47 protein-coding genes and 1 tRNA gene (1 of these 48 cut by a window edge) are annotated in these 43,381 nt (G+C 68.1%); 29 read left to right on the top strand and 19 right to left on the bottom strand.

All coding sequences use genetic code 11. The features are described 5' to 3' along the window. Positions 1-197 (bottom strand): contractile injection system protein, VgrG/Pvc8 family (locus HFGMBDPB_RS28165; protein ID WP_212646707.1); only part of this gene is annotated, 197 nt, incomplete at its 3' end. A 463-nt stretch (positions 198-660) separates the two neighbouring features. On the opposite strand from HFGMBDPB_RS28165, the gene HFGMBDPB_RS28160 reads away from it, so the two are divergent. The 10 genes from HFGMBDPB_RS28160 (at position 661) to HFGMBDPB_RS28115 (ending at position 9,206) form a co-directional block, all read left to right on the top strand. Next, entirely contained in the window at positions 661-1,392 is a 732-nt protein-coding gene (locus tag HFGMBDPB_RS28160) for a TorF family putative porin (protein WP_016448601.1), read from the top strand. A gap of 23 nt (positions 1,393-1,415) precedes the next feature. Further along, positions 1,416-1,754 carry a P-II family nitrogen regulator gene (locus HFGMBDPB_RS28155; RefSeq protein WP_012202241.1) on the top strand — a complete coding sequence of 113 codons (339 nt, stop codon included), beginning with the start codon at positions 1,416-1,418 and terminating at the stop codon, positions 1,752-1,754. A gap of 31 nt (positions 1,755-1,785) precedes the next feature. Then, complete coding sequence (gene amt, locus HFGMBDPB_RS28150; RefSeq protein ID WP_212646706.1) at positions 1,786-3,159, top strand: ammonium transporter; 1,374 nt, start codon at positions 1,786-1,788, stop codon at positions 3,157-3,159. A 197-nt stretch (positions 3,160-3,356) separates the two neighbouring features. Beyond that, the gene (locus HFGMBDPB_RS28145; RefSeq protein ID WP_016448599.1) at positions 3,357-3,728 is read left to right on the top strand and encodes a type II toxin-antitoxin system RelE/ParE family toxin; all 372 of its coding nucleotides are present in this window, start codon (positions 3,357-3,359) and stop codon (positions 3,726-3,728) included. After that, a complete protein-coding gene (locus tag HFGMBDPB_RS28140) occupies positions 3,721-4,032 on the top strand; it encodes a helix-turn-helix domain-containing protein (protein WP_016448598.1) in 312 nt (103 codons plus the stop codon). The genes HFGMBDPB_RS28145 and HFGMBDPB_RS28140 overlap by 8 nt, the downstream gene beginning before the upstream one ends. A 136-nt stretch (positions 4,033-4,168) precedes the next feature. Continuing rightward, complete coding sequence (glcE, locus tag HFGMBDPB_RS28135) at positions 4,169-5,308, top strand: glycolate oxidase subunit GlcE (RefSeq protein WP_212646705.1); 1,140 nt, start codon at positions 4,169-4,171, stop codon at positions 5,306-5,308. Between the two features lie 25 nt (positions 5,309-5,333). Next, a complete protein-coding gene (locus HFGMBDPB_RS28130) occupies positions 5,334-6,116 on the top strand; it encodes a YoaK family protein (RefSeq protein WP_012202244.1) in 783 nt (260 codons plus the stop codon). A 61-nt stretch (positions 6,117-6,177) separates the two neighbouring features. Further along, on the top strand, positions 6,178-7,428 hold the full coding sequence (gene glcF, locus HFGMBDPB_RS28125; protein WP_016448595.1) for a glycolate oxidase subunit GlcF: 1,251 nt from the start codon (positions 6,178-6,180) through the stop codon (positions 7,426-7,428). An 84-nt stretch (positions 7,429-7,512) separates the two neighbouring features. Beyond that, positions 7,513-8,379 (top strand): ProQ/FinO family protein, encoded by an 867-nt coding sequence (locus HFGMBDPB_RS28120; protein ID WP_016448594.1) that lies wholly within the window; start codon positions 7,513-7,515, stop codon positions 8,377-8,379. Between the two features lie 308 nt (positions 8,380-8,687). Next, positions 8,688-9,206: an AmiS/UreI family transporter gene (locus HFGMBDPB_RS28115; protein WP_016448593.1), complete on the top strand. Its 519-nt coding sequence runs from the start codon at positions 8,688-8,690 to the stop codon at positions 9,204-9,206. A gap of 27 nt (positions 9,207-9,233) precedes the next feature. Here HFGMBDPB_RS28115 and HFGMBDPB_RS28110 read toward each other — a convergent pair whose 3' ends face one another. Both HFGMBDPB_RS28110 and lplT read right to left on the bottom strand, forming a co-directional pair. Beyond that, positions 9,234-10,133: a DMT family transporter gene (locus HFGMBDPB_RS28110; RefSeq protein WP_212646704.1), complete on the bottom strand. Its 900-nt coding sequence runs from the start codon at positions 10,131-10,133 to the stop codon at positions 9,234-9,236. Between the two features lie 198 nt (positions 10,134-10,331). Then, positions 10,332-11,633, bottom strand: a complete 1,302-nt coding sequence (lplT, locus tag HFGMBDPB_RS28105) for a lysophospholipid transporter LplT (RefSeq protein WP_016448591.1) — start codon at positions 11,631-11,633, stop codon at positions 10,332-10,334. Positions 11,634-11,767: 134 nt separating this feature from the next. Between lplT and alr the strand changes: the two genes are divergently transcribed. Continuing rightward, positions 11,768-12,871, top strand: coding sequence for an alanine racemase (gene alr, locus HFGMBDPB_RS28100; RefSeq protein WP_016453625.1), 1,104 nt, complete (start codon positions 11,768-11,770; stop codon positions 12,869-12,871). Here the strand turns inward: alr and HFGMBDPB_RS28095 are convergent, their stop codons facing one another. Then, positions 12,872-13,312: a MarR family winged helix-turn-helix transcriptional regulator gene (locus HFGMBDPB_RS28095; RefSeq protein ID WP_016448589.1), complete on the bottom strand. Its 441-nt coding sequence runs from the start codon at positions 13,310-13,312 to the stop codon at positions 12,872-12,874. It abuts the gene before it with no gap. Between the two features lie 96 nt (positions 13,313-13,408). Here HFGMBDPB_RS28095 and HFGMBDPB_RS28090 point away from each other — a divergent pair, with 96 nt between their 5' ends. Further along, on the top strand, positions 13,409-14,224 hold the full coding sequence (locus HFGMBDPB_RS28090; protein WP_212646703.1) for a siderophore-interacting protein: 816 nt from the start codon (positions 13,409-13,411) through the stop codon (positions 14,222-14,224). A gap of 68 nt (positions 14,225-14,292) precedes the next feature. Here the strand turns inward: HFGMBDPB_RS28090 and HFGMBDPB_RS28085 are convergent. Next, a tRNA-Met gene (locus HFGMBDPB_RS28085) sits at positions 14,293-14,369 on the bottom strand. A 142-nt stretch (positions 14,370-14,511) separates the two neighbouring features. On the opposite strand from HFGMBDPB_RS28085, the gene radA reads away from it, so the two are divergent. The 4 genes from radA (at position 14,512) to HFGMBDPB_RS28065 (ending at position 17,744) form a co-directional block, all read left to right on the top strand. Continuing rightward, positions 14,512-15,897: a DNA repair protein RadA gene (gene radA / locus HFGMBDPB_RS28080; RefSeq protein ID WP_016448587.1), complete on the top strand. Its 1,386-nt coding sequence runs from the start codon at positions 14,512-14,514 to the stop codon at positions 15,895-15,897. A gap of 83 nt (positions 15,898-15,980) precedes the next feature. Next, on the top strand, positions 15,981-16,430 hold the full coding sequence (locus HFGMBDPB_RS28075) for a glycerate kinase (RefSeq protein WP_212646702.1): 450 nt from the start codon (positions 15,981-15,983) through the stop codon (positions 16,428-16,430). A 44-nt stretch (positions 16,431-16,474) separates the two neighbouring features. Continuing rightward, complete coding sequence (locus tag HFGMBDPB_RS28070) at positions 16,475-17,413, top strand: branched-chain amino acid transaminase (protein ID WP_016448585.1); 939 nt, start codon at positions 16,475-16,477, stop codon at positions 17,411-17,413. Between the two features lie 121 nt (positions 17,414-17,534). Continuing rightward, positions 17,535-17,744, top strand: a complete 210-nt coding sequence (locus HFGMBDPB_RS28065; RefSeq protein WP_012202256.1) for a zinc-finger domain-containing protein — start codon at positions 17,535-17,537, stop codon at positions 17,742-17,744. 31 nt (positions 17,745-17,775) lie between these two features. On the opposite strand, the gene HFGMBDPB_RS28060 is transcribed toward HFGMBDPB_RS28065, so the two are convergent. After that, positions 17,776-18,636 (bottom strand): capsular polysaccharide synthesis protein, encoded by an 861-nt coding sequence (locus tag HFGMBDPB_RS28060; RefSeq protein ID WP_016448584.1) that lies wholly within the window; start codon positions 18,634-18,636, stop codon positions 17,776-17,778. A 130-nt stretch (positions 18,637-18,766) separates the two neighbouring features. Here HFGMBDPB_RS28060 and HFGMBDPB_RS28055 point away from each other — a divergent pair, with 130 nt between their 5' ends. From HFGMBDPB_RS28055 to HFGMBDPB_RS28040, 4 genes are read left to right on the top strand one after another with little or no spacing between them, the layout of a single operon-like run. Next, a complete protein-coding gene (locus HFGMBDPB_RS28055) occupies positions 18,767-20,035 on the top strand; it encodes an O-antigen ligase family protein (RefSeq protein WP_047468084.1) in 1,269 nt (422 codons plus the stop codon). Next, positions 20,032-21,153 (top strand): glycosyltransferase, encoded by a 1,122-nt coding sequence (locus tag HFGMBDPB_RS28050; RefSeq protein WP_013800191.1) that lies wholly within the window; start codon positions 20,032-20,034, stop codon positions 21,151-21,153. The genes HFGMBDPB_RS28055 and HFGMBDPB_RS28050 overlap by 4 nt, the downstream gene beginning before the upstream one ends. Beyond that, positions 21,150-22,178, top strand: coding sequence for a glycosyltransferase family 2 protein (locus HFGMBDPB_RS28045; protein WP_043791074.1), 1,029 nt, complete (start codon positions 21,150-21,152; stop codon positions 22,176-22,178). Before HFGMBDPB_RS28050 ends, HFGMBDPB_RS28045 begins: the two co-directional genes overlap by 4 nt. Then, positions 22,175-23,128: a glycosyltransferase family 32 protein gene (locus tag HFGMBDPB_RS28040; RefSeq protein WP_212646701.1), complete on the top strand. Its 954-nt coding sequence runs from the start codon at positions 22,175-22,177 to the stop codon at positions 23,126-23,128. Before HFGMBDPB_RS28045 ends, HFGMBDPB_RS28040 begins: the two co-directional genes overlap by 4 nt. A 22-nt stretch (positions 23,129-23,150) precedes the next feature. On the opposite strand, the gene HFGMBDPB_RS28035 is transcribed toward HFGMBDPB_RS28040, so the two are convergent. Continuing rightward, positions 23,151-23,570, bottom strand: a complete 420-nt coding sequence (locus tag HFGMBDPB_RS28035) for a DUF4440 domain-containing protein (RefSeq protein ID WP_212646700.1) — start codon at positions 23,568-23,570, stop codon at positions 23,151-23,153. Then, positions 23,542-24,930, bottom strand: coding sequence for an MFS transporter (locus HFGMBDPB_RS28030; RefSeq protein WP_212646699.1), 1,389 nt, complete (start codon positions 24,928-24,930; stop codon positions 23,542-23,544). Before HFGMBDPB_RS28030 ends, HFGMBDPB_RS28035 begins: the two co-directional genes overlap by 29 nt. 89 nt (positions 24,931-25,019) lie before the next feature. On the opposite strand from HFGMBDPB_RS28030, the gene HFGMBDPB_RS28025 reads away from it, so the two are divergent. Together HFGMBDPB_RS28025 and HFGMBDPB_RS28020 are read left to right on the top strand one after the other, a co-directional pair. Then, on the top strand, positions 25,020-25,931 hold the full coding sequence (locus HFGMBDPB_RS28025) for a LysR family transcriptional regulator (RefSeq protein ID WP_212646698.1): 912 nt from the start codon (positions 25,020-25,022) through the stop codon (positions 25,929-25,931). A gap of 374 nt (positions 25,932-26,305) precedes the next feature. Further along, positions 26,306-26,743, top strand: coding sequence for a hypothetical protein (locus tag HFGMBDPB_RS28020; protein ID WP_012202265.1), 438 nt, complete (start codon positions 26,306-26,308; stop codon positions 26,741-26,743). A 15-nt stretch (positions 26,744-26,758) separates the two neighbouring features. On the opposite strand, the gene HFGMBDPB_RS28015 is transcribed toward HFGMBDPB_RS28020, so the two are convergent. From HFGMBDPB_RS28015 to HFGMBDPB_RS28005, 3 genes are all read right to left on the bottom strand, one after another. Continuing rightward, positions 26,759-27,985: an ATP-binding protein gene (locus tag HFGMBDPB_RS28015; protein WP_016453614.1), complete on the bottom strand. Its 1,227-nt coding sequence runs from the start codon at positions 27,983-27,985 to the stop codon at positions 26,759-26,761. A gap of 8 nt (positions 27,986-27,993) precedes the next feature. Then, a complete protein-coding gene (locus HFGMBDPB_RS28010; RefSeq protein WP_016448575.1) occupies positions 27,994-28,755 on the bottom strand; it encodes a response regulator in 762 nt (253 codons plus the stop codon). 104 nt (positions 28,756-28,859) lie between these two features. After that, positions 28,860-30,230 (bottom strand): AmpG family muropeptide MFS transporter, encoded by a 1,371-nt coding sequence (locus tag HFGMBDPB_RS28005; RefSeq protein ID WP_425558486.1) that lies wholly within the window; start codon positions 30,228-30,230, stop codon positions 28,860-28,862. An 86-nt stretch (positions 30,231-30,316) separates the two neighbouring features. On the opposite strand from HFGMBDPB_RS28005, the gene HFGMBDPB_RS28000 reads away from it, so the two are divergent. From HFGMBDPB_RS28000 to HFGMBDPB_RS27990, 3 genes are all read left to right on the top strand, one after another. Next, a complete protein-coding gene (locus tag HFGMBDPB_RS28000; protein WP_013800199.1) occupies positions 30,317-31,045 on the top strand; it encodes a helix-turn-helix domain-containing protein in 729 nt (242 codons plus the stop codon). Positions 31,046-31,117: 72 nt separating this feature from the next. Then, complete coding sequence (locus HFGMBDPB_RS27995; RefSeq protein ID WP_061288653.1) at positions 31,118-32,089, top strand: DMT family transporter; 972 nt, start codon at positions 31,118-31,120, stop codon at positions 32,087-32,089. Between the two features lie 60 nt (positions 32,090-32,149). Beyond that, positions 32,150-33,052, top strand: a complete 903-nt coding sequence (locus HFGMBDPB_RS27990; RefSeq protein ID WP_047218837.1) for a M48 family metallopeptidase — start codon at positions 32,150-32,152, stop codon at positions 33,050-33,052. Positions 33,053-33,062: 10 nt separating this feature from the next. Here the strand turns inward: HFGMBDPB_RS27990 and HFGMBDPB_RS27985 are convergent, their stop codons facing one another. From HFGMBDPB_RS27985 to HFGMBDPB_RS27965, 5 genes are all read right to left on the bottom strand, one after another. Beyond that, positions 33,063-34,520 carry an aldehyde dehydrogenase family protein gene (locus HFGMBDPB_RS27985; protein WP_212646697.1) on the bottom strand — a complete coding sequence of 486 codons (1,458 nt, stop codon included), beginning with the start codon at positions 34,518-34,520 and terminating at the stop codon, positions 33,063-33,065. A 23-nt stretch (positions 34,521-34,543) separates the two neighbouring features. After that, the gene (locus HFGMBDPB_RS27980) at positions 34,544-35,419 is read right to left on the bottom strand and encodes a TauD/TfdA dioxygenase family protein (protein WP_212646696.1); all 876 of its coding nucleotides are present in this window, start codon (positions 35,417-35,419) and stop codon (positions 34,544-34,546) included. A 69-nt stretch (positions 35,420-35,488) separates the two neighbouring features. Beyond that, complete coding sequence (locus tag HFGMBDPB_RS27975) at positions 35,489-36,244, bottom strand: ABC transporter permease (RefSeq protein WP_212646695.1); 756 nt, start codon at positions 36,242-36,244, stop codon at positions 35,489-35,491. After that, a complete protein-coding gene (locus HFGMBDPB_RS27970; RefSeq protein WP_016448569.1) occupies positions 36,234-37,031 on the bottom strand; it encodes an ABC transporter ATP-binding protein in 798 nt (265 codons plus the stop codon). The genes HFGMBDPB_RS27975 and HFGMBDPB_RS27970 overlap by 11 nt, the downstream gene beginning before the upstream one ends. 14 nt (positions 37,032-37,045) lie before the next feature. Then, on the bottom strand, positions 37,046-38,041 hold the full coding sequence (locus tag HFGMBDPB_RS27965; protein ID WP_046241079.1) for an ABC transporter substrate-binding protein: 996 nt from the start codon (positions 38,039-38,041) through the stop codon (positions 37,046-37,048). A gap of 84 nt (positions 38,042-38,125) precedes the next feature. Between HFGMBDPB_RS27965 and HFGMBDPB_RS27960 the strand changes: the two genes are divergently transcribed. Further along, on the top strand, positions 38,126-38,812 hold the full coding sequence (locus HFGMBDPB_RS27960; protein WP_013800207.1) for a Crp/Fnr family transcriptional regulator: 687 nt from the start codon (positions 38,126-38,128) through the stop codon (positions 38,810-38,812). Positions 38,813-38,825: 13 nt separating this feature from the next. On the opposite strand, the gene HFGMBDPB_RS27955 is transcribed toward HFGMBDPB_RS27960, so the two are convergent. Continuing rightward, a complete protein-coding gene (locus HFGMBDPB_RS27955) occupies positions 38,826-39,464 on the bottom strand; it encodes an MBL fold metallo-hydrolase (RefSeq protein WP_212646694.1) in 639 nt (212 codons plus the stop codon). An 86-nt stretch (positions 39,465-39,550) separates the two neighbouring features. Next, complete coding sequence (locus HFGMBDPB_RS27950; protein ID WP_074922588.1) at positions 39,551-39,826, bottom strand: zinc ribbon domain-containing protein; 276 nt, start codon at positions 39,824-39,826, stop codon at positions 39,551-39,553. Between the two features lie 325 nt (positions 39,827-40,151). Here HFGMBDPB_RS27950 and HFGMBDPB_RS27945 point away from each other — a divergent pair, with 325 nt between their 5' ends. Genes HFGMBDPB_RS27945 through HFGMBDPB_RS27935 form a run of 3 tightly spaced genes read left to right on the top strand, consistent with a single transcriptional unit; the run spans position 40,152 to position 43,043 of the window. Continuing rightward, positions 40,152-41,276, top strand: coding sequence for a Re/Si-specific NAD(P)(+) transhydrogenase subunit alpha (locus tag HFGMBDPB_RS27945; RefSeq protein ID WP_016453602.1), 1,125 nt, complete (start codon positions 40,152-40,154; stop codon positions 41,274-41,276). Position 41,277: 1 nt separating this feature from the next. Continuing rightward, complete coding sequence (locus HFGMBDPB_RS27940) at positions 41,278-41,622, top strand: NAD(P) transhydrogenase subunit alpha part 2 (protein WP_012202276.1); 345 nt, start codon at positions 41,278-41,280, stop codon at positions 41,620-41,622. Then, on the top strand, positions 41,619-43,043 hold the full coding sequence (locus tag HFGMBDPB_RS27935) for an NAD(P)(+) transhydrogenase (Re/Si-specific) subunit beta (protein WP_074922592.1): 1,425 nt from the start codon (positions 41,619-41,621) through the stop codon (positions 43,041-43,043). The genes HFGMBDPB_RS27940 and HFGMBDPB_RS27935 overlap by 4 nt, the downstream gene beginning before the upstream one ends. A 70-nt stretch (positions 43,044-43,113) precedes the next feature. Here the strand turns inward: HFGMBDPB_RS27935 and HFGMBDPB_RS27930 are convergent, their stop codons facing one another. Next, a protein-coding gene (locus HFGMBDPB_RS27930; protein WP_074922594.1) for a CcdB family protein crosses the window boundary here: on the bottom strand, positions 43,114-43,381 show its 3' portion. Its footprint extends 62 nt past the window's final position; the window shows 268 of its 330 coding nt (coding positions 63-330); the start codon falls outside the window, past its right edge; its stop codon occupies positions 43,114-43,116.

Below are 43,381 nucleotides of genomic sequence, written 5' to 3'. Positions count from 1 at the left end.
AAGCGCCTGCCGCCGCCCTGGGTTTCAATTTCTATGGTGGCGTTTTTGCCCAATAGGGCCTTGGGATCGATGCTTTCGTTTTCGCTGAGCATTTCCACATCGAGGCTGAAGAGCTGGCTGATGTTTTCCTGGCCGCGCAATTCACGGAAATGCAGCTCATCGCCCAATGGCGTATGGATGGTGACTCGGCGTGTCATTGTATGAACCGCCCTGGGGGCGGCCTCCCGTCTCTTGGTGAGCGGGGATCATAGACAAGCCTATGGCTATAGAGCAATCAAATGCAGGGTCAGATACATCCTGTAAATGTAAGCAATTTCCCATCTTGGATACAGGCATGTATTTGAATGGCAGGCTATCCAACCAGGCATGTTCCAAAATCAGGTAATCCAGACTTGGCTGATCATGTGCTGTGGCAGGCGACCTGGGAATGTGCTGTACTGGGCATGAGAGCATTTGCACTTTTTTGGTGCATTTTTGGTGAGATGCCATGTGAGCGACCGCTATCACCGTAACGGTGCAGAACTTCTGCACAAAGCCGGTGCACGGGAGGATGCTGCGGTGCTGCATTGGTGGGCCGGAAGGCGCCCCACCCAGCAGAAAAGACTGGCACGGTCCGTGCTTAACCCGGTTGTCACGAAATTTTTCAAACCGGAGGATCCCATGTCCCGTGCCAGCCTCAAGTCGCTCGCCATCGCCTGTGTCGCCATCGCTCCGCTCTGGGCCCACGCCCAGCTCACGGCCAATGTGTCCCTGACGACGAACTACAAGTTCCGCGGACAGGACCAGGACACGGGACGCAACAAGGCCGTCAAGCCTGCCCTGCAAGGCGGCTTCGACTACACCTTCGGCGACAGCGGCTGGTACATCGGCAACTGGAACTCCAGCGTGGACTGGCTGCCGGGCAACTCCCTGGAAACCGACTTCTACGGTGGCTACAAGTTCAAGGCCGGCGAGGTGGACCTGGACTTCGGTGCCCTGCAATACCTGTACTCGGGCAACTCCAGCGGCAACACCACCGAGCTGTATGGCGCGGCCACGTACGGCCCGTTCACGGCCAAGTATTCGCACACCGTATCCAAGGACTACTTCGGCTGGGCGGGCGAGAAAGCCGGCTCGGGCCTGTCGGGCCGCAATACCGGCTACCTGTGGCTGGGCTTCAGCAAGGAAGTCATGCCCAAGGTGACCGTGAAGGCCTCGCTGGGCTTCACGCGCTTTGCCAGCGACATCAAGGGCCTGGGCGTGCCCAACTATATGGACTACAGCGTGGGCGGTGCCTACGATTTCGGCGACGGCGTGTCGCTGGGCGCGGCCGTCACGGGTGCGAACAAGAAGTCTTACTTTGGTGACGTCAACAAGGCCCGCCTGATCGTGACGCTGACCAAGACCCTGTAACCGGACCTGAGGAGCTAAGCATCATGAAACTGGTGACCGCCATCATCAAGCCCTTCAAGCTGGACGAGGTGCGCGAGGCGCTCTCCGACATCGGCGTGCAGGGCATCACCGTGACCGAAGTCAAGGGCTTCGGCCGCCAAAAGGGCCATACCGAGCTGTACCGCGGCGCGGAATACGTGGTCGATTTCCTGCCCAAGCTGCGCCTGGAGGCCGCCGTGCCCGACGCACTGGTGGACCAGGTGATCGATGCCATCGAGGCCGCTGCGCGCACCGGCAAGATCGGTGACGGCAAGATCTTCGTGCTGCCCATCGAGCAGGCCGTCCGCATCCGTACCGGCGAGACCGGCGACAGCGCACTGTGAGTTTCAACCCCACGTTTCCCGAAAGACTGCCATGACCAAACGACTTCTTTCCATGGGCCTGGGGCTGGGCCTGCTGGCCGCAGGCGCCGCTGCCCTGGCACAGGAGCCCGCCGCCGCTGCAGCCGTTGCCGATGCGGCCGCTGCGGCAGCCCCCGCCGCCGCGGCCGCAGCCGAGGCGCCGGCCCCCGCACTCAGCGCCGGTGACACGGCCTGGATGCTGACCTCGACCATGCTGGTGATCCTGATGGTGATCCCGGGCCTGGCACTGTTCTACGGCGGCCTGGTGCGCACCAAGAACATGCTGTCCGTGCTGTGCCAGGTGTTCGTGATCTTCTCGCTGATCACGCTGCTGTGGGCCGTCTACGGCTACTCGCTGACCTTTGCGGGCGAAGGCAACTTCTTCGGCGGCTTTGGCAAGATCTTCCTCAAGGGCATTGCGCCCGACACGCTGGCCGGCGCACTGCCGACCATTCCCGAGTACGTGTTCGTGGCCTTCCAGTCCACGTTCGCCGCCATCACCGTGGCCCTGATCGTCGGCGCCTTCGCCGAGCGCATCAAGTTCTCTGCCGTGATCCTGTTCTCGGTGCTGTGGTTCACCTTCAGCTACATCCCCATGGCCCACATGGTCTGGGGTGGCGGCCTGCTGGGCAAGGACGGCGCGCTGGACTTCGCAGGCGGCACCGTGGTGCACATCAACGCCGGTATCGCCGGACTGGTGGGCTCCTACATGCTGGGCAAGCGCATCGGCTTCGGCCGTGAGGCCCTGCCTCCGCACAGCCTGACGCTGACCATGGTCGGTGCCTCGCTGCTGTGGGTGGGCTGGTTCGGCTTCAACGCCGGCTCGGCAGGTGCTGCCAACGGCATCGCCGGCCTGGCCTTCATCAACACCATCGTCGCCACGGGCGCCGCCACCATCTCCTGGCTGGCCGCTGAAGCCCTGCACAAGGGCAAGGCCTCGATGCTGGGTGCTGCCTCGGGCGCCGTGGGCGGCCTGGTGGTCATCACCCCGGCGGCCGGCCTCGTGGGCCCCATGGGCGCCATCGTCATGGGCCTGATCGCCGGTCCCGTCTGCCTGTGGGGTGTGTCCGGCCTCAAGAAGCTGCTCAAGGTCGATGACGTCTGCGACGTGTTCGGCGTGCACGGTGTGGGCGGCATCCTGGGTGCCATCCTGACCGGCGTGTTCTGCGCCTCCAGCCTGGGCGGCATCGAGCCCGCAGACTTCAACATGGGCCATCAAGTGTGGGTGCAGGTCAAGAGCGTGCTGCTGACCATCGTCTGGTCTGGCGTGGTGGCTGGCATCTCCTACAAGATCTGCGACCTGGTCGTCGGCCTGCGCGTCAGCGAAGAGTCCGAGCGCCAGGGCCTGGACATCACCACGCACGGCGAGGTGGCGTACTACCGCTGATCGGTTTCCAGGGAGTTCATTGCGGATTGGCCTCGGTGCTTGCACCGGGGCCTTTTTTCATTGCCGCGCCGCAAACGCCCTTCAGCGGCTGAGGAAATCAGGAGGTCTGCCGCACGCCAACCGCCTTATGGTGAGCTCCGTTATAAGACGGATCTTTGGCCTATATGCCATTGACGGAATATATTCTGGAGGGAATAATGACCCAGCCCTGGGAAGTGGAGTACACCGACGAGCTTGGCGATTGGTGGGCTGATCTGACGCAGGCCGAGCAGGAGTCCATCGACGCATCGGTGCGTCTTCTGGAGGCAAGAGGGCCGAATCTCGGATATCCCCATACGTCCGGCATCGAGCGTTCAAGGCACCCGCACATGCGCGAGCTTCGCGTGCAGCACGAAGGCCGGCCCTATCGGCTGCTGTACGCATTCGATCCGCGCCGCTGTGCCATCTTGCTGATCGGCGGCGACAAGACGGGCGATGGCCGCTGGTATGAGGTGCATGTACCCATCGCCGACCGCTTGTACGACACGCACATCGAGACCCTGAAAAGAGAAGGACAGATCCATGGCTAGGAAATTCAACGAACTGCGCGCCGGCATGTCGCCCGAGGCACAGTCCCGTGCTGCGGCACGGGCCGAGGCCATGCTTGTGGAAATGCAGTTGCAGGAGCTGCGCAAGGCCCGCAACGTGACCCAGGTCGAAGTGGCCAGGGCCATGAGCGTGGAGCAGGCTGCCGTCTCCAAGCTGGAGCGCCGCGAGGACATGTACGTGAGCACGCTGCGCGAGTACGTCAAGGCCCTGGGCGGCGAGCTGAAGCTGGTGGCCTCCTTTCCCGACGCCGACATCCAGGTCCATCCTTTCGAGCCGGCACGATGAAGGCCGCAGGCGGCTGATTCGACTTGCGCCTTTGCCTTTTCGTCCCTGCTGTTTTGCGCCGCCCGCAGAACTTCAAGCGCGCCGTTCAAAAAATTCACGGGTCCGCACCGAGGCGCAAAAGGGCCCAGCCGCTACGATGCAGGCCATGGATTCAGCCCAAAGCCAACTCATCCAGATCGCCGAGCGCGTGCGCGCCGCGGCGGCCGACGCCACGCCGCTGCGCATACGCGGCGGCGGCACCAAGGATTTCCACGGACTGGCCCTGCAGGGCGAACTGCTGGACACGCGGGCGCTGGCCGGCGTGGTCAGCTATGAGCCCAGCGAGCTGGTCGTGACCGTACGCGCCGGCACGCCGCTGGCCGAGGTCGAGGCCCTGCTGGCCGCACAGGGCCAGTGCCTGGCTTTCGAGCCTCCGCATTTCGAGGGAGCGGATGGCCGCGCCACCGTGGGCGGCATGGTGGCCTCCGGCTTGTCGGGCCCCTCACGCGCCAGCGTGGGCGCCGTGCGCGACTTCATGCTGGGGCTGGAGATGATCAACGGCCAGGGCGAGCTGCTGCGCTATGGCGGCCAAGTCATGAAGAACGTGGCGGGCTACGACGTCTCGCGGCTGATGGCGGGCTCCTGGGGCACGCTGGGCCTGATCACCGAGGTCAGCCTCAAGGTGCTGCCCGTGGCGCCTGCCGAGGCCACGCTGCGCTTCGAATGCACGCAGCAGCAGGCGCTGGACTGGCTCAATGCCTGGGGCGGACAGCCGCTGCCGCTCAATGCCAGCTGCTGGCTGCAGGAAGACAGCGCGGCCCAGGGCGTGCTGTACCTGCGCCTGCGCGGTGCGCGTGCCGCCGTGCAGGCGGCCTGCGGGCGCCTGGGGGGCGAGCGCATGCACAGCGCTGCGGCCGACTGGCAGGCCTGCCGGGAGCACCAGCTGCCCTGGTTCACCGCACGCGCACCGGGCCATGCGCTGTGGCGCCTGTCCGTGCCGCAGACGGCTCCGGCCCTGGCGCTGCCTGACGGCTGCACGGGGCCCCTGGTCGAATGGCACGGCGCACTGCGCTGGGTACAGGCGCCGCGTGCGCTGGGCCATGCGCTTCGCGCGCTGGCAAAAGCAGCGGACGGATCGGCCACCTTGTTTCGCTCCGAGGCAACGGGGCAGCCCGGCGCCGAGCCCGATTTCGACGCCCAGGCGGCCGATGCCACGGCCGCGCTGCATGCACGGCTCAAGCAGGCCTTCGATCCTGCGGGCATCTTCAACCGCGGCCGGCTGGCCGCCGCCTGGTAGGCCGGGCCAACGCCTGGCTCCGCCCATGCGCATGCGCCACCACCTGCACCTGCTCACGGACCGGCACCGCACGGTGGCCAGCAACCGCACGCTGGGCCTGCTGCTGGCCTTCAACGCGGGTGCGGTGAATGCGGGCGGCTTTTTGCTGGTGCACTCCTATACCTCGCACATGACGGGCTTTGTCTCGCTGCTGGCCGACAACCTCGTGCTGGGCAATACGGCGCTGGTGCTCAGTGCCTGCGGCGCGCTGCTGGCCTTTCTGTGCGGCGCGGCCGCGACGTCGCTGCTGGTCAACTGGGCGCGCCACCACCGGCTGCGCAGCAGCTATGCGCTGCCGCTGCTGCTGGAAGCCGCGCTGATGCTGCTCTTCGGCGTGCTGGGCGCGGCCATGCTGGCCTGGCCCACGCCGTTCGCCGTGCCGCTGGCCGTGCTGCTGCTGTCCTTCATCATGGGATTGCAGAACGCCACGGTGACCAAGATGTCGTCCTCGCAGATCCGCACCACGCACATGACGGGCGTGATCACCGACCTGGGCATGGAGCTGGGCCGAGCCCTCTACTGGAACCGCCATGGCAGCCCGCCCGAGCACCGGGTCCACGCCAACCATGTGCGGCTGCGGCTGTTCGCAGGGCTGCTGTCCATGTTCCTGCTGGGCGGCATTGCGGGCGCGCTGGGTTTCAGGCACCTGGGCTTCGTCTTCGTCGTGCCGCTGGCCGTGGTGCTGTGCCTGCTGTCCCTGCCGCCGCTGTGGGCCGACCGTGCGCGGTTGCCCCTGCTGCTGGGCCGGCGGGCCGCGCCTCGTGCATGACCGCCGTGTCCGGCTGCCGTGCCTGACCGTTCCCCGATACCCGTACAACAAGAGCCCCACCATGCAGACCCAACTCGCACCCCAGTACCGCGCCACGCCCGAGGGCCAGGAGGCCGAAGCCATTTTGCGCAAGTGCGTGCACTGCGGCTTTTGCACGGCCACCTGCCCGACCTACCAATTGCTGGGCGACGAGCTGGACGGGCCGCGTGGCCGCATCTACCTGATCAAGCAGGTGCTGGAGGGCGGGACGCCCACGCGCGCCACCCAGCAGCACCTGGACCGCTGCCTGACCTGCCGCAACTGCGAAAGCACCTGCCCCAGCGGCGTGCAGTACGGCCACCTGGTGGACATAGGCCGCAAGATCGTCGAGGAGCAGGTGCCGCGCCCCTTCGGCGAGCGCGCCAGGCGCTGGGCGCTCAAGGAGGGACTGAACTCGCCGCTGTTCGCCCCGGCCCTGAAGCTGGGACAGGCCGTGCGCGGCCTGCTGCCCGAAGTCCTGGCCGAGAAAGTGCCCCAGCCGCAGGACGCGGGCCGCTGGCCCGTGCGCGAGCATGCGCGCAAGGTGCTGCTGCTGGCCGGCTGCGTGCAGCCCGCGATGATGCCGCGCATCAACTACGCCACGGCGCGCGTGCTGGATGCGGCCGGCATACAGACCGTGATCGCTCCCAACGCCGGCTGCTGCGGTGCCGTGAAATTCCACCTCAACGACCAGGAAGGCGGCAAGGCGCAGATGCGCGCCAACATCGACGCCTGGTGGCCCCAGGTGGACAGCGGCGCGGTGGAGGCCATTGTCATGAATGCCTCGGGCTGCGGCGTCACCGTCAAGGAATACGGCCACCTGCTCAAGGACGATGCGCAGTACGCGGACAAGGCAGCCCGCATCAGCGCCCTCACGCGCGACCTGAGCGAGCTGCTGCCTGAGCTCCTGCCCGAGCTGGCCGAGCGCCTGCAGGGCAGGGTGCGCGCACCGGCCGCGCCCATGGCCTACCACCCGCCCTGCACGCTGCAGCACGGGCAAAAGCTGCGCGGCGGCGTGGAAACCCATCTGGCCAGGCTGGGCTTCGAGCTGCGCGTGGCGCGCACCGAGTCGCACCTGTGCTGCGGCTCGGCGGGAACCTACTCGGTGCTGCAGCCCGAACTCTCGCACCAGCTGCGCGACCGCAAGATCGGCGCACTGACCGAAGGCTTCGATGCCCGGCGGCCTGCAGCCATCCTCTCGGCCAACATGGGCTGCATCGTCCACCTGCAAAACGGAACGGACGTGCCGGTGCGCCACTGGATCGAGGTGCTGGACGAGGCCCTGCCGGCCTGATGCCACCCGGGCAACACCCGCGCATCTGTGCCGCATGCGCGACGCCGTGGGGACTATGCCCGCGCAAGCCTTTGCAATGCTGGCATGATGCGGGGTTTCGTTTTCTCCAAGCCCATGTGCTCCGCCATGACTGAATCCGTGTCTGAACCGCAAGAACAGAACGCCGCGCTGCCGGCGGACGCCGCTGCCGGCACCGTGCCGCAGGCTGCCGCCAGCGCCGATGGCCAGGGCCGCAAGCGCTCGCGCCGCGGCGGACGTGGCCGCAACAAGGGCAAGGCCTCCGAGCCCGTCGCCGACGCCGCAACCGGCGCGGCCGGCAGTGCCGAGGCTCCCGCATCCAGGCCTGTGCGCACCCAGCACCCGCTGCTGGCGCAACTGGCCCAATGGCATCCGAACCTGTTCGGCGAGCAGCCCCTGCCGCTCAAGCGCGGCATCTTCGAGGACCTGCTGGCCGCCCATCCCGAAGCCATCGACCGCGACCAGCTCAAGCTGGCCCTGTCCCAGCACACACGTTCCAGCCGCTACCTCACCGTGGTGGCCAGCGGCCAGGCGCGCCATGACCTGCAGGGCCAATCGGTCGAGCCCATGGCGCCCGAGCATGTGCACCATGCGCTGATCGAGGTCTTTCGCCGCCGCCAGCACCGCTCGCCCGAGGACCTGGCGCCCAAGCTGCGCAACCGCATCATCGCCGCCTACGAGGCCTCGGGCCTGTCCCGCGACGACTATGCGGCGCGCGTGCAGGGCCGTGACGAGGCCACCAACGCCCTGGTGGCCGAGGCCCTGGCCGAAGCCGATGCGCGTTCTGCACGAGACGAAGCTCTGCTGCGCGCCTTCGAGGCCAGCGGCCAGACCACCGAAGCCGGCTTTGCCGACATGTACGGCATGAACCCGCGCCAGGTGGCGCAGCAGTTGGAACGCGCCCGCCGTCGCCTGCAGACGCAGGCGGCCTGAGGTACCAAGGACCGGCGCCAAGGACCGACGCCAAGGACCGGCAGCACCGCCTGCCGGCACACTCCACCGCCGCGTGCCCGGCAAGGGCCGCGCCGGTGCACCTGCCCTGGATCACAGGCGGCATCTCTGCAGCGGACCCTTCCGCCAGCACGCAGATGCCCACCAGGGGCGGGCCCGGGGATGAACTGTTTCACGGACGCCGCTGCACCCGGCCACGGGGCGGCGGCGCCTTGCCGTGCGCGCTCGTTCCCGTGGGCTGAACACGCGCGCAAGGCACTTCAAAGCAAAAAAGCAAAAGGAGACTTGCGATGTGGCTGGGTTTGTCGTTGTTCTACGTGGGCGCCGTGCTGTGCCTGAACGGCCTGTGGATGCTGGGGCGCATAGCTGACCGGGAGATCTGGGTCATCAACGTGTTCGCGGGCCTGGTCTCGCTGATCATCGGCCTGGCCTCGGCCTTCGGGCCCGAGCCTGATGCGGCCTCTGTCAAGACCGGCGCGCTCACCCTGCTGTTCGCCTTCACCTACCTGTGGGTTGCCATCAACCGCTTCACGGGGGCCGATGGCCGGGGCCTGGGCTGGTTCAGCCTCTTCGTGGCGATCACGGCCGTGCCGGTGGCCATCGATTCGCTGATCGGCGCCCGCACTGCCATCGACTGGTGGATGGCCGCCAACTGGGCGGCCTGGGCCGTGCTGTGGGCCATGTTCTTCATGCTGCTGGCCCTGGGCCGCAACATCGGCCGCATGACGGGCACGCTGTGCATTGCGCAGGGCGTGCTCACAGGCTGGCTGCCGGGCTACCTGCTGCTGGCCGGGCAGCTCACGGGCTGATTGCGCAGCGTTGGTGCGGGCAGGGCGTCAAGCCCCACGCCGTCGTGCATGCGCCAGCGCAGACAGCAGCGCGGCCGCGATGATGCAGGCGCCGCCGAGCAGCGTGCGAGGCGTCAGCACCTCGCCTGCAATCAGCACCGAGGAGACGCTGGCGAACACCACTTCGGCCAGCATGACCACGGCCGTCACGCCGGCCGGCAGGCGCGCGGCGCCGAACTGCAGCGCCCAGTTGCCCAGCATCAGCAGCATGGCCAGGCCGGCGGCGATCAGCATCCAGCCGGCCTGCGGAGCCGGCAGCGGCGGCACCAGGCCCACGCTGCTGCCTGCAAAGGCGCTGAACAGGCCCATCGCCATGCAGCCGCTGAACATGGCCAGCATGCGCGCCTGCGCCGGCACGGCCTGCAGGCGGCGCAGCAGCACATTGGTCAGCGCGAAGGTGAAGCCGCCGAACAGTGCCAGGCCGTCGGCCAGCGACAGGCCGCGCAGCAGCCCGGGCGAGCCGCCGCTGAATGTGCCCTCGGGCACCAGCACCAGCGCCACCCCGCCGAAGGCCAGCAGCAGCCGCGTCAGCGCAGCGGGCGTGGGCCGCTCGCCCAGGAGCCTCCAGGCCAACAGCACCGACCATGCGGGCATCAGATAGAACAGCAGCACCACGCGCACCACGTCGCCAATGGTCACGGCCCAGTTGAAGGCGATGTTGTTGCTGCCCGCGCATGCGCTCAGCAGGATCAGGGCCGGGTACTGCAGCGCCTGGCGCAGGCTGGCCGGGCGCAGCGCCACCAGCCCCGCCAGCACCAGGGCATACATCAGCGCCGTGGCCCACAGCGGATGCAGGCCAGCCTCGTGCATGGCGCGGAACGGCCACCAGGCCAGGCCCCAGACCAGGGTGTTGAACAGCAGGGCGAGAACGGGCAGCGGGCTATGCATAAAACCACGAAAAAGTGCCCGGTCAGGCAAAGCCCGCACCGAACACAATACGAGAAGACCATTTAGACCAGGCCTATCAATCGATAGCGCCCTATGGAACTGGCGAGGCCCAAAGCGAGAGACACCAAGCCAGGGCCGCCCCGCCGCGAGGGTGTCGTCCCCCCTGGGGGAAGGCGCGAAGCGCCTCAGGGGGTAGTCTCAATGACAATCCTTGCGGGCAATCGCCAGCAGGCGCTCGACTTCCTCGGGATGCTGGCGCAGGTTGTTCCTGTGCCAGCGTCCGATCAGCCACATGATGCCGGCCACCACCAGGCCGAACACCGTGATGGCACCAAAGGCCGACAGCCCGAACTTGGTGGACAGCGCATAGAAGGCGCCCAGCGCCAGGATGCAGGCCTGCTCGTTGAAGTTCTGCACGGCAATCGAGCGGCCCGCGCCCATGAGGTTGTGGCCGCGGTGCTGCAGCAGCGCATTCATGGGCACGACCAGGAAGCCGCCCAGGCCGCCCAGCAGGATCAGGAAGGGAATGGCCACCCACACGCTGTGGATGAAGATCATGGCGATCACCAGCAGGCCCATGGTGATGCCCAGCGGAATGACGCGCGTGGCGTTGTCCAGCCGCATGCGCATGGATGCGAGGATGGCGCCTGCCGCCGTGCCGATGGCCACCACGCCCACCAGGGCCGATGCCTGGGAGGTGCCGTAGCCCAGGGCCGCCGCGCCCCAGGCCAGCACGATGTAGCGCAGATTGCCCGACACGCCCCAGAACAGCGTGGTCGTGGACAGCGAGATCTGGCCCAGCTTGTCCCCCCACAGCCGCTGGCTGCAGGTCCAGAAGTCGGGCAGCAGGGCCAGGGTGTTGGCCAGCAGGCTCTTGCTGGGGTCCTGGCGCAGCGGGCGCAGGATGGTGTCGGTCAGCGGAATGCGCAGGTTGAACCAGGCGGCCAGCGCATAGACGCCGACCAGCACGGCAATCGCCGCTTCGGCCGCAGTGTCCACGCCCGTGTCCAGCAGCGGCAGGTCGAAGTCCAGCAGATGGGTCGAGATGCCCGGGCTCAGCAACTGCCCGCCCACGAGCACGCCCAGGATGATGGAGGTGATGGTCAGCCCCTCGATCCAGCCATTGGCCTTGACCAGCTGGGAGGCGGGCAGCAGCTCGGTGAGGATGCCGTACTTGGCGGGCGAGTAGGCCGCTGCGCCCAGGCCGACCACGGCGTAGGCGATCAGCGGATGGTTGCCGAACAGCATCATCAGGCAGCCCACGATCTTGATCGCATTGCTGATGAACATCACCCGCCCCTTGGGCAGGGCGTCGGCAAAGGCGCCGACGAAGGGGGCCAGGATCACGTAGAACAGCGCGAACATGGGCACCAGGGCGGCGCGCTGCCACTCGGGGGCGCCATTGGTGCGCAGCAGTTCCACGGCGGTCACGAACAGGGCGTTGTCTGCCAGCGAGCTGAAGAACTGCGCTGACATGATGGTGTAGAAACCGCGCTTCATGGATAGGCAGATGGGGTCAGCCGCAGGGCTGCTGACCGGTTAAATAAGGGCCCCGTGGCAAGTGACTGGCGGTTATATCACGCGGCCTTTGGCCGGCAGTGCCAGAATCCCAAGCTTCTGACTGAGTGAAAACCATGCCGCGTCCCATTCTTGCCACCATCCATTCCGCCGCGCTTCGCCACAATCTGGAGCGGGTGCGGCAAGCGGTCCCCGATGCCAAATTGTGGGCCGTGGTCAAAGCCAACGCCTATGGCCACGGTATCGAAAACGTGTTCGAGGCCCTGCGCGGCGCCGACGGCTTCGCCATGCTGGACCTGGCCGAGGCCGAGCGCGTGCGCCAGCTGGGCTGGCGCGGCCCCATACTGCTGCTGGAGGGCGTGTTCGAGCCGCGCGACCTGGAGCTTTGCTCGCGCCTGTCCATCTGGCATGCCGTGCATTGCGACGCCCAGATCGACTGGCTGGCCGCGCACAAGACGCAGAACGGCCACCGCGTCTTCCTCAAGATGAACTCCGGCATGAACCGCCTGGGCTTCACGCCCGAGCGCTTTCGCGCGGCCTGGGCCCGGCTCAATGCCTTGCCCCAGGTGGAGGAAATCTCGTTCATGACCCACTTCAGCGATGCCGACGCAGGCGCTGGCCAGTCGGGCATCTCCGCGCAGCTGCAGCGCTTTCACGACGCCACGTGCGACCTGCCCGGCGAGCGCAGCGTGGGCAACAGTGCCGCCACGCTGCGCCATGGCGACGATGCCCAGGTGCGCTGCGACTGGGTGCGGCCCGGCATCGTGCTGTACGGCAGCTCGCCCGACTATCCGCAGCACACGGCGGCCCATTGGGGCCTGCAGCCCACGCAGACCCTGAGCTCGCGCATCATCGGCGTGCAGCAGCTGGCTGCGGGGCAGAGCGTGGGCTATGGATCGCGCTTCACGGCCGAAGGTCCCGTGCGCCTGGGCACCGTGGCCTGCGGCTATGCCGACGGCTATCCGCGCCACTGCGGCACCGGCACGCCCGTGCTGGTCGACGGCGTGCGCACCCGCACCCTGGGCCGCGTGAGCATGGACATGCTGGCCGTTGACCTGACGCCCGTGCCCGATGCCGGCATGGGCAGCGAAGTCACGCTGTGGGGCCGCGCCGGCAACGGCGCCGTGCTGCCCATCGACGAGGTGGCCGAGGCGGCCGGCACGCTGGGCTATGAACTCATGTGCGCCGTCGCGCCGCGCGTGAACAAGGCCGTCGATTGATCAGGGCGCGGCCTGGACGCTGTCCCTGGCCCGTTCCAGCAGCGCCATCATCTGCTGTTGCGCGGCAGGCTCCCAATCCTTGAGCAGCCGCGCCGCCAGCGCCTGGCGCGACTGGCGCAGCCGGTCGAACAGGGCTTGGCCCTGGGGGCTGAGGCTCAGGCAGCGCACGCGGCGGTCGCGGGCGTCCGGTTCGCGGTCCAGCCATCCCTGCTCCTGCAGCTGCGCCAGCATGCGCGCGAGCTGGGCCTTGTCCATGTGGCTGTGGTCGACCAGATCCCTTTGCGTGCGGCCCGGGTGCCGGCCCACGTACATCAGCACGCGCACCTCGTTGGGCGTCAGCCCGGGCTCCATGGACTCCATGTCCTCGCGCATGCGCGAGCGGAACAGGTGCAGCAGCTCGTGCATGGCCTCGAAGATATCGGCGGGCAGGGAGGCATTCATGGCAGGGTCTTGTGGAAATATGTTGACAAAGTCAACGGATGACGGAGAATTGGTGGACTAAATCAACATTCTAGGCCGTCACAGGCCGTTTCGCCAATGAACTTGCCCAATCCAGCCAACTCTGCCGTGGCGCCTGCCCCCGTCGTCCACCGTGTCCGCCATCCCTTCCGCGCCCGCCATGTGCAATTGCTCTCGCGCGAGCAGCCCAGCCCCGGCTTTGTGCGCCTGACCCTGGGCGGACCCGAGCTGGAGGACTTCGTGAGCGCCGGTTTTGACGACCACGTCAAGCTCATCCTGCCGCAGGCCGGGCGCGAACTGCCCGCGCTTCCCGTGCTGCTCGATGGCCGCCCCACCTTCGTGGAGGACGAGCGCCCCACCTTGCGCGACTACACGCCGCTGCACTACGACGCTGCGCGCCAGAACCTCATCATGGATTTCGCACTGCACGATGCAGGCCCCGCCACCGAATGGGCGCTGACCGCGCCCCTGGGCCAGTGGGTGGGCCTGGCCGGGCCGCGCGGCAGCCTGGTGATCTCGGCCAACCTGCCATGGCATTGGCTGTTCGGCGACGAGACCGCCATGCCCGCCATCGAGCGGCGCCTGGCCGAGCTGCCCGCCGGCAGCCGCGCCGTGGTGCGCGTGCAGCTGCGCAACCCTGCCGACCGCCGCCAGTGGAAGAGCACGGCCCAGCTGGACTGTGCCTGGGTCGAATCGCTGGTCGACGCCGTGCAGGCGCTGGAGCTTCCCCAGGACGACGACGGATATATCTGGGCGGCGGGCGAGCACAGCGCCATGGCCGAGCTGCGGCGCCTGCTGCTGGCCAAGGGCGCCGCGCCCAAGCGCATGCGCGTGGCCTCGTACTGGAAGCAGGGCCAGGCAGACCACCATGAAGACCTGAACGATCCCAGCTGACCTGCGTGGAGAAAAGCAAGAAAGGCACAGACGAAAAAAAGCCCACCGAAGTGGGCTTTTTTTCGTGGTGGTTGCGCGAGAAGGATTTGAACCTCCGACCTTTGGGTTATGAGCCCAACGAGCTACCAGACTGCTCCATCGCGCGGTAATTCCGCAGTAATTTCGTTTCACCGCATTTTGTGCAGCGAAGAAGGCAACTATAACCGATATCTCTTTGTCACGCAACTGCGTTAGACAACAGGCAGGCGGGCGGGGCGGCAGCCACCGCTCGGTATAGTGCCCAACCCATGGCCAAAGACAAAACCACGTTCATCTGCAATGCCTGCGGCGGCTCCAGCCCGCGCTGGCTGGGCAAGTGCCCGGCCTGCGGGGCCTGGAATTCGCTGATCGAGGCCGTTGCCGAGCCTGCGGGCGCGGGCAAGAACCGGCTCAGCCAGCCGCAGGGCTATGCGGGCCTGGCCAACGCCCAGGCCGTGATGCCGCTGTCGGCCATCGAGGCCCAGGACGTGGCGCGCACGCCCAGCGGCATCGAGGAGCTGGACCGCGTGCTGGGCGGCGGCATTGTCGAAGGCGGCGTGGTGCTGATTGGTGGCGACCCCGGCATCGGCAAGTCCACCCTGCTGCTGCAGGCCATGGATGCGCTGCACCGCGTGGGCTTGCCCACGCTGTATGTCACGGGCGAGGAAAGCGGTGCCCAGGTCGCGCTGCGCTCGCGCCGCCTGGGGCTGGAGGCCAGCCAGGTCAATGTGCTGGCCGAGATCCAGCTGGAGAAGATCCTCGCCACCATGGAGGCCACGCAGCCGGCCGTGGTCGTCATCGACTCCATTCAGACCGTGTACTCGGACCAGCTGTCCTCGGCGCCGGGCTCGGTGGCCCAGGTGCGCGAATGCGCGGCCCACCTCACGCGCGCGGCCAAGACCACGGGCATCACCGTGATCCTGGTCGGCCATGTGACCAAGGAAGGCGCCCTGGCCGGCCCGCGCGTGCTGGAGCACATGGTGGACACCGTGCTCTATTTCGAGGGCGACACGCACAGCAACTTCCGCCTGGTGCGCGCCATCAAGAACCGCTTTGGTGCCGTCAACGAGATCGGCGTCTTCGCCATGACGGAGAAGGGCCTCAAGGGCGTCACCAACCCCAGCGCCATCTTCCTGTCCCAGCACAGCGAGCCGGTGCCGGGCTCCTGCGTGCTGGTCACGCTGGAGGGCACGCGGCCCATGCTGGTGGAAATACAGGCCCTGGTCGACCAGGGCGGCCCCGCGCCCCGGCGCCTGTCCGTGGGCCTGGACCGGGACCGGCTGGCCATGCTGCTGGCCGTGCTCAGCCGCCATGCGGGCGTGGCCTGCGCGGACCAGGATGTCTTCGTCAACGCCGTGGGCGGCGTGCGCATCAGCGAGCCTGCGGCCGACCTGGCCGTGATGCTGTCCATCACCTCCAGCCTGCGCGGCCGCGCCCTGCCCAAGGGATTCCTGGCCTTTGGCGAAGTGGGCCTGGCCGGCGAAGTGCGCCCCGCGCCGCGCGGCCAGGAGCGCCTGAAGGAAGCCGCCAAGCTCGGCTTCACCATGGCCGTGGTGCCCAAGGCCAATGCGCCCAAGAAGGCCATCCCCGGCCTGACCGTGCATGCCGTGGAGCGCGTGGACGAAGCCATGAACATCGTCCGAGGGATGGGCTGAGGCACTGCCTTGCCGAGCGCATTGCGGGGGCATACGCACTGTCCGCAGCGGTCCTGCGGCGCCTCCATAAGACAATCGGCGCCATGAATTTGCGCAATATCCTGATTCCCCTGGGTCTGCTCGTACTGCTGGTGGCTGCGCACCAGTCCTATGGCTGGATGGGCGTGGTTGCCGTGGGCGGCGGCATCATGATGTGGCTGCTGCTGCATTTCACGCGGCTGATGTCCATCATGAAGAAGGCCTCGGACCGTCCCATGGGCTATGTGGGCAGCGCCGTGATGCTCAACGTCAAGCTCAAGCCCAAGGTCTCGCTGATGCACGTGGTGGCCATGACGCGCTCCCTGGGCGAGCGCCTGTCCGAAGACGGCCAGCATCCCGAGATCTACCGCTGGACCGACGGCACGCAATCCCATGTGACCTGCGAGTTCATGCATGGCCGGCTCGTGAAGTGGACCCTGGTGCGCCCCACGCCCGAACCCGAACCGCAACCCGAGACGGCGGCGGCGGCCCCCGAGGCAGCCCCCGCGCCCTAAAATAGCGGGTTGGTGTTCTGTTCAATACCCCCAAGGATGTTTCTATGAGCCCCGTTGTTCCCTCGATGGCCGATCGTGACGGCAAGATCTGGATGGATGGACAGCTGGTGGACTGGCGCGATGCCAAGATCCACGTGCTGACCCACACGCTGCACTACGGCTGCGGCGCATTCGAGGGCGTTCGGGCCTACAAGACCGAACAGGGGCCGGCCATCTTCCGCCTGGAAGACCACACCAAGCGACTGTTCAACAGCGCCAAGATCCTGCGCATGCAGATCCCGTTCACCCAGGAAGCGGTGAACCAGGCCCAGGTCGAGGTCGTGCGCGCCAACCAGCTGGAATCGTGCTACCTGCGCCCGCTGACCTGGATCGGCGACCGCAAGCTGGGCGTCTCGCCCAAGGGCAACACCATCCACCTGATGGTGGCTGCCTGGGCCTGGGGCGCCTACCTGGGCGAGGAAGGCATGCAGCGCGGCATCCGCGTCAAGATCTCCAGCTTCACGCGCCACCATGTGAACATCACCATGAGCCAGGCCAAGGCGGTGAGCAACTACACCAACTCCATCCTGGCCAACACCGAGGCGCTGGACGACGGCTACGACGAGGCCATCCTGCTGGACGCCTCGGGCTTCGTCTCCGAAGGCTCGGGCGAGAACATCTTCGTCATCAAGGACGGCGTGGTCTACACGCCCGACCTGTCGGCCGGCGCGCTCAACGGCATCACGCGCAATACCGTGATGCACATCTGCAAGGACCTCGGCCTGGAGGTGGTGCAAAAGCGCATCACGCGCGACGAGCTGTACATCGCCGATGAAGTCTTCTTCACCGGCACGGCCGCCGAAGTCACGCCCATCCGCGAGGTGGACCGCATCGAGATCGGCGCGGGCAGCCGCGGCCCCCTCACCGAAAAGATCCAGCAGGCCTTCTTTGACATCGTCAACGGCCGCAACCCCAAGTACGCCCATTGGCTGACTCGGGTCTGAGAAAAATGACCCCCACGCTACCCTTGCTTTGCAAGGTCCACTGCCCCCCGAGGGGGTGCTTTTCATCTTGGGGCGGCCCGGCGATGAAAATGACAGATACCCACGAAAGAGATAAGCAAGCATGACAACGAATGCCACCGTCGAACTGGCGGCCAAGGACCTCAACGCCCAGGGCGGCGTGTTCTGCCCCAGCCCCAAGGCCGACATGAAGCTGTGGAACAGCCATCCCAAGGTCTACCTGGACGTGGCCCACACCGGCGAGGCCAAGTGCCCCTACTGCGGCACGCTGTACCGCCTGAAGGCTGGCGAAGTCTTCGCAGGCGGGCATTGAGCAAAGCGGGCCTCGGCCCGCTTTGCGTGTCTCAGCGCGCTGAAAGCGCGCGGCTCCAGATGCTGTCTGGTGCAGCACCTCCGTGCAAGGCCAGCATGTCCGTGAAATGGCGCCGTTCCCCGCCGCGCAACTTGACGATGGGCGCCGCCACCTGTGGCGCCTTCGCCAGGCACAGCTGGGGGTAGAGCAGGTACCACTTCCAGCGCAGGGCGCGGTGGTAGAAGAAGGCGGTGTCCTCGGCCTTGAACAGCGTGAGCCGGGCATCGGGCAGCCGGCGCATCACCTGCTGGGCCGTCACATGGATCAGAAGGTAATTTGGATCGGGGATGCCCTGCAGCACCTCGGCGGCGTCGGGCCGCGACTGCAGGCGCTGCAGGTAGGCCGCAGGGCCCTCCACGATCAGCGCCTGGTGAAACTCCTTTTGCCATTCCGATACAAAGCGCGAGCCGGCCGGAGCGCAGAATGACCAGCTTTCGATCACGGGGTAGCGCCTGTCCCTGGTGAAGCCCTCAAGGTAGAAGCCGGTCAGCTCGGCGGCGCCTGCGCCGGCGCCCATCCAGTCCAGCGGCGCGGTCAGCAGCGTGGTGGCATCGAACCAGTAGCCGCCGTGGTGCGCCACCAGATACAGGCGCAGCCAGTCCGATTGCTTGGTGGGGTGGAGTTCGGCAAACGCCGCGGGAAGGTCGCCGCAGGCCACGTACTGGCCCAGGCTCTCTGGTGTCACGACGATGACCTGGTGATCCGGGCATTGCCGCCGCCAGCTGTCCACGCACTGCTGGACGAAAGGGTCCAGGCCGGACTGGTTCCAGTACGTCCAGATCGTCTTCGGGATGTCCGCTGCAAGACCATCGGCTGCCGGGGGCGATGGGGGCAGCTGCAAGGGCGCGGGCATGGTGTAATCTGCGCCGATTTTGGAAGGGGCTGCCCAGCGATGGAGCAGCCTGAATAAGACCGCAGGAATTTTTTTCATAGCGGATGGAAAGCGGAATGCCCGCATTTTGGGGCAGAAAGTCGCGGTCTTGATGAGATTTGACAAGTCGAAGCTGCCAGGGCTCCTCACGACCCTGGCCGCTGTTCTGGTGCCCGGACTGGCCTTGTGGCTGCGTTCGGGCTATTCCTATGGCGCGGGCCTCATGGCCCTGGGCGCCCTGTGTTTTCTGCCCCGCTGGGTCCGGTACAGGCAGTCGCCTGGCACCTGGCTGCTGGTGGCACTGTTCATGGGCATGGCGGTGATGTGGTACCACCTGTCCGTGCTGGACGGGGGCACCGGTCAGTTCGACCGCCCCGTGAAATTCATCCTGGGCGCGGTCAGCCTGCTGTTCGCCATGTGCTACCCGCCCACGGCGCGGATCTTCCTGTGGGGCATACCGCTGGGCAGCGCAGGCGCGGGCTTCATGGCCCTGTGGCAGGTCTGCGTGCTGGGCATGGAGCGGGCCACAGGCTACACCAATGCCATCCAGTGGGGCAACATGGCCTTGCTGCTGGGCTGCTTCTCGTGCATCTATGCCATGTCCTTCTGGCACCAGCGCTCCCTGCTGTGGCGCCTGCTGGTGCTGGCGGCCGCTGCAATGGGTGCGCTGGCTTCGCTGCTGTCGGGCTCGCGGGGGGGCTGGCTGGCGCTGCTGCCGATGTTCCTCATGCTGATGGTGCTGGTGCGCATGTACCGCCCGCAGTACTTCGGGCGCCTGTTGCTGGGCTGCGCTGCAATCGTGGTGGCGCTGGCCACCGTGATGGCCTTCATACCCCGCGTCAGCGAGCGCGTCGACGAGGTCTACCTGGATGTGAGCAACTACCTTCATGCCGGCAACTCCGACACCTCGCTGGGCACCCGGCTGGAGCAGTACCGGCTGGCCGTGCAGATGATCGGCGAGAAGCCCCTGCTGGGCTGGGGCATGCAGGGCTATGTGGACGAGATGCACCGGCGCGTGGACGCGGGTGACTATGGACGCTCCATCCGCGAATACAACTTCATCCACAACGACTTCCTGGACATCTGGGTCAAGCTCGGCGTGCCGGGCGTGCTGCTGCAGGCGGCACTGTTCATCTCGCTGCTGTGGCTGTTCTGGCCCTCGCGGCGGCGCATGGCGCTGTGGCCTGCGGACAGCACCCCCTGGCGCGAGGCCCTGCTGCTGCGTATCCTGGGCAGCCTGATGCCAGCCATGTACCTGGCGTTCGGCATGTCACAGCAATTTTTCGTGCACAACAGCGGCATCGTCTTCTTCGTCTTCCTCGTGGTGGCCCTGTGGTCATCGCTGCATGGCCTGGAAAGGGCCAGCGGAGCCGTGCGGTGACGGAGCGCGCCACCACGGCCCGGCCCCGGGTGCTGCACTTCGTGACGGGCGGCTTCTCGGGTGCCACCCAGGTGGCGGTGGACCTGGTGTCGGCGCACCGCGCGTCGGGCCGCTTCGACGCCCGGCTGGTGCTGCGGCGCAAGCGCAATACCTCCGATGAACGCGTGCAGAAGCTGCGCGACGGCGGCATCGATGTCGATGTGGTCGCCGGCTGGTCCCATGCCGCCACCGTCTGGCAGCTGCGCCGCATCTGCCTGGACTTCCGGCCGGACATCGTCGTTGCCCATGGTTTCAGCGACCACCTGTGGGGCCGCTTTGCCGCGCTGTGGGCCGGCGTGCCCTGCCTGGTGCATGTGGAACACAACTCGCGCGAGCGCTACACGCGCTGGCGGCTGGCGCAGGCCCTGTGGCTGACCGAGCGCACGGCCGCCATCGTCGGCTGCTCCGAAGGCGTGCGCCAGAGCCTGCAGGACCGTGGATTTCCTGCAGCCAAGCTCATGGCCATCAGCAACGGCATCCGGCCCGAGCCCTATCTGCAGGAGCCGCCCCCCTTGCTGCAGCGCCGCCCGGACATCGTCATGGCCGCGCGCTTTGCGCGGCAAAAGGACCATGCCACCTTGCTGCGCGCGCTGGCCGTGCTGCGCCAGCGCGGCCTCAAGCCCACGCTGACCCTGGCCGGCGGCGGCAAGGCGCGCGCCCAGCAGGCGGCGCAGCGGCTCAGCGCCGAACTGGGCCTGCAGGACCAGGTGCAATTCATCGGCATGTGCAACGACGTGCCCGGCCTGCTGCGCGCGCACCGCGTCTGCGTGCTGTCCACGCACTACGAAGGCATGCCCCTGTCCCTGCTGGAAGGCATGGCGGCGGGCTGCGTGGTGGTGGGCAGCCGCGTGGTGGGCGTGCAGGAAGTGGTGCGGCCCGGCGACAACGGCCTGCTGGCCGCGCACGCCGACCCTGAATCGCTGGCCGACGCCCTGCAGCAGGCGCTGCAGGATGACGAGGCCGCCGTGCGCATGGCCGCCACCGCGCGGCAGGAAGCCCTGTCGCACTACAGCCTGCAGCGCATGACCGGCCAGTACGAAGACCTGTTCGCCCGCCTGCTGCAGGGGGAGCGTCCGTGACCTGGCTCAGCATCCTGGTGCCCGTCTACAACGTGCTGCCCTACCTGGAGGAATGCCTGCAGTCCGTCATGGACCAGGCCGATGCCGGCGTGCAGGTGCTGGTGCTGGACGACTGCTCCACCGATGGCTCCTGGGCCCTGATGCAGCAGCTGGACCAGCGCTGGCCCGGCCGCCTGCAGCTCATGCAGCACGAGCGCAACGCCGGCCTGAGCGCGGCGCGCAACACCATGATCGAGGCGGCCACGGGCGACTACCTGTGGTTTTTGGACTCCGACGACAAGCTGCTGCCCGGCGCGATTGCCGGGCTGTCGGCCATCGTGAAACAACATGCGCCCGATGCCGTGCTCTGCGACTTCTCCGTCTGGCGCGAGGCCCCGCGCCTCAAGCACCGCCTGCGCGGCGAGGCGCACCGGCACAGCTTCCAGGGCCCTACGCTGCAGCGCTCGCAGGACCGGGGCGCCCTGCTGGCCGGCCTGCTGCGCACGGGCCAGCTGCATGCCTGGTCCAAGATCTCGCGCCGCAGCCTGTGGGATGCCGGCCTGCGCTTTCCTGCAGGCCGCTATTTCGAAGACATGATGACCATGCCGCAGATGGCGCTGCGCTGCAGCAGCTTCTACTACCACCCCCAGCCCTGGGTGGCCTACCGGCAGCGTGCCAACTCCATCCTTGCGTCCATGACGCCTGCCAAGGCCGCAGACCAGTCCGCCGCCCTGTGGCCGCTGGCGCAGGCCGTGCAAGCCCTGGAGGATGATGCGCTGCGCAACGACGGGCGCCTGCACTTCGCCTGGGCGCACCAGGCTGCGCGCAACCTCATCGGCGCCCTGCGCTTTCTCGACCGGCAGCGGGACATGCCGCCCGCGCAGCGGCAGGCACTGGCGCAGCAGTTCCTGGCGGACTTCGGCCGCATCTCCCCGCTGTCCCTGCCGGCCCTGCGCCAGGCCTATGTGCGCAGGGGCTGGGTGCTGCGCGCCTGGAAGCTGCGCCGCTGGGAGCAGTGGGCACGCCAGCAAGGAGCCCCTGCATGAGCGCCCTGAAACTGAAAACCCGGGGCGAGCTGTGGCTGGCGGCGGGCATGCGCCGCTTCTACGCCACCTTCGCACGCCGCCTGGAGCAGGGCCCCGCGCCCGACTTCCGCAGCCACGACATTGGGCCTGCGGCGCCCGTGCCCGTCTCCACGCCCATACCCCGCATCATCTGGGCCTACTGGAATGGCGACTCGGTGCCGCTGCTCATACAGCGCTGCTTTGACAACTGGGCCCGCCTGAACCCCGGCTACAGCCTGCGCATCCTCAACGACGCGCAACTGCCGCAATACGTGCCGCAACTGCCCGGCAACCTGCAGCAGCTGCCCGTGGCCAAGCGCTCGGACTGGCTGCGCCTGGAATTGCTGCACCGCCACGGCGGCATCTGGCTGGACGCCAGCACCATCCTCACCGAGCCGCTGGACTGGCTGCTGGAGCAGCAGCAGCGCAGCGGCGCCGACCTCGTCGCCTACTACCTGGAGCGCTACACCCGCGACCTGCAGGTGCCCGTGGTCGAGAACTGGCTCATGGCCGCGCCCCCGGGCAGCGCCTTCATCGCGGCCCTGCACAAGGAATACGTGGAGCAGGTCCTGCCGCAGACGGGCGAGGCCTATATCGCCCAGCTCCAGCAGGCCGGCGATTACGAACAACTGCGCCAGGGCATCGACATGCCCGCCTACCTCAGTATGCACCTGGCCATGCAGCGCGTGCTGCGCGCCGGTGGCAGCTACCGCCTGCGGCTGGCCAAGGCCGAGGACGGCCCCTTCTTCCTGCACGTGCAGGGTAACTGGGGCCGCACCCCGCTCAAGATCCGCCTGATGTTCTCGCGCGCCGAACAGGCGCCCGTGCCGCTGATCAAGCTGCGCGCCCCCGACCGCAAGAAGCTGGACTTCTATCTGGAGCGCGGCCTCTACGTGCCCGGCAGCATCGCCGACCGATACCTGCGGGGCTGAGTGGCGAGCGCGGACTGGGCCATCAGCCCATTGCCGTCTCATGCAGGTAGTGCCACAGCACCCCTTGGCCCGCACGTTTGAGGATCACGACTGATCGGCGCGAGGTCTGCACGCCGTCCAGGCGATGGGTTTCCAGATAGCGCATGGCCAGGCCGGCCGCGTCCCGCCATATGGGCTGCATGTCGCAGACGCATATCTCCAGCCCTGGCCGCTGGCCGGCCGCGCGCCGGAACATCTGTTCCACATCGTCCAGGCCTACGAGTCTGCCTGTGGTGGTCACCATGCTGAACTCCGGGCTGAACTGCGGCATCAGCGCCTGCAGCGCCTCCTGTGCACCCGCTGGTTGGGTGAAGACGGTGTGGATCAGCTCGTGCACTTGGTGGATGCTGCGTTCGGCGATGCCGATGTCAATGTCACGGTCGATGGGCTTGTTGTCTTGCATGGTGGTCCTCGGGGGTGTGCAGCGATCGCAGGTGCAGCAGGGGCACAAGCCCTGCCAGCGACGCGATCAGAAACGTCATGTGATAGGCCCGGCCTGCGTCCAGGCGGGTGGCGAGCGTGTTGAAAACCATCAGGAAGAACGCAGCGCCCACGCTGAAGGCCATCTGCCGGTTGAGGTTCCAGATCACGCTGGCCTGCTGCGTCTGCCGGCCATCGAAGTCCAGCAGGGCCGTCGTCTGCGCGGTATTGGCACCCAGGCCGCCGCCCAGGCCCATCAGCCCGTAGGCGGCCACCAGCAGCCAGGGGTCGGCAGGGGCCGCCACGGCGGCCAGCGCCGCAATGCCCAGGCTGTGCAGCACCATGCTGGCGATGAACAGGGGCCGTGCGCCCGCGCGGTTGTACAGCCGGCCGCCCACCAGCATGGACACCAGGGCGCCGCCTGCGTAGACCATCATGAATCGGCCTGTGGCCTGCGCGCTCAGGTGCAGCATGTCCTGCAGGTAGAAGATGTTGAGCAGGTTCACGCCCGTGAACACGCCGGGAATGGCGTGGTAGACGGCCACCGACATGCGCAGGCGCGGGCTTTTGAGCAGTTGCAGTTCCACAATGGGGTGGGCCGTCTTGCGGGCATGGAGGGCATACAGCACCGTGAAGGCCAGGCCCACCGCCATGCCCAGCCAGGCCAGCGCCAGGCCCTGGCCCGAACCTTGGCCTGCGCCATAGAGCGACATGCCAAGCAGCCAGGCGGCCAGCGCGGCGCTGACCAGCACCAGGCCTTTGAGGTCGGGCCGCTGCCGGGAAGTGGCCGGTGCATCGCGCACCCACAGCCAGGCCAGGCCTGCTGCGGCCAGGGCCAGCGCAATATTGGAATGGAACACCCAGCGCCAGGAGCCGTGGTCCACGATCAGCCCGCCCAGCCAGGGCGAGAGGGCCGGCGCGATCAGCGCCACGGCCATGACCAGCGTGGAGACACGCGCGCGCTCCGGTCCCTGGAACCGATTGAAGGCCAGGGCCTGGCCCACTGGGATCACCAGGCCGCCCGCCATGCCCTGGATGAAGCGCCAGCCCACCAGCTGGCCGAAGCTGCCCGCCTCGCCGCAGGCCCAGGCGGCCAGGGCGAAGGCCAGCATGGAGCCCGCCATCAGCCCGCGCGCGCCCCAGCGGTCGGCCAGCCAGGGGGCGAGGGGAATGGCCAGCGTCAATCCCAGCATGTAGGCATTGGCCACCCAGGCCCCGGCCGAGATGCCCACATGGAATTCGGCCGCAATCGTGGGCAGCGCGACGGCGGGCATGAAGATGTTGATGCAGTCGACGAAGAAACCCATCAGGAAAACGGTGGCCAGGCGGTATCGGTATGTCATCTTGCGCTTTCAGGAGGGGCAAGACTAAAGAGCGCGGGCGGCCACGTCGATGGGGCTATGCTGGACTCTTTGTTTGACTGGATTGAACAATGACCCCCACAAGCACGACCATGCACACGCTGCTCCACCGCGCGCAGACGTTTCTGGCCGTGGTGGATTTCGGCTCGTACACCAGGGCGGCGGACTTCCTGGGCATCAGCAAGGCCATGGCCAGCCTGCACGTGAAATCGCTGGAAGAGGCGCTGTCGGTGGCCCTGCTGGTGCGCAACACCCGCAGCATCGCCCTGACGGAAACCGGGCGGGAGTTCTACGACGAGTTCAAGGGCATCGTCCGCGACGTGGGCAGCGCCTTCGACAACGCCATGCACAGCGGCAACCGCATCGCGGGCCGGCTGCGCATCAGTACCACCAGCGAATACGGGGAGAAGTACATTCTTCCGCTGATCCCGGCCTTCCTGGAGCGCTACCCGGGCATCTCGGTGGCCTATGACGTCAACTCTTCACTGAGCGACCTGGTGGCCGAAAAGCTGGACCTGGTCGTGCGCCTGGGCCACCTGGCGGACTCCAGCTTCAAAAGCCGCAGGCTGGCCGGCTACGACATCGTGCTGGTGGCCTCGGCCGCCTTCCTGCGCAGCCATCCCGTGCGCCAGCCCGAAGACCTGGCGGACCTGCCCTGGATTGCCAACAGCAACCTCGCCCATCCCACGGCCTGGACGCTGCGCACTGCCGGCGGCCAGGGCGTGGACGTGGTGGGCCGGGCGGCCCACCAATCCAACTCCTCCACCGCCATCCGCGCCCTGGCCCGGTCCTCGCTGGGCGTGGCCGTGCTGCCTGCGTGGTTTGTGAAGGACGACCTGGCCGGCGGCGTGCTGCAGCGCGTGCTGCCGGACCACGCCCTGCCGCCCCAGCCCATCAGCGTGGTCTTTCCCGACAGCAGCCACCTGCCGCGCAAGACCCGCGTGTTCATCGACTTCCTGTGCGAGCACCTGGGCCGGGATTGAGGGCTCGGCTGGCCGGCCGGCCCTGGCCCCGTTAAACTGCCCGCAAGCCGAAAGGCCCGGTGCGTAGAAACACCTTCCGTGAGGTTGCAGCCCCCACCTTAAAGCGGGGCTTTGTCATGCCTTATCTCGTCGGATTGGCACATTTGCTTGCGCCTGTCCGCATGGTTTCGGGCGTGGTGGGGGCTATCCGCAAGGACGCCCGCACGGCTACGGACGTGTTTCTAACCACCACGCCCACCTGTTGTGCGTAGAAACTCAACCGGTGGTTTTCTGTGATCTCGTAGGAAAACAGACCATGACCCTCCCCATCCTTGCCAGCCCCAGCGCTGCGCTTGCCCCTTCCAGCTCTCTTCTCTATCAGGAGGGCTGACCCCATGACATCCCGCAAAAACACTGCCGGTGCGGCAGTGCAGGCGCAGCCTTTGCCCAAGCGGTCGCAAGCCGCAAGGCCTTCCGACTGGCCCAGCGCGTGGCAGGCCATGCATGTCTGTCTGGTCGTCATCGAGGGGAGGCTGGTCACCCTGGCCGAGGTCTGTGGCAAAAAGCCCGACCGCAAGGCCCGCCAGTTCGACGTGGAATGCGCGGTGGAGCTGGCGCTGGCGCACATACGCCGCATGCGCGCCGACCCGCCGGACAGCCACCAGGCGTTCGAGCAGCAGTGGCACCTGGCGTCCTGCGCCATCGAACTGGCCGATGGCGCCTACCGCTTCCCCCGCTCGCGCTACGGCCGCCTGCTCAAGCGCACCCGCTGGCATTTCGACCTGCTCAGGGATCTGGTGGAACGTGTGGAGTGGCAGCACCGGCGCGGCTGAGCCGCAGGCGGCAGCTCAGGCCAGCGGCAGCCGCAGCACGAAGCAGGCGCCCGGCTGGCCGTCGGCGCGGCCTTCGCAGTGCACGCTGCCGCCGTGGCGCTGGGCGATGGAGCGCACCAGGGCCAGGCCCAGGCCCACGCCGCCCGAGCGCTCGCTGGCGCCGGGCAGGCGGAAGAACTTCTCGAAGATGCGCTCGCGGTGGGCCGGCGCCACGCCGGGGCCATGGTCGCAGACGCGGATCTCGGCCATGGCGTCCTGGCGCGCCAGCTCCAGCGTGATGGCGCCCTGGCTGTAGCGGCGCGCGTTCTCCAGCAGGTTGCGCACGGCACGGCGCAGCAGCTTGGAGATGCCGGGCACTTCCAGCGCGTCAGTGGACTGCAGGTCCAGGTCGGCATCCACGCGCGCGCATTCCTCGGCGGCCAGGCCGATCAGGTCCACGGGCTCTATCGTGCCCACGTCGCCCTCATAGGTCTCCAGACGGCTGGCCAGCAGGATCTCGTCCACCAGCTGGTCCAGCTCGCTGATGTTGCGCTGGATCTCGGCGCGCGCGCGGGCGCTGGCCGGGTCGTCGCCCATGAATTCCAGGCCCATGCGGATGCGCGTCAGCGGCGAGCGCAGCTCGTGCGAGGCATTGGCCAGCAGCGATTTGTGCGAGGTCACCAGGGTCTCGATGCGCGCGGCGGCGGCGTTGAACTGGTGGGCCAGGTCGGCCACCTCGTCGCTGCCGTGCTCGGGCACGCGCACCGACAGGTCGCCCTCGCCAAAGCGCTTGACGCCGCGCTGCAGGTTCTCCAGCCGCTTGAGCAGGCGGCGGATGATGGGGAACACGCCCACGGCCACGGCCACGCCCACCAGGCCCAGCAGCCACAGAAAGCCGAAGGGCGGGCGCAGCCAGAAGGCGGCGGCGCCGTCGTGCGGCGGGCGGTCACCGCGCGGCGGGCGCGGCGCCATGTGCAGCATGTAGGTCTGGCCGTCCGTGCCTTCGATCTCGAAGCGCAGGCCCTCCTCGGGCGGGCCGGGCAGGCGCCGCGCGCGGCCCTGGGCGATGACCTTGCCGTCCGCATCGCGCATGGCCACGTCGCGCGAGGGCGGCGAGCTGGCGCTTTGCACGTTCTGCGCGTTCTGCTCGGCCGCGATCTGCCAGGCCCAGGCCACCGTCAGCGTGAGCACGGCCACGCCGCCCACCACGGCCAGCCAGATGCGCAGGTACAGGCGCTGGGAGAAGAGGGACAGCAGCTTCATTCGCTTGGCTAGTCTTGTTGCTTGGCGAAGACGTAGCCCACGCCGCGCACGGTCAGGATGCGCTTGGGCGCCTTGGGGTCGGCCTCGATGGCGGCGCGGATGCGGCCCATGTGCACGTCGATGGAGCGGTCGAAGGCCTCCAGTTCGCGGCCTCGCACGGCCTCCATGATCTGGTCGCGCGTGAGCACGCGGCCCGCGCGCTCGGCCAGCGTGACCAGCAGGTCGAACTGGTAGGAGGTCAGCTCGCAGGGCTGGCCCGCCACGGTGACGCTGCGTGCGTCGCGGTCGATCTCCAGGCTGCCGAAGCGCAGCGCCGTGGCCGGCTGGCCTGCGGCCGAGCCCTCGCCGCCGCCGCCGCGCCGGCGCAGGATGGCGCGGATGCGCGCCAGCAGCTCGCGCGGCTCGAAGGGCTTGGGCAGGTAGTCGTCGGCGCCGATCTCCAGGCCGATGATGCGGTCCATGGGGTCGCCCTTGGCCGTGAGCATCAGCACCGGCACCTGCGCTGCGGCGCCTGGCAGGGCGCGGATGCGCCGGCAGACCTCCAGGCCGTCCATGTCGGGCAGCATGAGGTCGAGGATGACGAGGTCGGGCAGGTCGGCGCCGGCCACGCCGTCGGCGGGCTGCAGCTGCTCCAGGCCGCTGCGGGCGTCGCCCATGTGCGTGACCTGCAGGCCGTTGTTGCCCAGGTAGTCACCCACCATCTGCGCGAGGCGGGTGTCGTCTTCGATCATCAGAAGATGGTGCGTACTCATGGAGGGCAGTGTATTCATGCTGGGGCCTGGCGTCGTGTTGCGACGATGCTCGCAGCGCCCCGTCAGCCGCGCTTGTCGCTTGCGTAAAGTTCGGTAAAACAGCGCAGCCTGCGGCCAGCCGCTCAACTGCCGCGTTGCGCGGGCCGCACCGCATGCACGCGCGAGGCCAGTGCGATCAGCACCAGCACGGGCAGGCCCAGCAGGGCCGTGGCCTGGAAGAAGCTCACGTAGCCATGCGCATCGACAAAGGCGCCCGAGAAGCCGGCCAGCCATTTGGGCGCCAGCAGCATCATGGAGCTGAACAGCGCGTACTGCGTGGCCGAGTACTGCACATTGGTCAGCCCCGACAGGTAGGCGATGAAGGCCGCCGAGGCGATGCCGCCGGCCAGGTTGTCCGCGCTCACCACCCAGACCAGCGCATTCACGTCATGGCCGCGCGTGGCCAGCCAGGCGAACAGCAGGTTGGTGGCGGCCGACAGCGCGGCGCCCAGCATCAGCACGCGCATCACGCCCCAGCGCATGGCCAGCGCCCCGCCCAGGAAGGCGCCCGCCAGCGTCATGATCACGCCGTACACCTTGGTCACGGCGGCCACTTCGTCCTTGGTGAAGCCCATGTCCACGTAGAAGGGGTTGGCCATGATGCCCATGACCACGTCGCTGATGCGGTAGATGGCGATCAGGCCCAGCACCAGCAGCGCCTGCCAGCGGTAGCGGCCCAGGAAGTCGGCAAAGGGCTCGACCAGCGCGCCACGCAGCCACTCGGCCGCGTTGCGGGCAGGTGCCAGCGGGCGTGGCACCGGTTCCGGCGAGAGCAGCACGGTCAGCATGCCCACGGCCATGGAGGCGGCCATGGCCAGGTAGGCCACCTGCCAGGCGCCGCTCTGGTAGCCCGCCATGCCCGCCACCTCGGCGCGGGCGGCCAGCCACAGCACGCCGGCGCCGGCCCAGATCATGGCCAGCCGATAGCCGGTCTGGTAGGTGGCGGCCAGCGCGGCCTGGCGCTCGGTATCGGCCGATTCGATGCGGTAGGCGTCCAGCGCAATGTCCTGCGTGGCCGAGCCGAAGGCCACGGCCAGCGCGCACCACACCAGCGGCGTGAGCGAGACGCGCGGATCATTGAACGCCATGCCGCACAGCCCGGCGACGATGAGCATCTGCGCGAACAGCAGCCAGCCGCGCCGCCGCCCCAGCCAGCGCGTGAGCAGCGGCAGCGGCATGCGGTCCACCAGCGGCGACCAGACCCACTTGAAGGCATAGGCCAGGCCCACCCAGCTCAGGTAGCCGATGGTGGTGCGGTCCACGCCGGCCTCGCGTAGCCAGAACGACAGCGTGCCCAGCACCAGCAACAGCGGCAGGCCTGCCGAAAAACCCAGGGCCAGCATGCGCAGACTGGCCGGCTCGGCATAGACGCGCAGGGTCTGGCCCCAGCTGCGGCGGGGCGCGTCAGTGGGGGTGGAAGGGGCGGAGGAGGTGGTGGTGGACGGCTCGGTCATGTTGGGCTGCGGCAGGCTGCGGCCATTATCGGGCCCATGGTGGCGCGGACTGGCGCGCGCTACCATCGCGGGCACAGGATGCCGCCATGGCCTACACCCTCTCTTCCCTCCACAGCGATGCCGCCGCGCAAGACGGCGCGGCCGATGCCACCGATACCGCCTTCGCGCCGCACAGCTCGGTGCGTAGCTACAGCGGCGAGCACCAGGCCCATGCCCACGGCCATGCGCAAATCCTCTATGCGCTGCAGGGCCGCATGGAGCTGGAGGTGGGCGGGCGCAGCGCCTTTGTGGACGCCGTCAGCGGCATGCTCATCCCCGCCGGCGTGGACCACGGCTACCTGGCGGCGCCGCGCTCGCGCGTGTTCGTCATCGATGCGCCCAGCGGCCCGGGGCTGGACCGGATGCGGCGCTTTTCCGTGCCGCCCGCCCTGCGCGGCCGGGAGTCGGAAGGCCCGGCCGCCGAGCAGCTGGCCCAGGTGCTGCAGGCGCCCGGCCTGCTGGCGCGCCGGGGGCTGGACCTGCAAGGGCTGGCCGCGCAGGTGCAGGCCGCATTGCACGAGGACTGGCCCACGGCCCGGCTGGCCGCCCTGTGCCACATGAGCGCCCAGCGCTTTCACGCGCGCTTCGTGGAACTGGCGGGCCAGCCGCCCCAGGCCTGGCTGCGCGGCCTGCGCCTGGATGCGGCCGAGCGCGGGCTGGCGCGGGGCCTGCCCCTGGAGGCCACGGCGCTGCGCTGCGGCTATGCCTCGGCCAGCGCCCTGGCCTATGCGCTGCGGCGCGACCGGGGCGTGACGGCGCGGCAACTGCGCGGCTAGCCCGTTCACAGTCTTGCGGACTACGAGCGTTTCTCGACAAATGCCCGGCCGCGCCAGGCGCAACATGGCGCCATGGTTCGCAATTCTTCCGCTTCTTCCTCTGCCGTCGGCATTGCCTTCGTTTCGGTGGCTGCCGTGCTGTGGGGCACGACGGGCACGGCGCAAAGCCTGGGCGCAGGCGGGCTGTCGCCGTTCTGGGTGGGCGCCGCGCAGCTGGCGGTTTCCAGCCTGTTCCTGGGCGCGCTGCTGGCGGTCTCCCATTGGAGGCTGCGCGGGCGGGCCGGGCAGGGCGGGGCACCCGTCCAGCCGCTGCTGCCCAACCCGGTGCACCTGGGACTGCGCCCGGCCTGGTTTCTGCTGGCTTCCATGGGAATCGGCGGCTACAGCATCTTTTTCTACGAGGGCGTGACGCTCACGGGCGTGGCCGTGGGCACGGCCGTGGCCATTGGCAGCGGCCCCATCTGGGCCGGGCTGATGCAGGCGCTGGTGCTGCGCGCGCCCCTGTCTGCCCTGTGGTGGGCCGGCACGCTGGTGAGCGTGGCGGGAGGCGCGGCCATGGTGATGGCCCGGGGCGGCGCCACGCTGTCCTGGAGCGGCCTGGCCCTGTGCCTGCTGGCGGGGCTGTCGTACGCGGGCTATGCGCTGATCAACAAGCGCCTGGTCACCCACATGTCGCCGCGCGTGGTGAATTTCTATGTGTTCACCGGGGCAGCCTGCATGGCGGTGCCGATTGCGCTGGTGCAAAGCGGCCTGCCGCAGTGGAGCCTGGCGGCCGTGCTGGTGGTGGTCTACCTGGGCGTGGTGGTGTCGGGCCTGGCGCACATGCTGTTTTCCATCGGGCTGCGCAGCATCTCCGGCCCCACGGGCGTGACGCTGAGCCTGATCGAGCCCGTGGCGGCCTTCGTGCTGGCGGTGTGGGTCGTGGGCGAGCGGCAGCCGCTGCAATCGTGGCTGGGGCTGCTGGCCGTGCTGGCCGGGCTGATGCTGGTGATCGGCGCCGAGATGCGCTCGCAGCGGGCCGTGATGGCCGCGCAGATGGCGTGACTCTTTGTAGGTCGGCGCCGCTCTTCACGATGCGCTGTTCTCCGCATGTTGCAGGCATGCATGGCCGCTAGACTTGGCGGCATGCAGCAGCCATCCCATCTCTCTTCCGAATCCTGTGCCCCGTCCGCCTGGGGCTGTGCCTGCGCGCCCTGGCGCGCGCGTCGCGGTTTCTTGCTGGCCGGCAGCGCGGCGGCCCTGGGCCTGGCCACGGCGCCGGTGGCGGCACAGGTGCAGGTGGGCGGTGCCTCGGGCCTGCGCAAGCTGGTGCCGGCCGAGACGCTGGAAGGCGCCGCCACCGACCAGTACCAGCAACTGCTGGCCAAGGCCCGCGCCCAGGGCGCACTGGCCGGCGACAGCAACCCGCAGCTGCTGCGGCTGCGCGCCATTGCCCGGCGGCTGATCCCCTACACCGCCCAATGGAATCCGCGCGCCAATGCCTGGCGCTGGGAGGTGAATCTGATCGGCAGCAAGGAGATCAATGCCTTTTGCATGCCGGGCGGCAAGATCGCCTTCTACACCGGCATCATCGACCAGCTGCAGCTGACCGACGACGAGATCGCCATGATCATGGGCCACGAAATGGCCCATGCGCTGCGCGAGCACTCGCGCGAGCAGCTGGCCAAGAACCAGGCCACCAGCATCGGCATTTCGCTGGGCGCCCAATTGCTGGGCCTGGGCGACCTGGGCAATGCGGCGGCCCGCCTGGGCGGCCAGCTGCTGTCGCTGAAATTCAGCCGGGGCGATGAGAGCGAGGCCGACCTCGTGGGCCTGGAACTGGCTGCGCGCGCCGGCTACAACCCCCAGGCCTCGGTCTCGCTGTGGCGCAAGATGGGCCAGGCCACGGGCGACCGCGGCGGCCTGGAATTCCTGTCCACCCACCCCGCAGGCCCCGAGCGCATCCGCGAGCTGGAGCGCAACATCCCGCGCGTGGAAGGCCTCTACGAGGCCGCACGGCGCGGGTAGGCAGCCGCCTTCAGGCGGCGGCTTTTTGCTTGGGTTGATAGCCCATCACGGCTTTCACTTCAAGGTACTCCTTGAAGCCGTGCTCGCCCCATTCCCGGCCCGTGCCCGATTGCTTGTAGCCACCGAACGGCGCGCCGAAGTCCGGCCCCGCGCCGTTGAGGTGGACCATGCCGGTGCGCAGGCGCGAGGCCACGCGGCGTGCGCGCTCCAGGCTGCCTGACTGCACATAGCCCGACAGGCCGTAGGGCGTGTCGTTGGCCTGGGCGATGGCCTCCTCCTCCGTGTCGTAGGGCAGGATGACCAGCACGGGGCCGAAGATTTCCTCGCGCGCAATGGTCATGTCGTTGCGCACGTCGGCAAACACCGTGGGCCGCACGAAGTAGCCGCGCGCAAGGCCCTCGGGGCGGCCCGTGCCGCCGGCCACCAGGGTGGCGCCTTCGGCGATGCCGGCCTCGATCAGTCCCTGGATCTTGCGGAACTGCGCCTCGCTGACCACGGGGCCCATGTGCATGGCGCCCGTGTCGGCCAGTGCATCGCCCACCTTCATGCCTTCGGCAGCGGTCTTGGCCGCGGCCACGGCGCGCGCATGCAGGGCGCGCGGCACGAACATGCGCGTGGGTGCGTTGCAGCTCTGGCCGGAGTTGGTGAAGCAGGCGTTCACGCCCTGGGTCACGGCCTTTTCGATGTCTGCGTCGTCCAGCACGATGTTGGCCGACTTGCCGCCCAGCTCCTGGGTCACGCGCTTGACGGTATCGGCCGAGGCCTTGGCCACGGCAATGCCCGCGCGCGTGGAGCCGGTGAAGGTCATCATGTCGATGCCGGGGTGCACGGACATGGCCTCGCCCACCGAGGGGCCGTCGCCGTTGACCAGGTTGAACACGCCGGCCGGCACGCCCGCTTCGTGCAGGATCTCGGCCACCAGGATGGCGTTCAGCGGCGCGATCTCCGAGGGCTTGAGCACCATGGTGCAGCCCGCCGCCAGGGCCGGTGCCACCTTGCACATGATCTGGTTGATGGGCCAGTTCCAGGGCGTGATCATGCCCACCACGCCCACGGGCTCATGCACGATGCCGGTGGTGCCGCGCACGCTCTCGAACTCGAATTCCTTGAGCACCTGCAGGGTCTGCTTCAGGTGCCCCGCGCCCACCGTGGCCTGGGCTGCGCGCGACAGCCACAGCGGCGCGCCCATCTCCAGCGAGATGGTCTGCGCCACCTCGTCGATGCGGCGCATGTAGACCGCCAGCACCTTGTCCAGCAGGGCCAGCCGCTCGTCGCGCGTGGTTTGCGAGAAGCCGTCGAACGCGCGGCGTGCGGCGGCCACGGCTGCATCGACATCGGCGGCCGAGCCCATGCTGATGCGGGCGGCCACCTCCTCGGTGGACGGATTGATCACATCCAGCGTGCGCGGCACGGCCGGGGGAACCCATTGGCCGTCGATATAGAACTGCAGGTGCTCTTGCGTGCTCATGAAGCTGTCTCCGTGTCTCGTTGTCATTGGGTGGAAGGAGTGTCGAAGGTGACGCGCTGGTTCACGCGGTAGTGGGGCCAGTAGTCGGCCACAGCATAGTGCTGCGTGCTGCGGTTGTCCCAGATGGCGATGCCGCCCGCGTCCCATTGATGATGCACCATGAACTCCGGCTTCTTCAGCCAGTCCAGCAGGAAGGTGAGCACGCCGCGCGCCTCGTGCCGGTCCACGCCCGTGATGTGGCGCGTGAAATCGGCATTGACGAAGATGCACTTGCGGCCTGAATCGGGGTTGGTGCGCACCACGGGATGCGTCACGGGCTTGAACTGGCGCAGCGCCTCGAACAGCGCCTCCTCGCCCTTGCGGCCCAGGTATTCCCGGAAGCCCGATTCCTCCCAGGTATGGACCGCCTGCAGGCCTTCCAGGTACTGCTGCATGCCGGGCGAGAGCCAGTCATAGGCCTTGCTGGTGCTGGTCCAGCAGGTGTTGCCGCCGGCCGGCGGCGTGGTCACGATCTGGATCACGGTGCCCAGCGGCGGCTGCTGCTTCCAGCTGATGTCGGTGTGCCAGTTGTCTATGGCGGGCGGGCGGTCCTTGTCGGAGATGATCATCTCCACGTCGGGCATGCCGCTCTTGCGCTCGAAGTACGAGCCCTTGGACAGCGGGCCGAACACCTGCGCCAGCGCCACATGCTGCTCGGCCGTGATGGCCTGGGGCCGGAAGAAGATGACCTCGAAGTCGTACAGGGCCTGTCGCAGTTCCGCCTGCACCTCGGGGGACAGGGGGCGGGTCAGGTCCACGCCCTCGATCCAGGCCGCGAAGTTGGGCATGCGCGGCACGGGGCGGATGTGGTGGTAGCGGGCGTCGATGTCGATCAGCTGCATGGGGGCGGCATTGGCCATGGGGTACTCCTTGAAGGAACGGATGGGAGGGGAGGAAGGGGGGAAGGTGGGGAGAGAGGGCTGGCGGGCTCACTGCCAGTGCAGCAGCCGCCTCTCGGTCCAGGACATGAAGCGCACCATGCCCACGCCCAGCAGGGCCAGCACCAGCAGCAGCGCCATGACGCCATTGATGTCGAAGGTGGAGCCCAGGTAGGCCAGGGTCTGGCCCAGGCCCTTTTCGCTGGCGATGATCTCGGTGCCCACCACGCCCAGCAGGGCATAGATCAATCCCAGGCGCAGGCCCGAGAAGATCACCGGGACGGCGCCGGGCAGCGTGACCTCGAAGAAGGTGGTGGCGGCGCTGGCGCCCAGGGTGCGGCACAGCGTCACATGGTCCTGGCTGACGCCCCGCATGCCTGCCACCGTGGCCGACAGCACGATGAAGAAGGTCAGCGAGCAGCCCACGGCGATCTTGCTGCCCAGCCCCAGCCCGAACCACAGGATGAACAGCGGCGCCAGCGCGATGCGCGGCATCACGTTCAGCGCGTTGAAGTAGGGCTCGGCAAAGCGCTCGACGGCCGGCCAGCGCACGAAGACCAGCCCGGTGGCGAAGGCGGCCACGCTGCCCAGCACGAAGGAGCAGCCCACGGCGGCCAGCGTCCAGCCCAGGTCGGACCAGAACCGGGCCGTGCCCGCATGGTTCCAGAGATAGGCGGCCACGCCGCTGGGCTGGCCGAAGAAGGTGGGGTCCAGCCAGCGGCGCGCGGCGGCCCATTCGGCCAGTCCCAGCACGAGACAGATGAACAGCGCATGCAGCGCCAGCCATTGCAGACGGTCAGCCTTCATGGTGCACCCATCCCGATTCAAGCTGCGACCACAGGGCCGCATAGAGTTCATGGAAGCGTGGGGACTTCTGCAGGTCGCGGATGGAGCGCGGGCGCGGCAGGTCTATGGGCAGGTCGGCGATGATGCGGCCCGGGCGCGAGGACATCACCACCACGCGGTCGGAGACGGCCACGGCCTCGGCCAGGTCGTGGGTCACGAACAGCACGCTGTGGCGGTGCTGCTGGCACAGGCGCAGCAGCAGGTCCTGCAGCTGCAGCTTGGTCTGCGCGTCCAGGGCGCCGAAGGGCTCGTCCATCAGCAGCAGCTGCGCGTCCAGCGCAAAGGTGCGCGCCAGTGCCGTGCGCTGGCGCATGCCGTGGGACAAGGCCTTGGGCAGGGCCTGCGCATGGTCGGCCAGGCCCACCTCCTGCAGCATGCGCAGTGCGCGCTCCGTGCTGTCGGCCGTGCCGACGCCGCGCACGCGCGCGCCGAAGGCGGCGTTCTCCAGCGCCGTGCACCAGGGCAGCAGGCTGTCGCGCGCCAGCATGTAGCCCACGCGGGAACTGCCCAGGCGCGGTGCCTCGCCCAGCACGCGCAGCGTGCCGGCGCCGGTGTGGGCCACCAGGCCCGCGCAGAGGTTGAGCAGGCTGGTCTTGCCGCAGCCGCTGGGCCCGACCAGCGAGACGAATTCGCCCTCGGCCACCTGCAGCGCAATGTTGTCCAGCACCTGCGTGCGGCCGTCGAAGCTCAGGTGCAGGCCGTCGGCGGCAATGGCCTGCGGCGGCAGCTGCGATCCATTGGAAGTCATGGCGCGCCCCCCCTTCACTGCGCCAGCAGGGGCGCGGTGTCGATCAGCCGGCTGATCTGCCCCGTGCGCTGCAGGTAGCGCGCGGCATGCTGCAGGGCCTTGGGGTCCACCGCAAACTGCATGGAAGGAATGGCGTTGCGCAGCGCCACTTCCAGGATCCGTTCGCCGCCGGTCGTGTTGATGCGGAAGCTGTCCTGCGCGACTTTGAGCAATGCATCGAAATGGGCCGGTTCGCGGGCATAGTCGGCCGCCTCGTTCATGGCGCGGCGCAAGCCCTCCACGGCCGGGGCGTTCTTGCGCAGGAAGTCGGCGCGCACCACCTGCAGCACGCCGGCGCCGTTGGTGTCCACCACATCGGCCGGACCCTGGCCCCTGCGCGGATCGACGACGATGCGGCAGGCCTGGCTGACCTCGCAAAAGCCGTCCATGGGCGAGAACAGCATCAGGCCATCGACCTGCCTTTGCGCAATCGCCGGAAAGGCGGTGTTGGGCGATCCCACGGCGACGATGGTGACGTCGTCCGCCTTCATGCCGGCGCCCTGCAGCAGGCTCACGAGCTGGAATTCGGCCGCGCTGCCGCGCGCCGTCACGCCGATGCGCCGGCCCTTGAAGTCCTGCATCACGGCGGGATAGCCCTGGGCGGCATGCGCCATGGGCAGGGCCGCCGATGCCATGAGGAAGAACGTCGGCGCGCTGGCGCCGCTGCCGATCACCTTGAGGTCGGCGCCCTTGTTGACCGCCTGGAGCAGCACCTCGGGCGGCGTAAACGCCACTTCGAGGTCACCGGCCAGCAAGGTCTGCAGCGCCAGCGGCGCCTGCGGGATGGGGCGCAGTTCGCAGCGTATGCCGTGCTTCTCGCACAGTCCCCGCGCGTTGGCCACGCGCACCAGGAAATTGCCGATGCCGGGGTAGTCCTGGATGCGCAGCGTGGGCGTCTGTGCCAGGGCTGCCTGGGTCGAGAGCAGGGCGAACACGAAGGCGGATACCAGGGCGAGCGTGGTGCGGATCATGGGGCGGGCTCCATACGTGTGGGTATGGGGCCGATTACAAGGACGGTGCTATGCGCCAATTGCCGCGAAAGGGACAATGATCGGGTGAACACCAAGCTCGGTTCCCCCAACACCTCTTTGGCGCAGGCGCGCAGCGAGCGCTATCGCGTGGACCTGCTGGCCGAATTGCCGGCCGCATCGGCACGCGGGCTGCGGGCCATAGGCTCCAGGCGCCGCTACCGCGATGGACAGTTCGTGCAAAAGCGCGGCGATGCGGCCGACCATGCGCTGGTGCTGCTGTCAGGGCGCTTTCGTGTCGTGGCCTTCACCGTGGGCGGCACCGAGCGCATGACGCGCTGGCTGGAGGCCGGGGAGATCACCGGCATCAGCTCGGTGCTGGGCAATGCGCCCGTGCCCGTGGACCTGGTGGCCGATGGCGATGTCGAGGTGCTGGTCCTGCCGCGCCAGCCGCTGCTGGACTTCCTGGAGCGCGATGCGCCCGCATGCCTGGCTGTGGCGCGCCTGCTGAGCCTGCGCGTGAACGGGCTGCTGGACACCATCTTCATCAGTTCGGAGGACACGCTGCATGCCCGGGTCTGGGCCACCTTGCAGGTGCTGGCGGCAGAGAACGGCCAGCCCCTGCCCGGCGGCCGCACCCTGCTGCGCATATCGCAGGGTGATCTGTCGCATGTGGTGGGCGCCTCGCGCCAGCGCGTGAACGAGGAGCTGCGCAAGCTGCAGGCGGGCGGCAGCGTGCGTCTGGGCTATCGGTGGATCGAGGTGCTGGGCTGAGGCAGCTGCAGGCTCAGGTCCCGCCCACGTAGGGGTTGCTCTTGCGCTCGCGGCCGAAGCTGCTTTCGGGGCCGTGGCCCGGGATGAACACGGTCTGGTCGCCCATGGGCCACAGGCGCTGGACGATGCTGTCGATCAGCTGCTGGTGGTTGCCCTGGGGAAAGTCGGTGCGGCCGATGCTGCCCGCGAACAGCACGTCGCCCACGAAGGCGCGGTCGATCTGTGGCGCATGGAACACCACGTGGCCGGGCGTATGGCCGGGGCAGTGGCGCACCTGCAGCGTTTCCTGGCCGACGCTCACCGTGTCGCCATCGTGCAGCCAGCGCGTGGGCGTGAAGGGGTCCGAATGCGGGAAGCCGAACATGGCGCCCTGCTGGGGCAGGGCATCGATCCAGAACTGGTCTCCGGGATGGGGGCCGATGATGGGCAGCTGCTGTGCATCGGCCAGCTCGCGCGTGCCGCCCGCGTGGTCTATGTGGGCGTGCGTGAGCCAGATGGCCTTGAGCGCCAGGCCCAGGCGATCTATCTCCCAGCCGATCTGCTCCAGGTCGCCGCCCGGGTCGATGACGGCGGCTTCCATGGTCTGGTCGCACCAGACCAGCGAGCAGTTCTGCTGGAAGGCGGTGACGGGGATGGTGTGGTACTGGAGCATGGGCGGCGTGGGTGCTTCTGGCGAAAGCGCCCATTATTCCCGCTCCTTCCCCTGATGGCAGCGCAGGGCCTCCCCCGCTTGCGCCGTCAGGTGGTCGGTTGGCCGCATTGCCCGCAGAACCGCGCACCGGCCGGATGGCTGGCGCTGCAGCTCCTGCAGGCCTGCGGCAGCACCGCGCCGCCGCACTGCGGGCAAAAGCGCGAGCTGGAGGCAATCGATGCATGGCAACCGGGGCAGACCGCCGCCACGGCCGCAGGCGGGTATGCGCCGCCGGCGTGATGCCCGCCGATATGGACGCCGATATTGCCGCCGTGATGGCCGCCGCGCGCGTGTTGTCCGAACAGTCTTTGCAAGAGTCCCATGGTGCCTTCCTTCGCACTGCGCGGCTGCGCCGCTGCAGTCGCTCAAAGGTGCATTGGGACACGGCAGCGGTGCGCCGGGTCGTGGATGGCGATCATTTAATGTGGCTGTCATTTCGCGGCAATCCGGCGTCTTGTGACGGACAGGCGACATCCTCGCGGGCAGACCCCGTGGCTGCCGCCACGCGGCCGTGATACAAGCTAGCCGTGCCGCCAAGCCAGCCTGCCGTCATGCAGGCGCGCAAGGATTTTTTCGAGGATGGGCCGGGCCGCCGCCTGCGCAATGCAGCGCAGGGCGGGTACCGGCATCACGCGAGGGAGAACCGGTATGTTGATTGGCGTGCCTGCCGAGACCATGGCAGGAGAAACCCGGGTGGCCGCGACCCCCGAGACCGTCAAGAAGCTGCGTGCGCAAGGCCATGTGCTGCGCGTGCAGTCGGGAGCGGGAGTGGCGGCCAGCGTGCCCGATGCCTTGTTCGAGGCAGCGGGCGCCGAGATCGTCGATGCGGCAGGCGCCCTGGGCGCCGATCTTGTGCTCAAGGTGCGCATTCCTTCGGAGGATGAGCTGCCCCTGGTCCGCAAGGGCGCAACGCTGGTCGGCATGCTGGACCCCTTCCAGCCCGCAGGCCTGCAGCGCCTGGCCGATGCGGGCATCACGGCCTATGCGCTGGAGGCGGCTCCGCGCACCACGCGTGCGCAGAGCATGGACGTGCTGTCCAGCCAGGCCAACATCGCCGGCTACAAGGCCGTGATGATTGCGGCCAACCAGTACCAGCGCTTCTTTCCCATGCTGATGACGGCGGCCGGCACGGTGAAGGCCGCGCGCGTCGTGGTGCTGGGCGTGGGCGTGGCCGGCCTGCAGGCCATTGCCACGGCCAAGCGCCTGGGCGCCGTGATCGAGGCCAGCGATGTGCGGCCCAGCGTGCGCGAGCAGGTCGAGTCGCTGGGCGCGAAGTTCATCGATGTGCCCTACGAGACGGCCGAGGAAAAGGAGGCCGCCGAAGGCGTGGGCGGCTACGCCCGCCCCATGCCGCAAAGCTGGCTGGACCGGCAAAAGGCCGAGGTCGCCAAGCGCGTGGCCCAGGCCGACGTGGTCATCACCACGGCGCTGATCCCGGGCCGGCCCGCGCCCGTGCTGGTCACGGCCGAGATGGTGCAGGCCATGAAGCCAGGCGCCGTCATCGTGGACCTGGCGGCCGAGCGCGGCGGCAACTGCCCGCTGACCCAGGCCGGCATGACCGTGGTCACGCATGGCGTGACCATCGTGGGCCTGACCAACCTGGCGGCGCTGGTGGCGGCCGATGCCTCGGCCCTGTATGCACGCAACGTGCTCGATTTTCTCAAGCTCATCATCAACAAGGATGGCGCCCTGCATGTGGACATGGAGGACGACATCGTGGCCGCGTGCCTGATGGCCCATGAAGGCCAACTCGCAGCACAGCGGAGGAAATGACATGGAAGCCGTATCCCCCACCATCATCCATCTCATCATCTTCGTGCTGGCCATCTACGTGGGCTACCACGTGGTGTGGACCGTCACCCCCGCGCTGCACACGCCGCTGATGGCGGTGACCAATGCCATCTCGGCCATCGTCATCGTCGGCGCCATGCTGGCGGCGGCGCTCACGGAAACGGGCCTGGGCAAGACCATGGGCGTGCTGGCCGTGGCGCTGGCCGCGGTCAACGTGTTCGGCGGCTTCCTGGTCACGCGGCGCATGCTGGAGATGTTCCGCAAGAAAGAGCGCAAGAGCGCTCCGGCCAAGGACGGCAAGGATGCCAAGGCGGAGGGCCAGTCATGAGCATGAACCTCGTCACGTTGCTCTACCTGGTGGCCAGCGTCTGCTTCATCCAGGCGCTCAAGGGGCTGTCGCATCCCACCACGTCCATACGGGGCAACCTGTTCGGCATGGCCGGCATGGTGATCGCCGTGCTGACCACGGCGGCGCTCATCGTGCAGCTGGCCGGCGGCAATGCATTGGGGCTGGGCTGGGTGCTGCTGGGCCTGCTGGTCGGCGGCACGGCCGGTGCCGTCATGGCCCAGCGCGTGGAGATGACCAAGATGCCCGAGCTGGTGGCCTTCATGCACAGCATGATCGGCCTGGCGGCGGTGTTCATCGCCGTGGCCGCCGTGGCCGAGCCCTGGGCCTTTGCCATCACGGCCAAGGGCGGCGCCATCCCGGGCGGCAACCGCGTGGAGCTGGCGCTGGGCGCCTTCATCGGCGCCGTGACCTTCACGGGCTCGGTGATCGCCTTCGGCAAGCTCAGCGGCAAGTACAAGTTCCGCCTGTTCCAGGGCGCGCCCGTGCAGTTCAAGGGCCAGCATGCACTCAACGCCGTGCTGGGGCTGGCGGCGGCCTTCTTCGTCTTCGGCTTCTGGCACAGCCAAAGCTGGATGGACATCGTGCTGGTCATCGCCCTGGGCCTGCTGCTGGGCGTGCTGCTGATCATTCCCATCGGCGGCGCGGACATGCCGGTGGTCGTGTCCATGCTCAACAGCTACTCGGGCTGGGCGGCGGCGGGCATCGGCTTCTCGCTGAACAACAGCATGCTGATCATTGCGGGATCGCTGGTGGGCAGCTCGGGCGCCATCCTGAGCTACATCATGTGCAAGGCCATGAACCGCTCGTTCTTCAGCGTGATCCTGGGCGGCTTCGGCGGCGAGGCCACCAGCGCGGCCGCAGGCTCCCAGCAGCAGCGCAACGTCAAGAGCGGCAGCGCCGACGATGCGGCCTTCGTCCTGGGCAATGCCGAGACCGTGGTCATCGTGCCCGGCTACGGCCTGGCCGTGGCGCGTGCCCAGCACGCGGTCAAGGAGCTGGCCGACAAACTCACCGAGCACGGTGTGACGGTGAAGTACGCCATCCACCCGGTGGCGGGCCGCATGCCGGGCCACATGAACGTGCTGCTGGCCGAGGCCGAGGTCCCCTACGACCAGGTCTTCGAGATGGAGGACATCAACAGCGAGTTCGGCCAGGCCGACGTGGCCATCATCCTGGGCGCCAACGACGTGGTGAACCCCGCCGCGCACGTCAAGGGCAGCCCCATCTACGGCATGCCCATCCTGGAGGCCTACAAGGCCAAGACGGTGATCGTGAACAAGCGCTCCATGGCGGCCGGCTATGCGGGCCTGGACAATGAGCTTTTCTACATGGACAAGACCATGATGGTCTTCGGCGACGCCAAGAAGGTGGTGGAGGACATGGGCAAGGCGCTGGAGTGAGGCATGCGCCCGGGCTGAAGTCCGAGGAGGGCAGGGCCCAAGCCCTGGCCTCCTTGAAAACGATCTTGGGTCAGCCCCCGGACCGGGTCAGCAATTCGTCCAGCGCATCGGCGATGGCTTGGCCTTCATGCTCCAGTGAGGCCACCACTTCACCCAATTGATCCAGGGCGACTGAAACCATGTCCAGGGCATGCAGGACGACCGGCACGCCTTCAATGACAAACACAGGATTCATCCTCGCACCCACGGTTGGAGTGCCGTGCGGCAGCAGATTCTGCCGAACCAGTGGAACCACGACGCGACGGCGGTAGCGGTCAAACAGCGAGGACTGGACCACG

Origin of the sequence: Delftia sp. PE138, assembly GCF_018320755.1 — a bacterium.
In the GTDB taxonomy this organism is placed as follows: Bacteria; Pseudomonadota; Gammaproteobacteria; order Burkholderiales; family Burkholderiaceae_C; genus Comamonas; species Comamonas tsuruhatensis.
This window is presented reverse-complemented; position numbering and strand designations above follow the sequence as displayed.

Bases quoted from the DNA above. Each gene is read 5' to 3' on its own strand.
- HFGMBDPB_RS28040 (WP_212646701.1), top strand. From the start codon at position 22,175: ATGAGCGCCCTGAAACTGAAAACCCGGGGCGAGCTGTGGCTGGCGGCG.
- HFGMBDPB_RS28130 (WP_012202244.1), top strand. From the start codon at position 5,334: ATGCGCATGCGCCACCACCTGCACCTGCTCACGGACCGGCACCGCACG.
- HFGMBDPB_RS28060 (WP_016448584.1), bottom strand. From the start codon at position 18,636: ATGCCCGCGCCCTTGCAGCTGCCCCCATCGCCCCCGGCAGCCGATGGT.
- HFGMBDPB_RS28070 (WP_016448585.1), top strand. From the start codon at position 16,475: ATGAGCCCCGTTGTTCCCTCGATGGCCGATCGTGACGGCAAGATCTGG.
- HFGMBDPB_RS28095 (WP_016448589.1), bottom strand. From the start codon at position 13,312: ATGAATGCCTCCCTGCCCGCCGATATCTTCGAGGCCATGCACGAGCTG.
- alr (WP_016453625.1), top strand. From the start codon at position 11,768: ATGCCGCGTCCCATTCTTGCCACCATCCATTCCGCCGCGCTTCGCCAC.
- HFGMBDPB_RS28160 (WP_016448601.1), top strand. From the start codon at position 661: ATGTCCCGTGCCAGCCTCAAGTCGCTCGCCATCGCCTGTGTCGCCATC.
- HFGMBDPB_RS28065 (WP_012202256.1), top strand. From the start codon at position 17,535: ATGACAACGAATGCCACCGTCGAACTGGCGGCCAAGGACCTCAACGCC.
- HFGMBDPB_RS27940 (WP_012202276.1), top strand. From the start codon at position 41,278: ATGGAAGCCGTATCCCCCACCATCATCCATCTCATCATCTTCGTGCTG.
- amt (WP_212646706.1), top strand. From the start codon at position 1,786: ATGACCAAACGACTTCTTTCCATGGGCCTGGGGCTGGGCCTGCTGGCC.
- radA (WP_016448587.1), top strand. From the start codon at position 14,512: ATGGCCAAAGACAAAACCACGTTCATCTGCAATGCCTGCGGCGGCTCC.
- HFGMBDPB_RS28000 (WP_013800199.1), top strand. From the start codon at position 30,317: ATGGCCTACACCCTCTCTTCCCTCCACAGCGATGCCGCCGCGCAAGAC.
- HFGMBDPB_RS28145 (WP_016448599.1), top strand. From the start codon at position 3,357: ATGACCCAGCCCTGGGAAGTGGAGTACACCGACGAGCTTGGCGATTGG.
- glcE (WP_212646705.1), top strand. From the start codon at position 4,169: ATGCAGGCCATGGATTCAGCCCAAAGCCAACTCATCCAGATCGCCGAG.
- lplT (WP_016448591.1), bottom strand. From the start codon at position 11,633: ATGAAGCGCGGTTTCTACACCATCATGTCAGCGCAGTTCTTCAGCTCG.
- HFGMBDPB_RS27975 (WP_212646695.1), bottom strand. From the start codon at position 36,244: ATGAAGGCTGACCGTCTGCAATGGCTGGCGCTGCATGCGCTGTTCATC.
- HFGMBDPB_RS27955 (WP_212646694.1), bottom strand. From the start codon at position 39,464: ATGCTCCAGTACCACACCATCCCCGTCACCGCCTTCCAGCAGAACTGC.
- HFGMBDPB_RS28005 (WP_425558486.1), bottom strand. From the start codon at position 30,230: ATGACCGAGCCGTCCACCACCACCTCCTCCGCCCCTTCCACCCCCACT.
- HFGMBDPB_RS28115 (WP_016448593.1), top strand. From the start codon at position 8,688: ATGTGGCTGGGTTTGTCGTTGTTCTACGTGGGCGCCGTGCTGTGCCTG.
- HFGMBDPB_RS27950 (WP_074922588.1), bottom strand. From the start codon at position 39,826: ATGGGACTCTTGCAAAGACTGTTCGGACAACACGCGCGCGGCGGCCAT.
- HFGMBDPB_RS28010 (WP_016448575.1), bottom strand. From the start codon at position 28,755: ATGAATACACTGCCCTCCATGAGTACGCACCATCTTCTGATGATCGAA.
- HFGMBDPB_RS27965 (WP_046241079.1), bottom strand. From the start codon at position 38,041: ATGATCCGCACCACGCTCGCCCTGGTATCCGCCTTCGTGTTCGCCCTG.
- HFGMBDPB_RS28110 (WP_212646704.1), bottom strand. From the start codon at position 10,133: ATGCATAGCCCGCTGCCCGTTCTCGCCCTGCTGTTCAACACCCTGGTC.
- HFGMBDPB_RS28090 (WP_212646703.1), top strand. From the start codon at position 13,409: ATGAACTTGCCCAATCCAGCCAACTCTGCCGTGGCGCCTGCCCCCGTC.
- HFGMBDPB_RS27970 (WP_016448569.1), bottom strand. From the start codon at position 37,031: ATGACTTCCAATGGATCGCAGCTGCCGCCGCAGGCCATTGCCGCCGAC.
- HFGMBDPB_RS27990 (WP_047218837.1), top strand. From the start codon at position 32,150: ATGGCCGCTAGACTTGGCGGCATGCAGCAGCCATCCCATCTCTCTTCC.
- HFGMBDPB_RS27985 (WP_212646697.1), bottom strand. From the start codon at position 34,520: ATGAGCACGCAAGAGCACCTGCAGTTCTATATCGACGGCCAATGGGTT.
- HFGMBDPB_RS28025 (WP_212646698.1), top strand. From the start codon at position 25,020: ATGACCCCCACAAGCACGACCATGCACACGCTGCTCCACCGCGCGCAG.
- HFGMBDPB_RS27995 (WP_061288653.1), top strand. From the start codon at position 31,118: ATGGTTCGCAATTCTTCCGCTTCTTCCTCTGCCGTCGGCATTGCCTTC.
- HFGMBDPB_RS28055 (WP_047468084.1), top strand. From the start codon at position 18,767: ATGAGATTTGACAAGTCGAAGCTGCCAGGGCTCCTCACGACCCTGGCC.
- HFGMBDPB_RS27935 (WP_074922592.1), top strand. From the start codon at position 41,619: ATGAGCATGAACCTCGTCACGTTGCTCTACCTGGTGGCCAGCGTCTGC.
- HFGMBDPB_RS27945 (WP_016453602.1), top strand. From the start codon at position 40,152: ATGTTGATTGGCGTGCCTGCCGAGACCATGGCAGGAGAAACCCGGGTG.
- HFGMBDPB_RS28035 (WP_212646700.1), bottom strand. From the start codon at position 23,570: ATGCAAGACAACAAGCCCATCGACCGTGACATTGACATCGGCATCGCC.
- HFGMBDPB_RS28030 (WP_212646699.1), bottom strand. From the start codon at position 24,930: ATGACATACCGATACCGCCTGGCCACCGTTTTCCTGATGGGTTTCTTC.
- HFGMBDPB_RS28155 (WP_012202241.1), top strand. From the start codon at position 1,416: ATGAAACTGGTGACCGCCATCATCAAGCCCTTCAAGCTGGACGAGGTG.
- HFGMBDPB_RS27980 (WP_212646696.1), bottom strand. From the start codon at position 35,419: ATGGCCAATGCCGCCCCCATGCAGCTGATCGACATCGACGCCCGCTAC.
- HFGMBDPB_RS28120 (WP_016448594.1), top strand. From the start codon at position 7,513: ATGATGCGGGGTTTCGTTTTCTCCAAGCCCATGTGCTCCGCCATGACT.
- HFGMBDPB_RS28075 (WP_212646702.1), top strand. From the start codon at position 15,981: ATGAATTTGCGCAATATCCTGATTCCCCTGGGTCTGCTCGTACTGCTG.
- HFGMBDPB_RS28140 (WP_016448598.1), top strand. From the start codon at position 3,721: ATGGCTAGGAAATTCAACGAACTGCGCGCCGGCATGTCGCCCGAGGCA.
- HFGMBDPB_RS28015 (WP_016453614.1), bottom strand. From the start codon at position 27,985: ATGAAGCTGCTGTCCCTCTTCTCCCAGCGCCTGTACCTGCGCATCTGG.
- glcF (WP_016448595.1), top strand. From the start codon at position 6,178: ATGCAGACCCAACTCGCACCCCAGTACCGCGCCACGCCCGAGGGCCAG.
- HFGMBDPB_RS28020 (WP_012202265.1), top strand. From the start codon at position 26,306: ATGACATCCCGCAAAAACACTGCCGGTGCGGCAGTGCAGGCGCAGCCT.